The organism is Butyrivibrio proteoclasticus, from assembly GCF_900115735.1.
Lineage (GTDB): Bacteria > Bacillota > Clostridia > Lachnospirales > Lachnospiraceae > Butyrivibrio > Butyrivibrio proteoclasticus_B.
The window spans coordinates 1-57,671 of record NZ_FOXO01000022.1; the positions used below are offsets into that span (position 1 = coordinate 1).

At 39.4% G+C, this 57,671-nt stretch carries 51 protein-coding genes and 1 pseudogene (1 of these 52 running past the window's edge); 47 read left to right on the top strand and 5 right to left on the bottom strand.

The window, feature by feature from the left end; translation table 11 throughout:
* Both BM146_RS19535 and BM146_RS13080 read left to right on the top strand, forming a co-directional pair.
* Positions 1 to 287, top strand: a pseudogene (locus BM146_RS19535) (hypothetical protein); the annotation flags it as partial.
* Positions 288 to 460: 173 nt separating this feature from the next.
* The gene (locus BM146_RS13080) at positions 461 to 1,459 is read left to right on the top strand and encodes a hypothetical protein (protein WP_074889827.1); all 999 of its coding nucleotides are present in this window, start codon (positions 461 to 463) and stop codon (positions 1,457 to 1,459) included.
* Positions 1,460 to 1,701: 242 nt separating this feature from the next.
* Here BM146_RS13080 and BM146_RS13085 read toward each other — a convergent pair whose 3' ends face one another.
* Positions 1,702 to 2,349 carry a hypothetical protein gene (locus BM146_RS13085; RefSeq protein WP_074889831.1) on the bottom strand — a complete coding sequence of 216 codons (648 nt, stop codon included), beginning with the start codon at positions 2,347 to 2,349 and terminating at the stop codon, positions 1,702 to 1,704.
* Between the two features lie 251 nt (positions 2,350 to 2,600).
* On the opposite strand from BM146_RS13085, the gene BM146_RS13090 reads away from it, so the two are divergent.
* The 5 genes from BM146_RS13090 to BM146_RS19540 all read left to right on the top strand — a co-directional run bounded on the left by BM146_RS13090 (position 2,601) and on the right by BM146_RS19540 (position 6,945).
* Positions 2,601 to 3,998, top strand: coding sequence for a transglutaminase domain-containing protein (locus tag BM146_RS13090; protein WP_074889834.1), 1,398 nt, complete (start codon positions 2,601 to 2,603; stop codon positions 3,996 to 3,998).
* A 41-nt stretch (positions 3,999 to 4,039) separates the two neighbouring features.
* The gene (locus tag BM146_RS13095) at positions 4,040 to 5,386 is read left to right on the top strand and encodes a PASTA domain-containing protein (protein ID WP_074889837.1); all 1,347 of its coding nucleotides are present in this window, start codon (positions 4,040 to 4,042) and stop codon (positions 5,384 to 5,386) included.
* 87 nt (positions 5,387 to 5,473) lie between these two features.
* Entirely contained in the window at positions 5,474 to 5,596 is a 123-nt protein-coding gene (locus tag BM146_RS20190; RefSeq protein ID WP_278308513.1) for a hypothetical protein, read from the top strand.
* Between the two features lie 459 nt (positions 5,597 to 6,055).
* Positions 6,056 to 6,778, top strand: a complete 723-nt coding sequence (locus tag BM146_RS13100) for a PBECR4 domain-containing protein (protein WP_074889840.1) — start codon at positions 6,056 to 6,058, stop codon at positions 6,776 to 6,778.
* Between the two features lie 2 nt (positions 6,779 to 6,780).
* Complete coding sequence (locus BM146_RS19540; RefSeq protein WP_177201663.1) at positions 6,781 to 6,945, top strand: hypothetical protein; 165 nt, start codon at positions 6,781 to 6,783, stop codon at positions 6,943 to 6,945.
* Positions 6,946 to 7,106: 161 nt separating this feature from the next.
* On the opposite strand, the gene BM146_RS19545 is transcribed toward BM146_RS19540, so the two are convergent.
* A complete protein-coding gene (locus tag BM146_RS19545) occupies positions 7,107 to 7,262 on the bottom strand; it encodes a hypothetical protein (protein ID WP_177201664.1) in 156 nt (51 codons plus the stop codon).
* Positions 7,263 to 7,735: 473 nt separating this feature from the next.
* On the opposite strand from BM146_RS19545, the gene BM146_RS13105 reads away from it, so the two are divergent.
* From BM146_RS13105 to BM146_RS13140, 9 genes are all read left to right on the top strand, one after another.
* Entirely contained in the window at positions 7,736 to 8,251 is a 516-nt protein-coding gene (locus BM146_RS13105) for an AAA family ATPase (protein WP_074889844.1), read from the top strand.
* Between the two features lie 183 nt (positions 8,252 to 8,434).
* On the top strand, positions 8,435 to 9,448 hold the full coding sequence (locus BM146_RS13110) for a non-canonical purine NTP pyrophosphatase (protein ID WP_074889848.1): 1,014 nt from the start codon (positions 8,435 to 8,437) through the stop codon (positions 9,446 to 9,448).
* Positions 9,449 to 9,488: 40 nt separating this feature from the next.
* Positions 9,489 to 9,629 (top strand): hypothetical protein, encoded by a 141-nt coding sequence (locus BM146_RS19550; RefSeq protein WP_177201665.1) that lies wholly within the window; start codon positions 9,489 to 9,491, stop codon positions 9,627 to 9,629.
* Positions 9,626 to 10,399 (top strand): class I SAM-dependent methyltransferase, encoded by a 774-nt coding sequence (locus tag BM146_RS13115; protein ID WP_074889852.1) that lies wholly within the window; start codon positions 9,626 to 9,628, stop codon positions 10,397 to 10,399. Before BM146_RS19550 ends, BM146_RS13115 begins: the two co-directional genes overlap by 4 nt.
* A gap of 103 nt (positions 10,400 to 10,502) precedes the next feature.
* Entirely contained in the window at positions 10,503 to 10,922 is a 420-nt protein-coding gene (locus tag BM146_RS13120) for a GNAT family N-acetyltransferase (RefSeq protein WP_074889855.1), read from the top strand.
* Between the two features lie 45 nt (positions 10,923 to 10,967).
* Complete coding sequence (locus BM146_RS13125) at positions 10,968 to 11,432, top strand: 8-oxo-dGTP diphosphatase (RefSeq protein WP_074889859.1); 465 nt, start codon at positions 10,968 to 10,970, stop codon at positions 11,430 to 11,432.
* Complete coding sequence (locus BM146_RS13130; protein WP_074889862.1) at positions 11,429 to 11,977, top strand: phosphoglycerate mutase family protein; 549 nt, start codon at positions 11,429 to 11,431, stop codon at positions 11,975 to 11,977. Before BM146_RS13125 ends, BM146_RS13130 begins: the two co-directional genes overlap by 4 nt.
* Positions 11,978 to 12,044: 67 nt before the next feature.
* Positions 12,045 to 12,761, top strand: coding sequence for a class I SAM-dependent methyltransferase (locus BM146_RS13135; protein ID WP_207649928.1), 717 nt, complete (start codon positions 12,045 to 12,047; stop codon positions 12,759 to 12,761).
* Between the two features lie 25 nt (positions 12,762 to 12,786).
* Entirely contained in the window at positions 12,787 to 13,113 is a 327-nt protein-coding gene (locus BM146_RS13140; RefSeq protein WP_074889870.1) for a MazG nucleotide pyrophosphohydrolase domain-containing protein, read from the top strand.
* A gap of 312 nt (positions 13,114 to 13,425) precedes the next feature.
* Here BM146_RS13140 and BM146_RS13145 read toward each other — a convergent pair whose 3' ends face one another.
* The gene (locus BM146_RS13145; RefSeq protein WP_074889873.1) at positions 13,426 to 13,902 is read right to left on the bottom strand and encodes a GNAT family N-acetyltransferase; all 477 of its coding nucleotides are present in this window, start codon (positions 13,900 to 13,902) and stop codon (positions 13,426 to 13,428) included.
* 283 nt (positions 13,903 to 14,185) lie between these two features.
* Positions 14,186 to 14,737, bottom strand: coding sequence for a DJ-1 family glyoxalase III (locus tag BM146_RS13150; protein ID WP_074889877.1), 552 nt, complete (start codon positions 14,735 to 14,737; stop codon positions 14,186 to 14,188).
* A 312-nt stretch (positions 14,738 to 15,049) separates the two neighbouring features.
* Between BM146_RS13150 and BM146_RS19555 the strand changes: the two genes are divergently transcribed.
* The 10 genes from BM146_RS19555 to BM146_RS13210 all read left to right on the top strand — a co-directional run bounded on the left by BM146_RS19555 (position 15,050) and on the right by BM146_RS13210 (position 32,025).
* A complete protein-coding gene (locus BM146_RS19555) occupies positions 15,050 to 15,193 on the top strand; it encodes a hypothetical protein (RefSeq protein WP_177201666.1) in 144 nt (47 codons plus the stop codon).
* A 254-nt stretch (positions 15,194 to 15,447) separates the two neighbouring features.
* Positions 15,448 to 15,645 (top strand): hypothetical protein, encoded by a 198-nt coding sequence (locus tag BM146_RS13155; protein WP_074889880.1) that lies wholly within the window; start codon positions 15,448 to 15,450, stop codon positions 15,643 to 15,645.
* 100 nt (positions 15,646 to 15,745) lie between these two features.
* Positions 15,746 to 24,097, top strand: a complete 8,352-nt coding sequence (locus BM146_RS19025; protein WP_177201667.1) for an InlB B-repeat-containing protein — start codon at positions 15,746 to 15,748, stop codon at positions 24,095 to 24,097.
* Positions 24,098 to 24,316: 219 nt separating this feature from the next.
* Positions 24,317 to 26,365, top strand: a complete 2,049-nt coding sequence (locus tag BM146_RS13180) for a methyl-accepting chemotaxis protein (protein WP_074889883.1) — start codon at positions 24,317 to 24,319, stop codon at positions 26,363 to 26,365.
* 159 nt (positions 26,366 to 26,524) lie between these two features.
* On the top strand, positions 26,525 to 26,989 hold the full coding sequence (locus BM146_RS13185; RefSeq protein WP_074889886.1) for a hypothetical protein: 465 nt from the start codon (positions 26,525 to 26,527) through the stop codon (positions 26,987 to 26,989).
* A gap of 10 nt (positions 26,990 to 26,999) precedes the next feature.
* Entirely contained in the window at positions 27,000 to 27,764 is a 765-nt protein-coding gene (locus tag BM146_RS13190) for an alpha/beta hydrolase (RefSeq protein WP_074889889.1), read from the top strand.
* Positions 27,765 to 27,791: 27 nt separating this feature from the next.
* The gene (locus BM146_RS13195; RefSeq protein ID WP_074889892.1) at positions 27,792 to 29,366 is read left to right on the top strand and encodes a glycoside hydrolase family 28 protein; all 1,575 of its coding nucleotides are present in this window, start codon (positions 27,792 to 27,794) and stop codon (positions 29,364 to 29,366) included.
* Between the two features lie 50 nt (positions 29,367 to 29,416).
* Positions 29,417 to 30,037: a ribonuclease domain-containing protein gene (locus BM146_RS19030; RefSeq protein ID WP_242949403.1), complete on the top strand. Its 621-nt coding sequence runs from the start codon at positions 29,417 to 29,419 to the stop codon at positions 30,035 to 30,037.
* Positions 30,038 to 30,142: 105 nt separating this feature from the next.
* Positions 30,143 to 30,418: a barstar family protein gene (locus BM146_RS13205; protein ID WP_074889895.1), complete on the top strand. Its 276-nt coding sequence runs from the start codon at positions 30,143 to 30,145 to the stop codon at positions 30,416 to 30,418.
* A gap of 338 nt (positions 30,419 to 30,756) precedes the next feature.
* Entirely contained in the window at positions 30,757 to 32,025 is a 1,269-nt protein-coding gene (locus BM146_RS13210; protein WP_177201668.1) for an ArsB/NhaD family transporter, read from the top strand.
* 1,404 nt (positions 32,026 to 33,429) lie between these two features.
* Here the strand turns inward: BM146_RS13210 and BM146_RS20195 are convergent.
* Positions 33,430 to 33,561 (bottom strand): hypothetical protein, encoded by a 132-nt coding sequence (locus BM146_RS20195; RefSeq protein WP_278308514.1) that lies wholly within the window; start codon positions 33,559 to 33,561, stop codon positions 33,430 to 33,432.
* A gap of 408 nt (positions 33,562 to 33,969) precedes the next feature.
* On the opposite strand from BM146_RS20195, the gene BM146_RS13220 reads away from it, so the two are divergent.
* The 21 genes from BM146_RS13220 to BM146_RS13320 all read left to right on the top strand — a co-directional run.
* Positions 33,970 to 35,112, top strand: a complete 1,143-nt coding sequence (locus BM146_RS13220; protein ID WP_074889905.1) for a glycoside hydrolase family 88/105 protein — start codon at positions 33,970 to 33,972, stop codon at positions 35,110 to 35,112.
* Positions 35,113 to 35,291: 179 nt separating this feature from the next.
* Entirely contained in the window at positions 35,292 to 36,560 is a 1,269-nt protein-coding gene (locus BM146_RS13225; protein WP_074889909.1) for a M18 family aminopeptidase, read from the top strand.
* Between the two features lie 25 nt (positions 36,561 to 36,585).
* A complete protein-coding gene (locus tag BM146_RS13230) occupies positions 36,586 to 37,917 on the top strand; it encodes an SseB family protein (protein ID WP_074889914.1) in 1,332 nt (443 codons plus the stop codon).
* A gap of 84 nt (positions 37,918 to 38,001) precedes the next feature.
* A complete protein-coding gene (locus tag BM146_RS13235; protein WP_074889917.1) occupies positions 38,002 to 38,871 on the top strand; it encodes a chemotaxis protein CheX in 870 nt (289 codons plus the stop codon).
* A 24-nt stretch (positions 38,872 to 38,895) separates the two neighbouring features.
* Positions 38,896 to 39,249, top strand: a complete 354-nt coding sequence (locus tag BM146_RS13240) for a response regulator (protein WP_074889921.1) — start codon at positions 38,896 to 38,898, stop codon at positions 39,247 to 39,249.
* 243 nt (positions 39,250 to 39,492) lie between these two features.
* The gene (gene ymfI, locus BM146_RS13245) at positions 39,493 to 40,215 is read left to right on the top strand and encodes an elongation factor P 5-aminopentanone reductase (RefSeq protein WP_074889925.1); all 723 of its coding nucleotides are present in this window, start codon (positions 39,493 to 39,495) and stop codon (positions 40,213 to 40,215) included.
* Positions 40,216 to 40,296: 81 nt separating this feature from the next.
* Complete coding sequence (trxB, locus tag BM146_RS13250; protein ID WP_177201669.1) at positions 40,297 to 41,235, top strand: thioredoxin-disulfide reductase; 939 nt, start codon at positions 40,297 to 40,299, stop codon at positions 41,233 to 41,235.
* 150 nt (positions 41,236 to 41,385) lie between these two features.
* The gene (locus BM146_RS13255; protein WP_074889932.1) at positions 41,386 to 42,735 is read left to right on the top strand and encodes a C40 family peptidase; all 1,350 of its coding nucleotides are present in this window, start codon (positions 41,386 to 41,388) and stop codon (positions 42,733 to 42,735) included.
* Between the two features lie 229 nt (positions 42,736 to 42,964).
* Entirely contained in the window at positions 42,965 to 43,993 is a 1,029-nt protein-coding gene (locus BM146_RS13260) for a LacI family DNA-binding transcriptional regulator (protein ID WP_074889937.1), read from the top strand.
* A gap of 196 nt (positions 43,994 to 44,189) precedes the next feature.
* Positions 44,190 to 45,848 carry an ABC transporter substrate-binding protein gene (locus BM146_RS13265; RefSeq protein ID WP_074889941.1) on the top strand — a complete coding sequence of 553 codons (1,659 nt, stop codon included), beginning with the start codon at positions 44,190 to 44,192 and terminating at the stop codon, positions 45,846 to 45,848.
* 73 nt (positions 45,849 to 45,921) lie between these two features.
* Entirely contained in the window at positions 45,922 to 46,836 is a 915-nt protein-coding gene (locus BM146_RS13270; protein WP_074889946.1) for an ABC transporter permease, read from the top strand.
* 21 nt (positions 46,837 to 46,857) lie between these two features.
* Positions 46,858 to 47,754, top strand: coding sequence for a carbohydrate ABC transporter permease (locus tag BM146_RS13275; protein WP_074889949.1), 897 nt, complete (start codon positions 46,858 to 46,860; stop codon positions 47,752 to 47,754).
* A 10-nt stretch (positions 47,755 to 47,764) separates the two neighbouring features.
* Positions 47,765 to 49,273 carry an alpha-N-arabinofuranosidase gene (locus BM146_RS13280; protein ID WP_074889954.1) on the top strand — a complete coding sequence of 503 codons (1,509 nt, stop codon included), beginning with the start codon at positions 47,765 to 47,767 and terminating at the stop codon, positions 49,271 to 49,273.
* A 322-nt stretch (positions 49,274 to 49,595) separates the two neighbouring features.
* Positions 49,596 to 50,126: a ribosome hibernation-promoting factor, HPF/YfiA family gene (gene hpf, locus BM146_RS13285; RefSeq protein WP_074889957.1), complete on the top strand. Its 531-nt coding sequence runs from the start codon at positions 49,596 to 49,598 to the stop codon at positions 50,124 to 50,126.
* A 206-nt stretch (positions 50,127 to 50,332) separates the two neighbouring features.
* A complete protein-coding gene (locus tag BM146_RS13290; protein ID WP_074889960.1) occupies positions 50,333 to 51,523 on the top strand; it encodes an acetyl-CoA C-acetyltransferase in 1,191 nt (396 codons plus the stop codon).
* Between the two features lie 18 nt (positions 51,524 to 51,541).
* Positions 51,542 to 52,336 (top strand): enoyl-CoA hydratase-related protein, encoded by a 795-nt coding sequence (locus BM146_RS13295; RefSeq protein ID WP_074889963.1) that lies wholly within the window; start codon positions 51,542 to 51,544, stop codon positions 52,334 to 52,336.
* A gap of 112 nt (positions 52,337 to 52,448) precedes the next feature.
* A complete protein-coding gene (locus tag BM146_RS13300; protein WP_074889966.1) occupies positions 52,449 to 53,324 on the top strand; it encodes a 3-hydroxyacyl-CoA dehydrogenase family protein in 876 nt (291 codons plus the stop codon).
* Between the two features lie 46 nt (positions 53,325 to 53,370).
* Positions 53,371 to 54,531 carry an acyl-CoA dehydrogenase gene (locus BM146_RS13305; RefSeq protein WP_074889969.1) on the top strand — a complete coding sequence of 387 codons (1,161 nt, stop codon included), beginning with the start codon at positions 53,371 to 53,373 and terminating at the stop codon, positions 54,529 to 54,531.
* A 35-nt stretch (positions 54,532 to 54,566) separates the two neighbouring features.
* Positions 54,567 to 55,358: an electron transfer flavoprotein subunit beta/FixA family protein gene (locus BM146_RS13310; protein ID WP_074889972.1), complete on the top strand. Its 792-nt coding sequence runs from the start codon at positions 54,567 to 54,569 to the stop codon at positions 55,356 to 55,358.
* A 27-nt stretch (positions 55,359 to 55,385) separates the two neighbouring features.
* The gene (locus BM146_RS13315; protein ID WP_022773794.1) at positions 55,386 to 56,435 is read left to right on the top strand and encodes an electron transfer flavoprotein subunit alpha/FixB family protein; all 1,050 of its coding nucleotides are present in this window, start codon (positions 55,386 to 55,388) and stop codon (positions 56,433 to 56,435) included.
* 184 nt (positions 56,436 to 56,619) lie between these two features.
* A protein-coding gene (locus BM146_RS13320) for an acetyl-CoA C-acetyltransferase (protein WP_074889976.1) crosses the window boundary here: on the top strand, positions 56,620 to 57,671 show its 5' portion. It continues 130 nt past the right edge of the window; the window shows 1,052 of its 1,182 coding nt (coding positions 1-1,052); the start codon lies at positions 56,620 to 56,622; the stop codon falls past the right edge of the window.

Sequence of the window (57,671 nt, forward strand, 5' to 3'; positions counted from 1 at the left end):
TTGTAAAGTACAAGGAAAGTGAACTGCTCTTCCTGCACGACAAAGCGGTTCCGGCAAACAATTCGTTAGCTGAGAGATTGGCGAGAGTCTTCAAGCGAAAGCAAAAACAGATGATGGTTTTCAGAAGCAGAGACAATTTTGAATATGTCTGTGACAGCCTGGGAATTCTATATACGCTAAAGTTTGAAGAAGGAAATCTATACAACAGGGTAACAGATATCTTTGACCGGAAACGTTACAGAAAAAAGAAGAAAAAGAAAGTAGAAGAAGCCGATGTGAGTGCATGATCACATCGGCTTTATTCGTGAACCACTGGCTAACAACTGAATTGTAACTACTCTGCGTTTTATTCATTTGATAAAACCAGAATGACTCAGAACTATTGATAAAAATATGATATAATAAGTCAAACAGAAACGCTGAAGCAGGTTTTCCCTGCGACAAGCAGGGAGGAATAAACTTGGGAGTAATTGACACTGAAGGAAAAGCTTATTTATCTGACAGCAAAAGATTTGCTGATATATTTAACTATCTGATTTATGGTGGCGAAAGTGTAATAAAGGCGGATAAGCTAAAAGAACTGGATACAACTCAGATTGCGATTCCATATGGCAGTAATGCAAGGGTTCCTGTTCAAAAGTACAGGGATGTTTTAAGACTATGGAACGCAATGATGGACGACAATGCGATATACGTCATTATGGGTGTTGAGATTCAGGCAAAGATTCATTATGCTATGCCAGTTAAGGATGGCTTGTATGATATGATAGGCTATTCCAGACAAGTTGAAGAGGCAAGACAGTCATATAGAACTAAAGAATCTGTTAAGAGTGGAAAAACTTCATCCGATACGAATAATGAAGGGAATCTTTTTGTTGATGAAGGAACCTTGAAGATTAAGCTTACTGATGAGGAATTTCTATCAGGCTTTCGAAAAGCTGATAAGCTTATCCCTATAATAACAGTGGTAGTGTACCTGGGATCGGAACCATGGGATGGACCTAGAAGTCTTTTTGAGATGCTTGATGTCAAAGATGACAGACTTTATGCTTATTTAAACGATTATAGGATAAATATTATTGCACCAGGAGAAATATTAGATGGAGATTTTGATAAGTTTAAAACCGGGCTTGGTCTTGCGCTTAATGTGCTTAAGCATCAGAAAGATTGTGCAGATAAGATTATCGAGCAGACAAACCATAAGAGAGTTGATATAGATACAGCGGTATTCCTTAACCGCGTTGCCAAGCTGGGGCTTGAGTTCGATGAAACGGAGGATACAGTAGATATGTGTGTTGCAATGGAAAATAGAATGAAAAAGGAGCAAATAATTGCTGCAATTGAGATGGGACGTGAATTGGGGATTTCTGATGAAGAACTATTCCCAAAGGTTGCAAAAAAATATGATGTCAAAATCGAATACATTAAAAGTGTTTTGACTGAGTTAGTATGCAATTAGTCTGTTTGAAAAGCCACTTACGGCTCTTGTTATATAAAAGAAACCCTGTGCCTCGATTTCTGGATTGGCATAGCGATTCTATCCGAACGTCAATCTAGAAATCGAGGCACAGGTTTTTTTAAAATTCAAACTGTCAATTTCTTTCATTTCTGTTAAATTGGTGCTGCAAATATATAAAAAGCATTATAAGTCTTTAGTTGGTTTTGAACATGTAGTTTCAACAAGTACATTTTTCTGTTGCATCACCATCTATAAGCAGTCCAATAAACTGCATAATCATCATAGTCTTTGCTGTTTGTGGTATCTTTCATAATTGTTTCGCCAGCATTCATTTGGTAATTATTGTTTGTCAGGTATACCTCATCATAATCAACCAGTTTCCCATTTAAGAAAAATAAAACCATAGCGCTGCAACTCATAAGATCATAGCTGCTAGTGTTAGTTCCTGTAACAATAATTTTTCCATTCTTGGCTTTCTGATGGGTTATTTGTACTGCATCATGCATAGGCGTACTTAATGATCTGCCAGTATCTACAGTGATTTCATAGTCATAAGCGGTTGCCTCATCAGAATCATAGAAGCCTGATGTCAGGACAAACTCTTGGTTAGGATTAACATATTCGCCAAAAGGCGTATATGTTTCAAGGGGATTGCCACTGGAGTCATACGTAATAACATCCCAGGATGCTTCACAGTCTACGCCAGTATCATTTCGACAGATTGCTAAAATATGCAGTCCACCAAACATATCCGTATAAGAATATTCTTTTAAGACTGTAATTCCACCAGAAGAATTAGAAGACGATTTTGATGAAGCAGCAAATGATGTATTGCTGAATAGTATAGATAGTATAAGAACTATAACTAAGGAAACTCTAATTTTCTTCATGTTAAACCTCCATGTTTTTATAAAAGAAAACGAAATTTACCGTATAGTAATTATAATTAGTTTTTATATGGATAGCTAATTATATTCTTGTTAAAAAAATAAAAAAAGCATAAATGTCCCTAGTGCATTTTCGGCAATCAGAATAATGACGCAATATTAGAATGTTATTAGATAGTATTTAGATAATTTTAATATTGAAATGATAGAATAGTTGTGTAGGTATGGACAATTGATGATGAACAGAGGTTATAATGAAGAAGATCATTTCAGCCATATTATATGCAATTTTAGCCGTTGTTCTATTGGCTTGCTCCGTTATAGTGCTTTATGCAGTAAATCCTAGCTTTAAAAAATTTTTAGATGATCATGTTGATAAGTTACCAAAACCTGTTGCTGAGATAGTTGAAAGTACTACTGAAAGATCGACTGAAATAACACCTATAGATGGTGATACTGAAATAGTTGAAACTGCGGAAGATGATAATGTAGATCTTGATGAATACGGACACCATGTATTGGATTTTGATAGGGATTGGGATACAGATGGCTTAGATGATGAATATGTTGAAGAACAACATGAAGTTGACTATGATGATAGTGTATTCCCGGAAGGTTCTGATGAATTTGTTAATGATAAAGCCGATGCAAATGAACTTGAGCCGGAAACAGTTACCGTTGAAGATGAAGATCAAGCAAACGAGATTGTCAGGAGTACTGATAAAGGTGAGACGGGTGATGACCTGAGCTTTGACAATGTCTATTATCCGTACTATAACATGCTAAATGACCGCGGAAAGAGTTTATATAATCAGGTATATGCAAATGCCAATGCGCTAAACACAGAATTTGCCCCTGTTTTGGAGGACACTTCCCATAGTGAACTGTACAACGCTGTTATCAGCGTCATATTTGATCATCCTGAGATATTTTGGTTAGATACAAGCGTATACACAGAATTTGATTACCAGGGCAACATTATAAAAGTTAACTTGCATTTTTATGATGCATTAGGTGACATAAAAAGCGCTCAGAGTAAATTTTATACTGCTGCTGATGAGCTTCTTGAAGGAGCAAAGGGATTATCTACCGACTATGATAAAGAATTGTACATACATGATTTGTTGATAGATAAACTAACATATAGGGAAGGTCCGTTGGATCAAACTGCATATAGTGCGATTGCTGAGGACTATACTGTTTGTGCGGGATATGCAAAGGCTATGCAATACCTGATGCAGCAATTAGAAATACCAACTTACTTTTGCCTTGGTTGGGGAGGCTCATTCTTCGGAGGCGGACTTCATGGTTGGGATATTGTTCAGCTAGATTCAGACTTTTATAATGTTGATTGCACTTGGGACGACCAAAATCCAGAAGTTTATGATTATTTCAACGTGACTGACAGTGAAAACTATTGGCATGGAAGGCTTTGGAATTCTAAGTATCTTCCAGATTGCAATGGAACCAAGTATGCATTTGAAGGTAATGGAAACACTACATTTGAAAGAACCTCTGATAGAAATCTAGATAATACCTCCAATTCTGAAGAAAACTATAATGATAATCAATCTGAGACACAACAGTATGAATTTACTGGAAGTGATGGAAACGTTGAATTGGATGAGTATGGTCATCACAAATTACAATGATAAATCTTAGATGTAGATGAATGAAAGGAGTTTGATGAAATATGGCTACTACTGCAATGGCTAAATGCCCAAAATGTGGGGCGATAATTCCTGCACAGTCAGTCAGTTGTCCTAAGTGTGGTACTCGCTTTAAAAGAAGCACCTCAACTTCAACTGGAACGGCACAGAGCAGAGCTGTAAGTCCCCAGAATTCCTCAGCTAATCGAGCTGTGGTTAATGGTAATAATGCTACAAAAAGTGCTAATCAGCCAAAGCAAACTCCAACCAAAGTGGAAAAAAAGAAGAACTCATGGATTAGCGTGGCTGCATTAGTTTGTTCATTATTATTCATTACAGGTCCAGTAGCTGTTATTCTTAGTATAATTGATATAGCGAAAAAAGATGACGAACATAAACATGGATTATCTATTGCAGCTATGATCATCGGCTTTTTGGGATGCATGGGATGGGTGTCAGTTTTTTTGCCAAATGCAAAGGACGATGCTTCACAAACTCAGATAGAAGCTCGCAATAGTACAGAAACCAATTCGCAATACAATTATGAGCAAGCGGTAGCTAATGCAAATACTGATAGTGATAATTATAATTCTTCAAAAGCAACTATGATTATGCCTGATGTTTTAGGACTTGAAAAGTATGATGCAAAAAGTGATATTAGGAACGCACTTGGAAGCTATGTAGATTTTGATGAAGAATTAGTATATAGCGATACTTATGAAAAGGGCGTTGTAGTACGCACAGAGCCAGTTGCTGGAGCGATGGTTGGAGAAGGAGCGACTGTTACATTATATACGTCGAAGGGAAAAGAAAAAATAATGCCCAATTTAATTGGGATGGATGTTGAAAGTGCTGAACAACTACTTTCTGATATGGATATTAGTATGTATACAACAGAAATCTTTAGCGAGAGTGACAAAAATACAATTGTTGCAGCAGAATTTGATCCTGGAACAGATTTGTCAGATGAGTATTCTGTAGATGTAGAAGTATCAAAAGGAAGCTTGCAAGCATTTAAAGACTCAACGCAGGTTATAGGATATGAGGACCTTTACAGATATCCAGAGACATATGAAGAGACCCCATTGAAAATAAATGCAACAATAACAAAAATAGAGGACTCAAGATTACTTGGAATAACTTATAATCTTTCATATTGGGCAACATACGAAGGAGAGACAGTTATCTTATACGATGACAGGTCGGTTCAGGAGCCTACGTTAAAAGTTGGCGACAAGGTAACAGCATATGGATATGGCGATGGAAAATCCACTATAGATATTAAGCAGAAAGAGTATCAAGGGAGCCTGTTGATTGGTTTTTCATATAATAAAACTGTGGATTCATATTATGTCCCCAAAATAAAAGTTGAGCATTTTGATATAAGATAAAGAGTCTAGATGGTGTAGGAATGTCGACTGTTTTTTGGTACCATTTTGGTACCAAAAATTTTAAAAACCACAAAAAATGAGGCAAATATGAATAATCTTCTCAAAAAGAATAGCGTATTTAAGCCATTTGTCATGACGATTCATCCCGGAAGAAACCGTGAGGGTGGACGTACAGTTGGATCAGGTAAGGTTGCTACAATCGTTGAGTAATCTTAACAAACCTAGATTTTATGCAGCTTCCAGAGTATCTCTGGAAGCTGTTTTTTTGTATACAACCTGGCTTAAAATGGTCACTGGCTCTAATTTGGCTCTAAAAATTTGGATAAATTCAGAGTCAAGCGAAAGTATTTCAAAATTCATATGTCGAGCTCGCTCGAACAAATGGATTTTGGAATACTTTCATTTGGCGGATATCTGCCAACGAGGAAACGATTTCGTTTCCGAGTCTTGATTCTGATTATATTCAGTATCTATGCGCTTTTGTAAAGGGCACTTCCGGTGCCAATATGGAGTTACTAAATCTTATAGTTTTTTGATTGACTATCATGACTGGAATATGTATTATGATGGTAGAAGGAAACTTCTTGAGAAGCACACTCATAAAAATGCTTTATTTGCCTATGAATCGGAATCCGCGATGGGAGGCGGTGAACGTGGAGGCTTATAAAGGTGGCAACTTACCATAACCCATCTAGCGATTTGCGAAAGAAAGTTGCAAAAATGACTATGAAGCCTTGCAGCACCTTGTTGCGAGGCTTTTATTATGTAAAAGGTTACCTAATGGATTTAATATATCAGGCAGCTGCAAAGTACGTGGCATTACAACAGTATGAGTATGAATTTGTATTATCGCATCGAAGAAAAACAAGGAAGATAAAGCTATCCTTTTCTGATAAAGAATTTTTTCATTTGGCAGGATTACAGCATTTGACAGATATTCAGATTCCCAGGAATAAGAATAAAACATTGGATTATATTCTGTTTTCTAGGGCTATTACAGATGAAACTATCGGAAAGAGTAAATTCTTCAGAGAAAAAATACCTGAAGGCAATATAAAATCAAGAATCGAAGAATTGAGGTTTTTAGAGGAATATCTTGACACGGATAACATCATTAAGATCTTTTCAATTAAAAACCAAAGGTATTTATCTTCATTGATAGATGCAGATTATATAATTGAAAGTCAAATTTCCGCAGGGATTACAGTATATATATTCCTTAAGTGTATAAATGATGCAACAGGAGAATGCAGGCTGATATCCTTTTTCAAGAAAGAGAATATTGCTTATGGTGGAGATATACTTTACTGGATGATGAAGACTAAACACAATATTTTTACAGGTAAAAAAATTATTTTGTATAAGCATCCAAAATATTCTAAAGAGGTGTAAAAATGTCTGAGATTAGATCTGTTCAGAATTATAAGGACTTTCTTAAAGATAACAGAGAACTTCTGCATAAAAACGCTGTAAGAATCGAAGATCTTTCTCCGGATGATGATTGGATTCTTGATGAGGAGTGGGATAGAATATATGAGCAAGAGTTTTTAAACATATGAAAGTATAATAGCCTTTGTTAAGCTAGGTGTTTGTGATATACTTTTTACAACGAACGAAAACCTTCGAGGTTTTCAGCGGAAGCGGTGCCAGCATCAATTCCGTTCTTGAAGATTTACCAAGAACACTTCGGTGTTCTTTTTTCTTGCAGAAAAATGAGTGCTCAGTTTTGAGCACCCGTATTGTTCTTCTTTGGTGTATTTTTCTCTTTTAAATATGCTTCATATCTCTGCTTTTGTTCTTCGATGCTAGCCTCTTTTATTTCTGTTTTGTAATCAGGATGCTGTTTCTTGTATTTTGCAATGGTATCAAAGTACATTAAAAGTTCTATTCCATGGCGATTGTAGTCGAAGAGCTTTCGGTTTAAAGATATAGTAATGTTATTTAGAGGTATTGAAATCAAGATTTGCGAATCACGGGTGGATGAAATCTCAAAGCTCCGTAAAAGTATAATCGACTAATCCAAGACCAGAGGTATTTATCAGAAGTACAAAGCAGCCGGCTTTGACAGAAAGTTTTTTGAAGAGCACAGAGCTAAAATTATGATTCACAAAAGGGCGAAGGATTCTTTCAATTTGTTAAAGGCAAGTGGGGCATATGTAATACATATGCGACTTGTTGGGGAAATTTCCCCCAATCCCCTTGCATCAGATTTTCAATCTGACTGGTAAAGAACAAATGAATATAGATAGAATCTTTAATATCGCTATGCTAAGATTAAAGCATGTGTTCTCTTGAAGGGCATATGTTTTCTTTTTTATAAAAAAGTATTGGGAGTTAAATCATTATAATATGCGTATCATTATTTGTGGTTTAAATGGAGCTGGTAAAAGTACTTTGGGGAGAGCTTTGGCAGGACAGCTTCATTATGAATTCAGAGATATCGAAGATTATTATTTCCCGAAAACAGATGATAAATATGAATACAGTGTTCAGAGGACAGAGGAAGAAGTAGCAGTGCTGTTACTCAAATACTTGGAAGGAAACGATGATGTTGTACTTGCATCAGTTCGTGGTAATTACAGTGAACAGATAGAAAAACTATTCGATATGGCAGTATACATTGATATACCAAAAGAGATTAGAATGGCAAGGGTAAGAAAAAGGTCCAATGACAAATTTGGAAATCGTATGTTACCAGGGGGAGACCTTTACGAGAGTGAAGAACGTTTCTTTAAAATGGTTGAGGCGAGATCCGATGATCATGCAAAAGGTTGGCTGAAGGATTTAACATGTCCTGTGATTAGTATAGATGGGACTGTCGAAGTTGATACCAATGTTGAAATACTTGTAAATGCTATTTCTTGATGTGCGAATGCAAGTCAAATAGTAAAGGTAAAAGCCAAATTATGAAGTGGACAGTTTATCAGAGCTTCTGAAGGTACTATGAAAATAGCAGCTTATAAATTTGGAGTAACCGGGAACACAAAGGATAATTTAGAAATAATAAAACGAACTATAATAAGAGCTTGTGAGAAAGGTATTTGAAATATGCAATTGTTATATGCTACAGGTAATGAATCAAAAATATGCAATATGAGATACAGGCTCACGGGATATGATGTAGAGATTATCACTCCTAAGGATTTGGGAATCCATATAGATGTTGATGAATCAGGCAGTACACCTATAGAGAATGCCAGATTGAAGGCAAAAGCTTATTATGAGGAAACCGGACTACCTACATTAGCAGCCGACTCAGGACTTTTTGTGGATGACATTCCTGCAGATGCGCAGCCAGGACTATTTGTGCGAAGGGTAAATGGCAAAACGTTATCGGAAGATGAAATGATCACGCATTATAGCAATCTGGCTGCGAGATATGGCGGGAAGCTGAATGCACGCTATATTACCGGTTTGGTTCTGATGGTGGATGGGCAAGAATATACAGCAGAAATTCCGGATGATGATTTCATAATCACATGTGAACCCAATCCTAATAGGCAGCATAGAGGAAATCCGCTTGATGTTGTAACGATTTGTCCAGCCAACAGCAAGTACTTTAATGACTGCTCATTAGATGAACTTTCGGTTCTTGCAAGCTCTTTTGACAAAAAGTGCATTAAGTTCCTACAGGAAAGCCATATCATACCGGAAAAATCATGTGGTGGAATTGTTTATAAAATTGTAAATGGTGAAGCGGAGTATCTGCTTGTAGAAGAAACAAGCGGATTTATTAGTTTCCCTAAAGGACACATTGAGATAGGAGAAACCGAGGAAGAAACGGCAATCCGAGAAATCAGAGAAGAAACTGGATTGGAGTTAAGCTTGCTACCAAGATTTAGGGAAATTCAGGAATACTATCCTACTGAACGTCCAAATGTTAAAAGACAAGTGGTATTATTCTTGGCTGAGTATTCAGATCAAGTTCCTTATATTATGCAACCAGAGGAAGTTATATCACTCAAGAGTTTGAGATTGGATGAAGCCCTTTCAGTATTAGAATATGATGAACCAAAGCGTAATCTTCTTGAGGCTGACAAATATATAAAAGGCAAATTGTAAAAAACACATTTATCTAAAAATAGCTATCTATGATACTGATGTGGATGGAGTCCTTAATTCGAAGTTTTGGGACAACGAACATCAACGTGAGATTAGTAATGGCAAATATATTGATGCTGAGGTTGGCCTTACTACAAAAGATGTTGAAAAAGCTATAACTATACTACTGGGGGAAGTATGAATAATAAATCATTTGATTCGCATAGAATTGCTGAGGGGTATGCAAAAAGACCTTGGTTACACAAAGGTGTAATTGACAGGTTTAGAAAAGATTGTGATTTGTCCGAAGATTATATGTTCAGTAATGGACTTTATGTTGGCTGTGGTGCAGGGCTGTCAACTAAAGCGCTTAAGACTATATGTAGACATGTGACAGGTACAGATATCGCAGAATCAATGGTAGAGGTCTGCAATGAATTATATGGATCAGACGAAACATATAGTTTTTATACTGCGGGGGCAGAAGATACTTTGATGCCTGATGAAAAGTATGATGTTGTATCAGCCGCAGGAATGGTCAATTGGGTTGATGAAAAGAAATTTATGGAAAACCTTATCGAAGTGACCAAGGATGAGTGTTTTATTATAATTTATGATTTCTGGATTACAGATAAAATGAAAAATGTTCCTGAATATGCAAGGTGGTATCAAGACGAGTATTTGAAACGATTCCCTAAGCCGCTGCGTAAAGAGAATATTTGGACTGATGCAGATTTAATAAACGGATTAAAAATGTATAAGCAGATTAACTATGAACTCATTCATTCCTTTAGTTTGGATGACTTTATAGACTTTATGATGATACAGTCCAATGTTAATGCCAAGATTGAAAGTGGTGAGATGGTTGAATTGCAGGTCAGAAGATGGATGAAGGATACTTTATCTCCGATTTTTAAAGATAAAGAGCAAGAACTTATTTTCGATGGTTATACTTGGTATATAAAAAGATAATACATGAGACTTTTAAAAATATAATTGTACAGGGAGTTGTGGGAAGATGGCATTATCAAAGGTAAAAACAAAATAATGAACTAATACTTGATGGGAGAAAAAGATGGAAATAGTTTATTATGAAACAATACCGGATTTAGATACCTATTTTGAACTTCGTAGATCTGTTGATTGGAATAATTTCTGTCCAGAACAGGCGCAGAAAGCCATAAATAAAAGTGCGTTTTTTATATTGGTAAAGGATGAAGATAAGCCTATAGCAATGGGAAGAGCAGTTGGAGATGGCATGTACTACACTATTGTGGACGTTGTAGTAAGACCTGAATATCAAGGAAAAAAGGTTGGCTCAACTATAATTAGTAAATTACTTGAGCTTATTCAAAAAGATGCGCCTGTAGGAGCGAGAATAAGTGTACAACTGCTGGCAGAAAAAGGAAAAGAAGAATTCTATGTAAAACAAGGCTTTAAGCTTTGCCCACACGAATTCTGTGGACCTGCGCTTAGAAAGGTAATATACACATAAGGCAGATAAGTAGAACTGTTTTTGTTAAGACTAGAAGGAATGTATATGAGCAGAACCGAAATATCAGAAATAACAGTCCTTTGCCTCATTTCAGATGGAGACAAAGTGCTGCTTCAAAATAGAGTCAAAGAGGATTGGAAAGGCTACACTCTTCCAGGGGGTCATGTTGAAATGGGAGAGTCTTTTGTTGATGCGGTAATTCGTGAGATGAAAGAAGAAACCGGCCTGGATATAAAGAACCCACGACTTGCTGGAGTTAAGCAGTTTCCAGTCAGGGACGGTAAATACGAAAATGGAAGATATATAGTATTTCTTTTTAAAACAAACGAATTTACAGGAGATATCATTTCCTCAGATGAAGGAAAGATGGAGTGGGTTGAAATAAGTAAACTGTCAGAGATTGAAACAGTTGATGACTTGGAAGAACTACTAGAAGTTATAAATAATCCTGAACTGACAGAGTTCCAATATCTTGTTGAGGGAGATAACTGGATGGTATCTGTTAAATGAGAGTAATGATAATTAGGCATGGAAAAGTACTTCATGATTGGAAAAAGTGGTGCACATCTGCTGAGTTTGATGAGCAGAGTGCGTTATATGACAAAGCTCCGATTGATAAGGCATCTGTAGATACAGTGAACGATGATATTCAAAAGATTTATATTAGCGAATTGGACAGGACTCTACAAACTGCAGAAAAGATATTTGGAGAAGAGGATTTCAATAGGACAGCACTGCTAAATGAGGTTCCGCTTCATTCAGGATTTGATATAGCAATACGTTTGCCGTTGGGTGTTTGGAATTTTCTAGGAAGGCTGCAGTGGCTAATCGGAAATAAAAGACAACCTGAAGGCAGGAAGCAGACCTCTAAGAGAGCAGAGCAGTTTGTGAACATGATAATAAAGCATAATGAGGATTGTGCTGTAGTCACACATGGTTTCTTTATGCATGCTTTGATTAGAATAATGAAGAATGTGGGCTTCAAAGCAGATAAAGAGCGAGTGAACTATAGGAATGGAGAAGTAATTTTACTTACAAGAGGTTGTGAGAGGTAAAAAGGATTTTTTGTATATGACAAATTGGGGATTAGAGAAAGATTTTTTGCTTAGTTCCAGGAAGAATATGTGGAACAATGATTATTTTGAATTCCTTGTAAAATGTGTTTGGAAGATTGACAAGCCGGTAAGGATTATCGATTTTGGCTGTGGATATGGTTTTCTGGCGCAGATGTTATTGCCATTGATACCTGGTGGGAGCAGCTATAAAGGCATCGATATTTCTGAAGAACTTATAAAAGATGCAAACATACAATTTGCAAACTGCCAAGAGGTTAGTTTTGAACTTGCTGATCTAAATGAATATGTGCCAATTGAAGAGTATGATATTGCAATATGCCAGTCTGTACTTAGGCATCTGTCTAATCCTGAAAATATCTTGAAAAAGATGGTCGATTCTGTTAAGGAGAATGGATTGGTTATATGCATTGAGCCCAGTAGAAGATTGGAAAATGCAGGTATATATGTCGATAGTAATGCTTTTGATCCGTTTGAACATGACGATTTCCTACGACAAAAGTGGACTTCTGAGAATAAATCCGGTGGTCGTGATTATCAGATAGGCGTTAAAATTCCAAATCATATGAGTAAGTTGGGGCTTAAGGATGTAGGTGTCAGAATTAATGACTACGTGGATTATATTGGAACTATAAATGACAAGGAGGAATCTGCCCCAAAAGAGGTAACCAGATTTCTCAAGGATCATAATGTCGATGATAAATATCCTGGGGCAGATGGATTCTTGGCTGCGCGTTGTCATGTGATTTCTTATGGTTACAAATAACTTGAAAGTGTTAAGGTGAAGAACAATGGCGGATTTTGGTATTAATGAAATGCTTGAAATGCAAAGAGCTTTACAGGAGAGATACAAAGACAAGTGGGAAGGCATTTCTCCGGAAGTTGGGAAGAGTAAGCTGTTGTGGATGATTGGTGAAGTTGGGGAAGTAATTGATATAGTTAAAAAGCATGGTCCAGAGGCTTCAAATGCAGACCACCCTGAGCGTGAGCATCTGATAGAAGAGCTTGCAGATGTCTTAATGTACTATAACGATGTGCTTCTTTGCTATGGAATAACTGCAGAGGAGTTAAAGGAGATATACACCGACAAGTTTCAAAAGAACATGAAGCGCTGGTGACGTAAATGCGATTTGGCTCTAAAATGGCTCTAAAAATTTCAAAAACCACCCAAAATATAGCGAAACATGAGATATATGCGAACAGAAACCACGTAAAATTAAGGCTTTCCAAATAGATATAAAGACCGTTAAGCCGTGAGGGTGGACGTACAGTTGGATCAGGTAAGCTGACAGTCCTAAGTTGCATATATCAGCTCTTTTTCATTCACTATTGGTTTAATCATTACCTTACTATTTTTCCATTCTGATTCAGGTAATGATTCCAGTTTATCTCTAAAAGTCATTAGTTAGTCTACGGAAAGCATGAGACTATCAGAAATTACTCTGTTCTAATACATACTTAAAACCTGCTTCATTGGGGTTAGTATAATACCCTTCTTCAATCTTGTTTATCTGATATCCGCATTTTTCAAAAAGGCCCTGCATTGCGGTATTACTTGCGCGTGTCTCTGCACAGATTTTATCTAAACCTGATTCTTTGTATTCCTTATAAGCATAGTCCATGAGTTTATGGCCAAGTCCCGTTTGTCTATAGTCAGGGTGCACCGCTACATTCATTATTTTAAGATAATTATGCTTGCCGCTACCAGCCCAGTTATAGGTAAATATGCTACCAATGATTTTGGAACCATCCATGAGGCAATAATATGTTGCACGATCATCTTTCAATAAGTCTTTCCAATCGGACTCATTCCAATAATCTGTGGGGAAGCAAAGTCTATCAAATTCAAATATAGCATCATAGCTGTCAATTCTCAGTGTTTTCTCTATGATTTCTTTACCATGCATCTTAATACTCCTCCCTTATAGCACTGATCAGTATTATAGCAATTTTGTCTGTTACCGAAAACGTTTTGAGCATGATTCATATTTGAATTGTGTACTGCTTTTTCTATGGGATAAAAGAGTCTGTTGTCCCCCAAAAGCAAATCCCGCAGCAATCGAGACGGTGCGGGAGATACCTTTATGGGATGCGTTATAGAAGAGCTAATACTGCAATTTCCATTATCACCACGAGAAGAGGTGCGCTTAAGGTCATGCCTGATGCAGAAGCAAAATGAATTAATGTCTGTTACTGTCTGAAAATGATCTTCTTTGCCATGTCGTCGGCGGCTTCTTTGCCCTGGAAATCTTCAATGATTGCAAGTCCGAAGGGAATTGCAGTTCCCATGCCGCGGCTGGTGATGAAGTTGCCGTCTTTTACAACTTCGTCTGTCTGTGGATCAGCGCCCTGGAGAAATTCTTCGTTTCCGGGGTAGCAGGTAGCTTTTTTTCCATTTAAGATACCCATCTTGCCAAATACTCTCGGTGCTGCGCAGATTGCAGCAAGCTTCTTACCTGCATCTGCAAAGGCCCTGATCTGAGCCTTAAGAGGTTCGCACGCGTCAAGATTGATGGTTCCCGGCATTCCGCCCGGAAGAATGATCATATCTGTTTCATCAAATTTAATGTCTGAAAGCAGGGCATCGGCCTCGACTGTTATGTTGTGAGAGCCGGTAACCTGCTTGTTGTCTGTGATTGAGGCTGTTGTGATCTCAATTCCTGCTCTGCGTAGCAGGTCAACCACTGTCAGAGCTTCTATTTCTTCAAATCCTTTTGCCAAGAATATTGCTGTCTTTGCCATATCATGTCCCTCCTTAAATTGGTGCCTTGTCTTTTGACTTGTTGTTTTGTATTTCTGTCATGGATTCCTTATCTGCGATAGCATCCATAGAACAATTCTAACACAAGAAGAGGTTCGGGACTATGATTTGCTGACTTCTAAAAAAGTATTTCAGAATTGAGTGGGCTACCGGATTTTTATAAGAAACTGTTGCAAGAAGTAGACAGTACAGTAAGGGAAATCATGAAGAGAGAGGATCATACCCGATTGACCATCATGATTGGAAGCTATTAAAATATAAAGGTATGAAAAAAGTAGAATCCAGATTCTGTTTTGGGAAACAGAACAGAATTCAGTAGCAGCTTCTTCAGAAGAATCTTCAGAGGCAATTACAGTGAAAAACTTGGCAAACACCCGTCAGGCCTATATGTATCGAATGAAAATGGAATGAGCTTTGAGTACGTTGGCGAGCAGTAAACACACAGAATTCTAAACAAAAGATAAAGTCCTTGGTTAACAAGTGGTTAATCGATTATACAAAAGCCCATTTTATGGGCTTTTTCTAACTTCTTTAAGATTTCTTCATAATTTTAATCAAATGTTAAGAAGAAAACGACGTCAATCATTACCTTTATGATGAGGGAAATGATTGATGTTTTTTTACAATATGGTTAAGAGAAAATCATATCTTTTGATATAGACTCTAAACTCGGACAGGAGAGGAGATGCCTATGGAACAAAGACATGATAAACAAACATTCATTGTTAAGATCTCTAACTGTCAGAACGGCACTTGGCAGGGCAGAGTCATCTGGGCCGATGAAAATAAGATGCAGCACTTCAGAAGCGCACTGGAACTGCTAAGGCTCATAGATGATGCAACCAAGGCGGTATCTGAATTACAGGTCAAAGAAGTGTCTGCAGAGTAAAGTCAAAAAACGAACCCAAAAACAAACCAAAAACGAAAACTATTAACCGGCAACAAACGTCCAAACACAAAAGCAAATCTTTATGAGGGAGGAAATGCTTATGTTGAGAAAATGGAACCGATTTTTAGCTATTCTTCTAGCACTCGCACTTGTGACAACCACTTTTAACAGTGATTTTGCAAGTGCCAGAGTTTATGCTGATGGAGAAGAAACTGAAGAATCCGTAGAGGAACAGGAAGAGTCTTCAGGTGAAGATGATTCTGAAAACGAAGGTTCTGAAGAAGACAACTCTGAAGAAGAATCTCATGAAGATGGAGATGAAGGATCAGGCGACGATGCTCAGGAACAGAATGAAGAACAAAACGAAGAGCCTGAAACTCCAGCTCCTATCGCTGAGAATGAAGAAGTAGCAGAAGCTACTGCAGAGATAGCTACGGAAGAACCAAAGGCAGAGCTCAAGGAAGAATCAAAGGAAGAACCGAAAGAGGAGAAAAAAGAAGCTCCTGCAGCAACTGAAACATCTATTGCTGCTACAGAAGCAACGTCTCTTTTGGAACTTATTCCTGAGGAGGCAGCGACTGCAGCAACATCTCTTTTGGAACTTATTCCTGAAGAGGCAGCAGTAGCAGCATCTTCTCTTGCTTCAATAGAGGAAAAAGAGGAAGAGAAGGAGGAGAGGCTCGTAACTGTAAAGTACCTTGTAACTGAAGGCGGAAGCATCTCTTTAGATGAAGAGACAATTGATCTTAATGATGAGGAAGCAAAGTTTGAGGGATCAACAGCAACAGCTGACAGTGAAGAGTATGAGTTTAAAGGATGGAAAGATAGTGACGGCACTATAGTTACAACAGATAACACTATAGTTCCAAAAGATATTGAGGAAGACACCAGCTTTACAGCAGTATTTGAAAAGGCAGAGAAGATTGAAGAAAAGATAGTAGTGATCACTTATGAAGCAGGTGAAGGCGGAAAGGTTTCTCCTGAAAAAGAAGAAATAAATATTAACGCTGAAGAAGTTGTTATCCAAGGATCAACAGCAACTGCTGATGAGGGTTATGAATTTGTTGAATGGAAGGATAGCGAAGGAAAAGGCATATCAGACAAAGCAACTTTTGTTCCGTCTGATATAAAAGAAGATGTAAAATTCAAAGCAACTTTTAAAAAGATAATAACAATGCCTGCCCAAGACTTTACCGGAAGTGCAGGTGGCATGAATGTTTCGGTAAGTGCAGGTGAAGGTGTGTTCCCTAAAGGAACCACGATGAAAGTAAAAGCTATATCTGATGCAGAAGCGCTTGATGCAGCTAAAGATGCGCTTGGTGATGGAGCTAAATCTGCAAAAGGTGTTGATATCACGTTTTATGATAAAGACGGAAACGAAATTGAACCTGCAGATTCAAAATCAGTTCGAGTTTCAATTTCACTGTCTCAGGAACTTGAAGGTGAATCCTTCAGCGTAATTCACAAAGATGATACCGGAAACTCACAGGAAATTGCTTCAGCTAGTTCCGATGGTGCAGAGTTTGAGACGGATTCCTTCTCAGTTTATATTCTGGCAGGTTCTGATGATGGAATAGAAAAAGCTATAGCAACATACATTTTCAAGGTTTACAACGTTGAGACCGGGAACTGGGATGTTGTATCAGAACAGAGAGTAAAAGACGGTGAAAAGTTATACAACCCGGGTATTCCTGATTTGACGAAAAATCAGGTGTTTAAGGGATGGTTTAAAGATGGTGACACTGAAGTATTATCTTTTGGCGAAACTACAGTTACCGCAACAGAGACAATTATAGTTAAAGCGAAGATAATAACAACCTATTATGTTACTCTTAAAGGCATAAAAGTAGTCGAGCAGATTCTTGCAACTGCTGAGAATGACGAAAGTGCATACGTAACACTGAATGTTTTAGTTATACCAGAACACGCCGAACAAGCCTTTAAGGGGTGGAAAAACTCTGAGGGAGAAGTATACGAGTACGGCGCTCAGATTGATGCGTCTTTGCCTAAAAACAGTGTGCTTACTGCGGAAATAATTGACGCTTACTGGATCAACTTTAATGAAAACGATGGTGGAACAGGTGGTGGAGCATCTTATACAGCACCTATATATGTAACAGAAGCGACCAATTATAAGGCAACAGAACCAACGCCACCTACAAGAAGCGGATACGTATTTGGTGGTTGGTACAAAGAGGCTGAATGCATAAATGCTTTTGATTGGAATACTGCAATATTAGAAAACACTACACTTTTTGCAAAGTGGACACCCGGAAAGGCTAGCTTTACAGTAATTATTTGGAAGCAGAAAGTTGATAGCCCTATTTCTGAGGGTAAGACATATGATTATGAAGAAAGCAGAGTTATATCAGACTATAATGCGGGTGATACTATAACCGCCAGGATGCTTGGAAATGATCTTAGTAAGAGCTATACAGGATTTAAGCGAACACCGACTTGGGAAGTAGTAAATAAAAACAGTTCTGACGGAAATACGATTGTTGCCAAGGGAACTACCGTTGTCAATATTTACTATGATAGAGAACTGGTAACGTTTAATTTCTTGGTAAGTAGTGGTTATTCATGGGTTCCATATTCGGAAGTATCTGAAATGCATGGTCTTTATGGATCGACACTTGCATCAAATGGCTACACCTGGCCTTCAATAAGAGAATGGCATATTACTAGTATAAATGGAGCACATGCTACATTTTTAGATTCTTTTATTCCTCCAACAGGCTATAGTGGGTATACTTTTGATTTTTATAGTAACCAAAATGAAAGCGGTAATTATGTGATTCAGCATATTAAACAGGCTTTGGATGGTAATTATACAATTGTAGCAAATGAAACGCCATCATCTGGAGGAAATGCCACATTTAATTTTACAAATAAATATACCGGATTTGAAGTAGTCCAATATTCAACAGACGGAGTAAGCTGGACCAATACAAGCGCAGGACAATCGACCAGATACAGCAGAAATCTATACATTCGCTATATGAGAAAAAGCTATAAGTTCACTCTCGCACATACAATTTACGGTATTGATCCTGTGACAGGCGATCTGGTTGATGTTTCAGCAACATACCTTGAACCCAAATATACACTTTTATATGAAGCACCTATTGGAAATGCGAAGGAAAGTGTTGTTGCCGCAGCCGACGCACTTTCTGCACCTGAAGGCTATATGGCAAAGGCTGGATCTGACGGCGGAGTAGGTATATTTGCAGACCCTCAGGGGAATCAGGAAGTAGACTGGACAACTACAATGCCGGCAAGTGATGACATAATATTATATGTAGTATGGGTTAAACAGAGATTTACTGCTAAGCTTGACCTTAACGTTGATGGCGATAAGAATTACAACACAACCGGTGGATATTCACAGGTTCAGGTATTAAATGATCAGGCTACAGAGTTTAGGCCATATTATGGCGCAATAATTGATAAAAACGCTATAATGAATAACTTTAATAGAGCGGGCTATGATCTCGTAGGATGGTTTGATAAAGAAACGGATCAGCCCTATGACTATGGACATGTTACCAGTGATGTTAATCTCTATGCTAAGTGGAGAAAGACAGGTACAGTTAAGGTCAAATATGACGCAAACGGCGGAACCCTTATATCTGATGAACCTGATAGTAATCAGTATGCAGGAGATTCAACTGTAGTTGTAGCAGCACCTCCAAAGACTAATCCTCCCAAGAAAACATTCATTGGATGGGACCTTTTGGATAAAGATGGAAATGTAGTAAATCTCCTTTATCCTAACAGCAGTTTTGAAATTACAGATACGCTCATAGCCACAGATGCGGCAGGCAATTTCGTTAAGCTAAGAGCTAAATATGCTGACACCGGTCTTTCAGAAGAAGAACTAAGGACCTCATTTACATATCATCCAAATGGTGGAAGTGGAGAAGCAGTTACAATTTCTACTGTAGGAGAAGACAATCATCCTCTTCATGTAAATGAAGCAGTTAAAGCCTGGACATATGATGAAGCTGTTTCACACTTCACAAGAGATGGTTATAAGCTACTTGGATGGAATACAGATCAGGCACAGGCAAATGCTCAGGTAGTAAATATCGGATTTGGTGCGCAGTACATAGTTGCTGATAATGAAGATAATCAGGGTAATTCCTCTGCAAATGTACTTTATGCAGTGTGGGAACCTCAGATTGAAGTAGTAGTAACAATTAAAGGAAATACCAAGACTGAGAATTATAGCGGTACTGAATATGAAGTCAGTGGATTTGAAGTAACTGGCATATCCTATATGGTTGGCGGTCAGCCATACAGCGGAAGCGGATTTACTCCTTCTGATGTAAAACTAAAAGAAGGCGTGGCTGCATATGCAAAAGGAACAGATGTTGATACATACTATATGGGATTGACTGAGGACAGCTTTACTACAACAAATACTTCTTTTGATAAGGTATCATACGTAGTAACTGATGATGGATGGCTTAAGATAAATCCAATAGCAGTATCGGTAACAATTACAGGTAATAACAATACAGTTCCTTATGACGGAGAAGATCATACAGTAACCGGATATACAGCAGTTGCAGATAATAAGACTTTTGATGTAAATAGCATATCTTTTACCGGAGAAGCAAGTGCAACACAAAAAGAAGTTGGCACAAAACTTATGGGACTTGATGCATCACAGTTTTCGGCAACAAGTACTAACTATACAGTATCCTTCAATGTAACTGATGGTTATCAGGCAATTACTCCAAAGGATGTTACAGTAACTATCACAGGTCACCATAGTGTTGATAAGTTTGATGGAACAGAGCATACAGTTACCGGCTATGATGTGGAAAGCAGTAGTCCTCTTTATACAGAAGCTGATTTCACATTCTCGGGAACAGCTGAGGCAAAAAGAACTGATGAAGGCACAACAAACATGGGACTTGCCATAGATCAGTTCTCAAATGCAAATAGAAACTTTGGAAATGTAACCTTTATAGTAACTGATGGATATCAGACGATTACACCGGTTGATGAAGTTGTTGTCACAATTACAGGACACAAGACAATTAAAGATTACGATGGAACGGAACATACAGCAACAGGCTATGATGTGGAAATCAGCAGTGATCTTTATACAGAGAATGATTTCATATTCTCAGGTTCTGCTACAGCAGCAAGGACTGATGCAGGAACAACTAATATGGGACTTGCAGCTGAACAGTTCGAGAATACAAACAGTAACTTCAAAAAAGTAACCTTTAATGTAACAGATGGTTATGTAACGGTTAATCCAATCAGTGTAACGGTTACTATTACAGGTAGCAAAAAATCTTATGATTATGATGGTGAAGAGCATAGCGCAACAGGCTACGAAGTAGCGATAAGCAACCCTCTTTACAAAGAATCTGACTTTACATTTGAAGGTTCGGATACAGCAGCAAGGACTGATGCAGGAACAACTAATATGGGACTTGCAGCTGAACAGTTCGAGAATACAAACAGAAACTTCAAAACAGTAACCTTTAATGTAACAGATGGTTATGTAACCATCAATCCTGTAAGTGTAACAGTGACCATCACAGGACATAAAGACTCTTTTGACTACAACGGCCAAGAGCAGAGCGTAACGGGATATGATGTGGCAACCAGTAATCCTCTGTACACTGCAAATGACTTCACATTCAGTGGAGATGCGACAGCAAAAAGAACTGACGTAGGAACAACACCGATGAATTTGTCGGAAGCACAGTTTGCAAATGATAATCCTAACTTCATTGATGTTACATTCGTAGTAAATGATGGTGAGATAACAATCAATCCTATCAGCGTAACAGTTACAATTGAAGGCCACAAGGGTTCTGAGGTTTACGATGGCAAAGCACACACAGTAACAGGATATGATGTAAAGCCAATCAGCAATCCTCTTTACACAGCAAATGACTTTACATTTAGCGGAGATGCAACAGCAACAAGAACTGAAGTTGGAACGACTTATATGGGACTTAAAGCAGCTCAGTTCACTAACACAAATAAAAACTTCGAAAATGTAACATTTGAAGTAACTGACGGAGAGATGGAGATCACTCCTGTAACAGAAAAGGTAACAGTTACAATTACAGGTAATACATTAACAAAGCCTTATAACGGAAACGCGCAGGAGGTAACAGGATACACATTTGCAAGTGATAACGCTCTTTATACAGAAGACAGCATAGCATTTACAGGAACTGCCAAGGCAACCGGAACAGATGCTGATACATACCAGATGGGACTTGCAAAAGAGCAGTTCTCCAACACAAGCGATAACTTTACAAATGTAGAGTTTGTAGTAAATGATGGCTGGCTTAAAATCACTCCTATCACTGCAAAAGTTACCATCACAGGTAATCACGATGCAGTAACCTATGACGGAGCAGAGCATGAAGTAAGCGGATTTGAGAGTATCAAATACAGCACTCCACTCTATAAGAGAAGCGACTTTAGATTTGACGGAACAGCAGTTGCTAAAAGAACTGAAGCCGGCACAACCAACATGGAACTTAAGCCGGAGATGTTTACAAACTTAAATGGAAACTTCGAAGAAGTAGAATTTGCTATAATCGACGGTTATATAACTATCGTACCTGCAGGAGAGGTTGTAGTAACAGTTACAGGTAACCATGACACCTTTGACTACGACGGAACCGAGCATGAAGTATCCGGATACACATTTACAGTTAGTGATCCTCTCTACACAGAAAAAGACTTCACATTCGAAGGAAATGACAGTGTAACAAGGATTGATGCCGGAACTGATTACATGGGACTCACAGAAGATGATTTCACAAACATAAGTGAGAACTTCGAAAAAGTAACCTTTGTAGTAACAGACGGATATATTACTATCAATCCAATAGCAGTAACAGTAACGATCACAGGAAATAACAATACTTACGTATATAACGGAAGTGCACAGACTGTAGAAGGATATGAAGCAGAAGCTGATAGCGAGCTTTACAGTGCGGATAGTGTGATCTATAACGGAAATGCCATAGCTCAGCGCACAGACGTTGGTACAACTCCAATGAACCTGGATGCCGGATTATTCGAAAACACAGATACTAACTTCAATGATGTTACCTTCGTAATTGAAAAAGATGGATTCGTTACAATAACTCCTCTGGAAGTAGTAATTACAGTAACAGGTAATACCAAGGAAGAGACTTATGACGGAAAAGAAAAGGAAGTAACAGGATACGAAACAAAGGCTAATAATGAACTGTACCAGCTTTCAAAGGTTAACATGACCGGCCAGGCACTTGCTAAAGGAACACTTGTTGGAACATACAACATGGGACTTAAGGCCGAGCAGTTCGCAAATACTGATGAAAACTTCAAGGCAACCTTTGAAATAGTAGATGGCTATCTGAAGATCAATGACAGAGGAGAAGGAGAAAAATTCCTTGTAACACTTATAACGGATGACGTTGAAAGACCATACACAGGACAGGTTTACAGTGGATTTGGATATCACGCAGAAGGCGGCAAGAATGTAAACGCAGCGGCAGCAGCTCTTAACAGAGTAGTAGATTTCATAAGCGGAATCATTACTCCAATTATAGCAGGAGCGGCAGATGGAACTTCTTCGGATACTGATATCATAATTGACGGAGTAACCTTTAAAGTAACCGGACTTTCAGTAGATGTAGCAGAAAGAGATGCAGGCAAGTATCCACTTACAATAAGCGGCGACATGGTAATTCTTGATGAAGCCGGAAATGATGTAACAGATCAGTTTGCAGAAGCTACAAAGAAGGAAGGAACTCTTACTATCACTCCAATGCCTATCACAGTAACATCAGGAAGCTCAAGCAAGACTTACGATGGAACGGTTCTTACTAACAGTGAGATCACAACAGACAGGCCATGGGGCGAAGGCGATGCAGTTGGTTACAACATTACAGGAAGGCAGATAGAGGTTGGCGAAAGCGACAATACATTTGATATCATAGGCGCAGGTAGCACCAATCTTGAAAAGAACTATGCAGTAACTAAAGTTTACGGAAAACTGACAATAACTGATGCTATAGTTCCTCCGGCACCAACACCTACACCTACTCCAACACCGGAACCAACACCTACACCAACTCCAGAACCAACTCCTACACCTGGAGGTGGAGATGATACACCAACAGGCGGAGATGATACACCAACACCTATTGATGATGCACCTACTCCAACGGCACCAGCACCAGCACCGACAGCTCCTGTACCGGTAGCTCCGGCTCCGGCACCATTACTTACAGGAACACCTGATCCTGCAGTACTTGGAGCACAGAGAGCAGCCAATCAGGCAGCAGTTCTCGGAGCAAGAAGAGCAAAGACAGAAGATTCTACAAACGATGTAGCAAGGCTCTTTGCAATAATCATCGCGGCAGCAGTTGCTATAACACTTATGGCTACCAAGAGACGTAAAGAAGAGGAGTAATACTTAAGACCTCAAAGTAGTAGATCAATCTAATAGCTAAATGATAAAAGAGCTATCGATCAGACAGTTGGTCGGTAGCTCTTTTACCATTGTGGACAAAATACAGATATTTTTAATAACGATTAAATATATACTTAATAATATGTTAAGAATTATGAGTTATCCTAAAGAGTAGAAAAATAAATATATCTATTATATTGAAGAAACAGGAGGTATCTCATGAGCTCAAAAAAAGGGAAGGCAGCCGGACAGACACCAAAGGCTATAAGCACTAAACTTTCAGTGCTGTTTGTGGCAATGCTTGTTGTTACAATTCTTGTGTCGGAGGCCATTACATTTTCTCTTGGCTATTCCATGATAAAGGGTCTGATTTACAGTTCACTTCAGAATGAAGTATCAGTAGATGCCAGCAGCATTAATAAAGAACTTAACTCTACATTCTACTATTTGAATGGTGTAGCGGATGCGATTGAACAAAATGATTTTGCATCAGATGCAGATCTTATGCAGTATCTTACAGGAACGGTTGGAAGATATGATCTGATTCCGACAGGAGCATACGTAATGCTTAATGATAAGACATTTCTTTATGCGGCTGATCCAACCTATAAGATTGAAGATTGTACCGATAATGTTATGTATAAAGCAGCGATGCAGTATACTAACAGCTGGTTTTACTATTATGATGTACCCTACTTTGACAAGGTTACAGGTGCACTTTGCGCATCTGTAATAAGGCATGTTCATCTTAAGGATGGGCGCGAAGGAGCTTTTGCGGCTGATCTGTTCTTGTCTTTTGCCCAGGAATCACTTGATGGCGTTAAAGTTTATGATACGGGTGGAGCCATGATGGTAACCAGCCAGGGACTGATCCTTACGTATAGAGATAATCCGGAAGTTTGTGGAACTCTTATCGCCGATAATGCTGATAATAAGTTCCTGACTGCAATTGGAAAATATGTTGCGGGAGAATCAGGAAAAGAAACTCATGAAGTTGTAAATACCAAGATTGGCGGAGAAAAATATTATCTTGTAAGTGCCGATGTAAGTGGTACTGACTGGTATGTAATTCTTTATGCTAAGCAAAGTGAAGTTTTGGCAACACTGTTCAAACTTGTTATTATCCTGATACTTGTTGCAATAATAGCAGTTGTAGCAGTAATTGTTATAATGAACATTGTTCTCAGGAAACTTATTAAGAATCCTGTTACGAGTCTTACTGATAATATTGAGAAGATTTCGGGCGGCGACTTTACAGTCAGCATATCATCAGATGGTAATGATGAGATTGCGTACATGAACAATGCGATGGGTGACTTTGTAAATGGTATGAGATCGTCCCTAAGCGAGATCATGGATGTTTCCGGAAGACTTATGGGAGATGCCCAGACTTCAAAGAGCACTGCTGAAGACCTTGAAAATGCAGCTAATGAGCAGTCTTCAAGTATGTCACAGGTTCGTGAGAATATCGACAATATGGCAAAGGCAGTAAATGAAGTTGCTGAGAATGCTACCGTCCTTGCACAGACAGTTGCAAATGTGACTGAGCAGGAGCAGCAGATTGAAGAAACCATGAATGAACTGGTTTCAAAGGCGGATTCAGGTCAGCATGAGATGGCAAGCGTTGCCAACGGAATGAATGACATAGTTGAGTCCATGAAAGATATGGCTGATGCGGTTTCTAGCGTAGATGAAGCTGCCGATAAGATCAATCAGATCGTCGATCTTATAAATTCTATATCTTCACAGACAAATCTGCTTTCATTAAATGCAAGCATTGAGGCTGCAAGAGCAGGAGAAGCAGGAAAAGGCTTTGCAGTAGTTGCCCAGGAAATTGGTCAGCTTGCACAGAACTCTGCAGATGCTACCAAGCAGATTGCTGATATTATCAAAGATATGTCTGGAAGAGTTCAGCAGCTTTCTGAGAAATCAGAGACCAATACACAGCTTATCAATAACAGTGCAGAATCAGTAAATACAGCTGCAACTACATTTAAGGAGATCACTCAGCAGTTGTCGGATGCCAACGTTACACTTTCTGCAATGGCAGAACATATGGAGAAGGTTAACGATGTTGCAACCAATATGGCTTCCGTATCTGAGGAGCAGTCAGCATCTACTCAGGAAATCGCTGAGAATGTTGAAAAAGTAACAGAGGCTGCCAAGGGAGTGGCTACATCTTCAGAGCTTGTTGCAAGTGCAGCATCATCAGTTTCTGAGGCTGTTGATACGATCAATGGAAATCTTGAGAGATTTACAATCCAATAAAAATAAAAATAATTGACTTTGAAAATGCTTTGAGGGCAGTGTTCCTCAAAGCATTTTTTTTGTCTTATTTTTACAATAATGATAGTTTATTTGACTTGGAGCAAAAAAGCTTATAGAGTTAAATTGAGGTAGTTTATTTTATCAGGGGGTTTTTATTCTATGAGTGAAGCAAAACAGATGCTATTTGCAAGAAATATGATATGTATTTGCATTGAAAAAAAGGAAAGCGGAGATTATATTGGTTTATTGTGGCATCAGTATTCTGATGATCCCATCGAGTTTAACGGAGTTAGCGACATGCTGATGCTCATGGATGATCTTTATGATGAGTGGGATTTTCCCCAGAGGAGCCTTGAAAAAAGAGAATTCAATAAGGCCAGGGAACATGAAGAGATGAATTGTGATCCGGATTCTCTTGTGATTGATAAGGTTCAGGCTACATCAGGAGTAAAGAATGTCCAGAATAAGAGGGGAAGTCTGGGTACATTTTTTGTTCAGGTTAAGTTCAGACAGAATGCTACATGGCAGGGAACTGTGATCCATGCAGAGACTAACAGCAAGTCAGATTTTAACAGTGCAATGGGGCTTGTTGATATTATTGATAAGACTATGAATAATAATTGAAGGGTTATTAATGAATAAGTTTAAGAAAATTGCAAAATGGAGCATCTTAGCTATCATCACTGTGATCATTGTAGCTGCGATTGGCTTCAAGATTTATACCAAAGGTTATTATAAAGCTGATATGGATACAATAACAGCTATTGAGACAAGGCTCGAGGGAAGCGTGAACTCGTATTCGGATGAAAACGGAATGGTATTTTTACCGGAGACTTCAGTGCCCAAGGCAGTCATAGTTTTTTATCCCGGAGGTAAAGTGGAATGTCAGGCATATAGCGGTCTAATGTATGAAATAGCAAGCCGCGGATATATCTGTATTTTACCGAGGATGCCGGAGAACCTTGCATTTTTAAGAATAAATGCGGTTGAGAAGATTACTGCCAATTACATGGATGATGTGGATTCGGTTAAAAATCTTGACTGGTATATTGCAGGGCATTCATTAGGCGGAGTTGCAGCATCTTTGTACCTTGAAGATAAGACAGATGATTATGCGGGTATAATTCTTTGTGCATCATATCCCAATGCGGATTTTTCTGATAAGGATATAAGACTTTTGTCCATATACGGGGCAGAGGACAAAGTTTTAAAGGCTGATGCTTACGAGAACAGTAAGGCATATTGGCCGGAAGATTCTGAAGAATATATCATCGAAGGTGGAATTCATTCATTTTTTGGATGTTATGGAATTCAGGACGGGGACGGAACTCCGAAGATATCAAATACAGAGCAGATTTCTGAAACGGCAGATATGATTGCATCATGGATAGAAGGCTGAAATTTTAGATTATATTAGGAGAAGAGTATGGATTTTTCAATTGTAGAAGTATTTAACAGAAGCGTGACTATTGAGCTTGTTTCCGATTCCATTTTTAAGCAGGAAAAGAGTTTTGAAGTACTCATAGATGGTGAGAAGATGCTTGAATCTGACAGAAATGTGGTTTCAGTAGCAGGTCTTTTGCCAGACAGAGAATATAAGATTGCTGTTGTATTTGATGACGAAAAGGTTGAAAAGAGCTTTACAACAAAGCATGAGTCAGTTTTACTTGATGTCACAAAGTTTGGCGCAAAGGGAGATGGAAAGACTGCTGATACAGCAGCACTTCAGGCAGCAATCTGCTCATGCCCTGTAGATGGAACAGTTTATATTCCAAAGGGAACGTATTTTACAACAGCTCTTTTCCTGAAGAGCAACATGACTTTCTGGATTGGCGAGGGTGCTGTTCTTCTTGGAGATACTGACAGAGATCATTACCCTATTCTTCCGGGAATGACATTTACAACAGATGAAAAAGATGAGTACAATCTTTCAAGCTGGGAGGGCAATCCCCTCACTAGCTTTGCATCTCTCGTTACAGCAATTGATGCGGAGAATCTTGATATCATTGGTTCCGGTACCCTTGATGGAAATGCCCAAAATTCAGACTGGTGGGTTAATCCTAAGATAAAAAGAGGTGCATGGAGACCAAACACTCTTTATCTTTGCAGATGTAAGAATGTGAGAGTTCAGAACATTACAGTTCAGAATTCACCTTCATGGACAGTTCACCCATATTACTGCGATGATATTTCATTTTTGAATCTCTATATCCATAATCCATCAGATTCACCTAATACTGATGGACTTGACCCGGAGAGCTGCAACAATATACTTGTTCTTGGAACAGTTATCTCTGTTGGTGATGACTGCATGGCAATCAAGAGCGGTAAGTATTACATGAGTCTTGAGCATCATAAAGAGACAGATAATTGCATTATCAGAAACTGCAAGTTTGAAAGAGGCCACGGCAGTGTGACAGTGGGCTCCGAGGCAGCAGGCGGTGTTAAGAATGTTCGCGTTTCACAGTGTATTTTTGACGGAACAGACAGAGGTCTTCGCATCAAGACCAGAAGAGGTCGCGGCGAGAGGTCAGTTCTTGATGACATACTTTTTGAAAATATTGATATGAATGGTGTGCATATGCCATTTACTGTAAACATGTTCTATTTCTGTGATCCTGATGGACATAGTGATTATGTTCAGAATCAGAATCCGGCACCTGTTGATGAGATGACACCTGTAATCGGCTCTATCACCGGAAGAAATATTAAGTGTGAGGGCGTTTCTGCATGCGTACTGTGCGCAGTGGGACTTCCTGAGAGACCTATTGGTGAGCTTAGATTTGAGAACATTACAGCTTCATTCCTTCCTGAATCAGAGCGTGTTCCTGAGAGACCTGTAATGATGGACAACTTCGATGAGATGAGCGGCAGAAGCGTTTATGCCAAGAATGTTAAGTCACTTATATTAAAAAATGTTTTTATCAGCGGAAGTGTTGACAAAGAGCCCGAGTTTTATGGCGTTGAGAGTAGTGACCTTGATAATGTGAAGTACGAGTGATCACTGAAATAATCTGGTGGTAAGAACCAATCATTTATTTGGAGCATTAAATGAAACGGAATAATGGGCAAATAATTGTAACTGCATTATTATTTGTTATGCTCACACTTTTTGGATGTGGAAAGTCTGAGATAAGTGAAAACGCTATTTCCCGTACAGCTTCTATTACGGAAGAATCAGAAGCTGTACGGGAAAATGATACAGTTTCTGAAAAGCCAGAAACTGTTGTGGCAGAGGCCACATCTGGTAATTATGATTCATATGCAGGGGTTGAAACTACAACAGAAAGTTATGATGTTGTTTCTGCAGATGAAAGTTCATCGAAGGCTGTAATTGATGAATATGGAATCTATGACAGCAAGGATGAAGTAGCTCTTTATATAGTTACCTATGATAAACTTCCCTCCAATTACATTACCAAGAAAGAGGCCAAAAAGCTCGGCTGGAGCGGTGGATCGTTAGAAAGCTATGCACCTGGAAAGTGCATAGGTGGAGACTATTTTGGAAACTATGAAGGGAATCTTCCAGAAGATGCACAGTACCACGAGTGCGATATAGACACCCTTGGTAAAAAGAGTCGTGGAGCTAAGCGCATTGTTTATTCTGATGACGGATATATTTATTACACAGAAGATCATTACGAGACGTTTGAACTTTTGTATGAGCCATGAAATCTATGTATTTGGTAGCTTTATGAACTGAATGACATGAGGATATGTGCGGCATCTATTAAATTGAATGTTGAAAATTCTGCTAATAAATTATGAGGTTTTGTCATGGAAAAGGTCTTCTATATTGATTTATCCGGAATAAAAAGTAAAGAGGAATTCCATAATGCATTAGAAAGAGAGCTGCCTCTTCCTGAATATTACGGAGGAAATCTAGATGCATTGTATGATGTGCTGACAGATGTTTCCGATGAATGGAACATTATTTTTTACAATTCTTCAGATCTTAAGCTGGGTATGGAGAAATATTTCAGTAGCTTTGAAAAGCTTTGCAGGAATGTGACCAGAGAAAACGAATGCGTAAGAATACGCATATATCCTTAAAGTCTGCTGAGATTATATATTTTTATGCGAAGATGACAGTTAAAGCAGACAGAATTTATTTAATGAAGAGTTTTTTGTTTGACTTTGCCTGTTAAGTTTCGTAAACTAAATACAGTTAATTGGTAAGAGGGAGTAGCTGGCCGATGTTTTGTTGGCAGCCAGATCCGTCAGGACGATGTGAGAGCATCCGAATCTGGCATAAGGTTACATTTTCGCGTAGCGATTTGAACTGACAGCAAGACTTTTATCATAGCTGCTTGCTATGGTAAAGGTCTATTTTTATGTCTGCTGACAAGGCCTTTACAGCTATTTTTTATTATCAATGAAGGGAGATTATTATGAAAACACTAGCTATTATTCTTTTTATTCTCATGTATGTTCTTTTAATAATATTTAAAAAGCATCGTGCGAAGATTGCAATTGCAACTGCAATTATCTTTGTAGTAACAGGAATTCTTCCTTATACTCAGGTATTTGCTGCGATTGACTGGAACATTCTTCTTATGCTATTTGGTACTATGGTAATTGTTGATTACTTCATAGAGTCCAAAATGCCTAATCTTATTGCAGATAAACTTCTTGATCTTGCCCCTAATGTAATGTGGGTAACAATATTGATGTCCCTGTTCGCAGGTATCATATCTGCATTTATCGACAACGTGGCAACACTTTTGATGGTTGCTCCTGTTGGACTTGCTATTTGTAAGAAACTTAAGATTTCACCGGTTTCAATGATCATCTGTATTGCGGTTTCATCAAACCTTCAGGGAGCTGCAACACTTGTAGGTGATACAACATCTATCATGCTTGCAGGCGCTGCTAAGATGGACTTCAATGACTTCTTCTGGATGCAGGGAAAACCTGGTATTTTCTTTGCAGTTGAGCTTGGCGCTCTTGCAACTGTACCTATCATGATGATTCTTTTCCGCAAGGATAAAGAGCCTGTTCATTCAGATGAGCGCACAGTAGTAACAGATTATATCCCAACAATTACAATGCTTGGACATGTTATTTTCCTTGTTTTTGCTTCATTCTTCCCCAACAAGCCTGAACTCACAAACGGTATCATCTGTATGGTATGGGGAATCATCAACATTGTTTGGGAGATCATTGTTTCAAAGGGAACAGACAGCATGTGGCATTCTCTTAAGGCTATCGACTATGACACAATGCTTCTTCTTGCAGGTCTTTTCTGTGTAATCGCTGGTATTACAAATGTAGGCCTTATCGATGATCTGGCTCACATCATTGCCGGTGCAGGAAAGGATAACGTATTCCTTTTGTATACTCTTATAGTATTCGGATCAGTAGCAATCTCTGCATTTATTGATAACATACCATATGTAGCAACAATGCTTCCGGTACTTGCTAGCCTTGCCGGAGTAATGGCAGTTAACCCGCTTCTTTTATACTTTGGACTTCTTATCGGTGCTACACTCGGCGGAAACCTTACTCCAATCGGTGCTTCCGCAAACATCGCAGGTGTTGGTATGCTTCGTAAAGAGGGCTATGAAGTTTCTTTTGGTGACTTCATGAGAATCGGTTTACCATTCACACTTACAGCAGTAGTTGTCGGCTATCTGTTCATCTGGATCGTATATGCGTAAAACTATACTTTCTTGTAAACAGACGCAGACGAACTGAAAGTGTAGGCATAGTGAGGTGAACGATTTTATTTTGAAATGATGATAAATGGATATAAATAAACCCACAAAAGACTTGTGTTCTGAATAAGTATGAAACAAGTCTTTTGTGGGTATTTTATGTCCAATTTATCACATTGAAAAATATCAGAGTGAACAGAGCTATACCTACACTTTCAGTTCGTCTGCTGTTCTTGCAAAAATATTAGTTTCTATATGTGTAGTAAAACATAAATCCACAAGTGCCCATATCTTTGGATTGATTTCGGAGTATTCGCAAAGACTCAGTAAATTTACAAAGTGAATGAAATGATGGGTATCGCGGACCTTACGCCACCATTGACTGAACCTGAGAAAAACGCCTTGGCCTTAGAGGCGGCGGTGAGGATGATGGGAACAGTAGTTAGATTCATACACCGTCGGATTCAGCATTGTAGCGTTTTTCTCAGAACCCGCCAATGGCAAGCACCTACGGTGTGGCTGGGTACAAGTGCCTCGGGTTCCAATTCCGAGAACAGTAGGTGTGGCTGGTTTCAAGAAATCATGGGCATATAGCTAGTTTTTAATAGCTCGGCCACCCGAAATAAAACCGTTTTTGGGCTCATAGCCGGATATCAGGCTTGCAGCCACCCTTGTAACGGGTGGCTCGAGTCTTGAAATCGGCCTATATGCCCATTTGAACGTTCGTGAGGGGTGGCTGTCCTCGCAAAAAGCTGCTATATGCCCAAAGCAATTTCTATTGGTTGGCGATTCAAATTGGATAAATGTGGGATTAACTGAGATGTGGGATAAGATCAAAAAAACTGTAACGTTTATCCTATTATGTCATAGCAATCATGCTGCGATGTAGGATAAAACCGAAAAAACTGTAATACTTATCCCACTCTATCCAAGTCGGTTTTCAGAGTTGTGGGATAAAACATTAAATTCTATCGAAGTTATCCCACATTTTCAGCCTTCTGAGCACTGTAATTGTCCAAAAAGTAGGATAATCGTGAAAAAATCAATTGTTTTATCCCACAATTCTCAGTCAGAACCATGAGAATTGTGGGATAAAATGAGTAAAAGTCAAACGTTTATCCTACTCACGAGCAAAATCCATTATCAGAATGGTCAAATCTGTAGGATAAAAAGCGCTAAAATCAAGCGATTATCCTACATCCTCTCCTACATCCGGATTGTCACAGTGAAATGGGTATATAGCTATACTTTTTAAGTTACCACATCCATCGGCTAAATTTTCAGGAAGTGTAATTGGGCATATACGAGAAAAAATGGATTGCCACATCCATTGGATGAGTGAACTTTAGACATATGATCTCTATATAATGGTGTGGTAACCTCAAATAAGGTTGTATATGCCCAAAATCACAAATCAAAAACCTTGTCACATGGTGTCGTAAGCTCAAAAATCAGGCTATATTTCCAAAACAGAATCTTCGCTCTCTTTACATTGAAAGACGCAGACATATAGTCACATACATCCTTGAAAGTAGCCATCCCTACTGTTCTCGGAATTGGATCCCGAGGCAATAATTCCCAGCCACACCGAAGGTGCTTGCCATTGGCGGGTTCTGAGAAAAACGCTACAATGCTGAATACGACGGTGTATGAATCTAACTACTGTTCCCATCATCCTCACCGTCGGCTCTAAGGCCAAGGCGTTTTTCTCAGGTTCAGTCAATGGTGGCGTACGTAGCCATTACAAATGCTTCCAGAGCTATGCTCTATATTTTTAGTAACAATTGCATGAATTATTCAATCTTGATTCTTTGGTTTTATAATGCACATCATTTTTCATGACAATATAATCAACATGTTAGCAAGTAATTGTCTTGTGTTTTGCATGTGTTATCATTTATAATGTAAGCACTTTCATATTGAGTTTATAAAGAAATGGAGATTCTTATGACAAGAGAAGAAACCTTTAAGATGCTCAATGAATATGTGGATTATCTTCTTGAGAAATCCGATGCTGAGCACCCATATTGGAACATTGAAAATGTCCTTAGTGGAAAGCCAAATAAGTGGAACTACATTGATGGATGTATGATCACAGCTGTTCTCTCACTTTACGAGCAGACTTCAAACAAGAAGTACCTTGATTTTGCTGATAAATTTGTTGGCTGGTTCGTGCAGGAAGATGGTCAGATCAAGACTTACAGTCCAGAAGAGTACAATCTTGACAATATCAACCCATCCAAGAATCTCTTTAAATTATACGAGCTTACAGGCAAGGAAAAATATAGAAAAGCCATGGATACTGTAAGAGCGCAGCTTGATACAATGCCAAGGACTAAAGCAGGAAACTTCTGGCACAAGAATATCTATCCATATCAGGTATGGCTTGATGGCATGTACATGGCACAGCCTTTCTACATGGAATATGAGAAGCGTTTCAATAAGATGCAGGGCTGCCTTGATTCTTTCAAGCAGTTTAAAAATGTTGAAGCTCTTATGAAGGATGAAAAGACAGGACTCTATTATCATGGATATGATGAGAGCAGAGAAATGTATTGGGCTGATAAGGAAACAGGATGCAGTCCTAACTTCTGGCTTCGTGCTCTTGGATGGTTCACAGTAGCTTTGGTTGATACAGCAGAGGCAATCGATGAGTCTATGTATTACGAGAAGCGTTACCTTCAGACAATGCTCAAAAATCTGGCTGACAGCCTTATTCCTTTCCAGGATGAAAGCGGAATGTTCTATCAGGTTGTAGATAAGGTAGACGATGAGAGAAATTATCTTGAGACTTCAGGAACAGCACTTATTGCCTATGGACTTTTGAAGGGCGTGAGACTTGGATATTTGCCTGAACGTTTCAAAGATGTTGCTATCAAGGCTTTTGATGGAATTGTTAACAAGTATCTTTCTCGTAACGAAGATGGTTCACCAAGACTTGGCGGAATCTGTCTTGTAGCAGGACTTGGCGGAGCACAGCACAGAGATGGCTCACTTGAGTACTACTTCTCAGAGCCTGTTGTTGAGAATGAAGCAAAAGGTGTGGCACCACTCATTCTTGCATACACAGAGCTGCTTCGTCTGAAATAATAATCTAATACATCAATTCGTTATGAATGCGGCACACCCTTAATTGGGTGTGCTTTTTATATAGCCTGATATTTCTAAACGGGAGAATGTAGCTTGCAACATTCTTTTTTCTATATCAAATTTATAATTGTGTGGTATACTGTTCTGATGAAATTATTATAAATTAAGAGGTATTTGAAATGGCTGATATTACAAATAAAATGCTTGATTTTATAGATGCTTCACCGACTTGTTTTCATGTTGTTGATAACCTGAAAAAAGAGCTTGTAAAAAACGGTTACTTAGAGCTTTCTGAGAAGGAAGAGTGGAACCTTAAGGCAAAGGGGAAATACTTTGTTACAAGAAATGATTCTTCTATTATTTCTTTCAGAATTCCTAAGAAGGATTTCAAGGGCTTTTATATGATCGCAAGCCACAGCGATTCTCCTTCCTTTAAGATCAAAGAGAATCCTGAGATGGAAGCCGCAGGAGCATACGTGAAGCTCAACGTTGAAAGATACGGCGGGATGCTTTGTGCACCATGGTTTGACAGACCACTTTCTGTTGCAGGAAGAGTTTTTGTAAAGGGTAAAAAAGGAATTGAGAGCAGGCTCGTTGATGTTGACAGGGATCTTGTTATGCTTCCTTCACTTGCTATCCATATGAACCGTGAGGCCAATGATGGTTACAAGTACAATGCGCAGACAGATATGCTTCCTATTTTTGGAGATGAAGCTTCAAAGGACAGCTTTTTTGATGTTATTGCAGGGAGTGCAGGCGTAAAGAAAGAAGACATATTAAGCCATGACCTTTTCCTGTATAACAGAGTTAAATGGACAACCTGGGGAGCAAACAACGAATATATTTCATGCTCACGCCTCGATGACCAGGAATGTGTTTACAGCTCATTTGACGGATTCCTTAAGGGAAAAGAAAAAGAGAATGTGCCGGTTCACTGCGTATTTGACAACGAGGAAGTTGGAAGTGGAACCAAGCAGGGTGCTGCTTCAACATTCTTAAAAGCTACTCTTGTAAGAATAAATGAGTGCCTTGGAAGAACTACAGAGCAGTACTACACAGCACTTGCAAACAGCTTTATGATCTCTGCTGATAATGCACATGCAGTTCATCCTAATCATGTTGAGAAGGCTGATCCTGTGAACAGACCTGTAATGAACAAGGGTATTGTTATCAAATACAACGCTAACCAGAAATATACTACAGATGCTTTCTCTGCTGCATTCTTCAAGAATGTCTGCGAAAAAGCAAACGTTCCTTATCAGACATTTACAAATCGTTCTGATACTGTCGGAGGCTCAACCCTCGGAAATATTTCTACAACTCAGGTTGCAGTTGACACAGTAGATATTGGTCTTGCACAGCTTGCTATGCACTCACCTTATGAGTCAGCAGGTGCCAAGGACCCCGAGTATCTTGCAAAGGCATCAAAAGAATTTTATTCATTATGATAGAGAATAGAGGAGATAGGTTTTAATGGGATTATTTGATTTATTTGGTGGGAAAAAGAATGGGGCTGGAGAGGAAGTTTCCAAGGAACAGGAACTTTTGTCCAGTAAGGAAAAAGAAATAGAAGCAGCCAGAAAGGCTCATGCGGAGCTGACATGGCCTACTATTCCCAAGCTCAACCCTGTAAATATAAAAGACGCTGAGACTCACGATATGGAGGAAACAGTTTCGCCTGAGAGAAAGAGTGAGGTTGGCCAGCTCATTTATGAGCCTGACATCTCAATTGATGCTCTTGTTGATCTTTCAGGACAGGAATTGTTATTCCTTCTGACAGCTATGGAAGTATTTACTAAGACAGCCCCTTTACCTGATTTTGAAAAGAATCACAGAAAGGTCTACAACGAGGTTCTCGGAAGACTTCGTGATTCAAAAGATCTGTATGTTCTTTATGATACATCTACAGGCTATCCTTTCATCGACCATGGATTTGCCAATGTATATTTTGAAGAAGAGCTTGCTGAAAAGGCAAGAAGCATGTTTGAAGGTCAGTACAGAAAGCTTGTTGTAAGAAAAGTTAAGGTAGAAAATGATGAAGCACCTGCAAATGTAAGACGCGGATTCTTTGATTATCTTTATTACATAGGTATCGAGAATCTTATTGTGGATAATGGTGCTTACAGAGCAAGATTTAAACGAAATGAGATAGTTGTTTCTCCAATGGACTGGAATAGCGATAGAAAGGATGCTTCACCTGTTAATCCTGAACTTAACTTTGCTATGATAGATTTCCTTGAGGAACTTCGCTGGCCTGTTGCTTATGAGAAAAGAGCTGATGTATTAAAGGCAAAAGAAGTGAGAATGCTTTCACTTATCAGAAATGCCAATTATATCATTCCTATGCAGCATGAAGGTCCTGCAGAAGTCATGGAAGATGGCAGGATCAGAATGGGTAAGGACACAAAGCTCAAATTCCTTGTTATGAAGACCAAGGATGATAAACAGTTCCTTCCTGTTTATACAGATGCCATTGAATTTAGCAAAAAGCTGACCGGCACAGAGTGGAATGCGGCAGTGTTCAAGTATCAGGATATCCTTAAGTTTGTACAGGACAAGGAAGGCATAAGAATCAATCCAAACGGACAGGGCATTGTCCTTCCAAAAGACAGAATGATGGCCATCGAGATCGCGGCTCAGCAGGCAGCCATCATGAGAGGCAAGGCAGGTATTAAACCTCAGCAGACAGGGTCTGCAGCTTCAATGAGCGAAGATGCAGCAGTTCAGGCAGCGCTTAATCAGGCTATGGCCAAGATGAACGAAAAAAGAAACACAGAAGATTTTAAAGAGTCTGAAGAACAATAATTAGCTTGTTAATAAACGGATAATAGTCTAAAATAGTAGTATAGTAGGCTATTGTCCGTTTCCTTTTTTATAAGGAGTGGTGTGATGTTAGACAGACTTATGGGTGCTTTCATGGTTGAGAGAGGGCTGATGACAAAGAATCAGCTCGATCAGGTCAATAAGGTACAGGAATCTAATAGAGCTAAACTTGGTGTGGTAGCGGTATCTGAAAAGCTCATGACAATTGCTCAGGCAGAGCAGGTCAATGCACTTCAGGCTTCTATGGATATGCGTTTCGGAGATATTGCCGTAGAAAAGGGATATCTTACTGATGCACAGGTTGAGCGTCTTCTAAAGCTTCAGGGAAATAGTTACATGGCATTTGTTCAGGCCGTGGTTGACCTTGGAATTCTCCCAATGGAGAAAATACCTGAAATTGAAAAAGAATATGAAACATATGTTGGCGCTACTGCCATAGATATGGTAGAACTTAAGACAGGAAATATTGACAATATAGTTCCAATTTTTTTGCATACAGGCAATAAAACATATAAAAGTATATTTTCCATGGCTATCAAGGCGTTGTACAGACTTGTGGACAATCATGTTTACATAGGAAAATCATATGTTGTTAATTCCGTTAGAGAGGAAGTAATAGGATATCAGCATTTTCACGGTGATGTAAGCGGAGTGTTGGCTATTTCTGGAAAATATGACAACATGAAGAAAATGGCAATTGCTTATACCAAGGAAGAATTTATTGAAACCAGAGAAGATGCCCTTGATGCTATCTGTGAGCTTATAAATTGTATCAATGGTTTGTATGCCACAGAGGAAAGTAAAAAAGAGGTACGTATTGAACTGAATCCACCGGATTTTTCAGTTGCTTTTCAAGGAATAGACTATGAAGGTATTGTAGTGATGCCGGTTTATATCAGTGGCGGCGAGATAAAGTTAATTATTAGGATTGTTTGATCATAAACTTTGGAGGCGGATTAAATGAAAAGTGTTTTGATAGTAGATGATTCAAGAACTTCCAGAAGATTTTTATCGGATATACTTGAGAGAGCAGGATATAAAATAGTAGGGGAAGCTGTTAATGGTCAGGAGGGGTTTGATCAGTATGTAAAACTTCATCCGGACATTGTGACTATGGATATAACCATGCCTGTTATGGATGGCATTGATGCCCTTAAACTTATAAAAAGAAATAATCCTGATGCGAAGGTTGTAATGATAACAGCCGCAGGTCAAAAAGAAAAAATGATGGAAGCACTGAAAATAGGTGCAGTTGAGTTTGTTTCCAAACCTTTTATCGAAGAAGCTGTTTTGGATGCACTTAAACGCTGCTGACATTATGAACTTGCAGAGCATATAAAGGCGCTGAAATGCGTTTTTATATGCTTTTTTTATATCATAGGAAATTGCTTCCTATGATATAAAAAATCGCTCCGCTAAGGAAGCGCACTCGCGCAATTGGAAGATGTTGCATAAATGCAACCGCGCTCGGCGCGAGAATGTCGCAAGCGACATTCTTTTTATGTGAACTTGTAGTATATTGTATAATATAACCATATTTTTGAAAGGTTTTTGCTTATGAACAGAAAAGTATTGATAACAGGTGCTTCAAGAGGAATTGGCAGAGAAATCGCTATTTCTTTTGCAAGTAAAAAAGATGAGCTGTTTCTGACCTGCATAAACAGCATAGATGAGCTTAAAAGCCTTGGGGATGAGCTTACAGAGAAGTACGGCGCCATCTGCCACGTGTTTAAGTGCGATGTTGGAAATTATGAAGAGGTAAAAACGCTTTTTTCACATATAAAGGATGTTGATATAGTCGTAAATAACGCAGGGGTTGCGTGGATAGGTCTTTTGACAGATATGGAACAGGAGGATTGGAAGAGGCTTATGGCAACAAATCTGGATGGGCTTTTTAATACTTCCAAATTTGCTGTACCTCTCATGGTAAAAAAACATACTGGCAGGATCATCAACATTACATCGGTGTGGGGGAGTGTCGGAGCATCATGTGAGGTGGCTTATTCTGCCTCTAAGGGTGGCGTTAATTCTTTTACCAGGGCTCTTGCAAAAGAGCTCGCTCCCAGTAACATTCAGGTTAATGCCATATCCTGCGGAGTGATCGACACAGATATGAACAGAAGGCATCTTACAAGTGAAGATCTTGAAGAACTTGAAAATGAGATTCCTATGGGAAGAATGGGACAGGCAAGGGAGGTTGCAGAGCTTGTTTTAATGGTTTCTGAGGCGCCATCATATATGACCGGGCAGATAATAACAATTGATGGTGGATGGATTTAAAAAAAGTACTTTACAAAAAAGAAAAAAGTGTTACAATTAAATTGTACACAATCAATAATATTTATGAATAGGAGGTATTTTATGTACGATTTAGTAATTATTGGTTCTGGTCCTGCTGGCTTATCTGCTGCAGTTTATGCAAAGAGAGCAGGTTTAAATATGATCATTATAGAAAAAAATCCGGTGAGCGGAGGACAGATCATAGACACTTATGAAGTTGACAACTATCTTGGAATTCCAGGGGTTAACGGGTTTGACCTTGGAATGAAATTTAGAGAACATGCTGATAAGCTTGGCGCAGAGTTCGTTGATGGAACAGTTACCGGAATTGAATGCATAGATAAGGGTTCAGATGATAAGGCGCCTGTTTACAAAGTTAAAACTGACAATGGAGAGTATGAGACTCACACAGTAATCATTGCTTCAGGTGCACATCATTCCAAGCTTGGCGTTCCGGGAGAAGAGGAATATATCGGAAAGGGAGTTTCTTACTGTGCAACATGTGACGGAGCATTTTATCGTGATAAGGTTACTGCTGTTAACGGTGGTGGAGACGTAGCTGTAGAGGATGCGATCTTCCTTGCGAGATTTAGCAAGAAGGTTTACCTCATTCATAGAAGAGATGAGCTTAGAGCTACCAAAATTCTTCAGGATGAGCTCTTTGGTCTTGATAATGTTGAAGTTATCTGGGACAGCGTTGTTAAAGAGATCAAAGGTGAGGACAAGGTTACTCACTTAAAGGTTGAGAACGTTAAGTCAAAAGAAATGTCAGATGTAAATGTTGATGGTATTTTTATTGCTATAGGTATTCATCCTTCAACAGATCTTTTTGCTGATATTGTTGAATGTGATGAAGGTGGCTACATTATCGCAGGTGAGGATGGCAAAACTTCAGCTCCCGGCATATTTGTAGCAGGTGACTCAAGGAAAAAGAGGCTCCGTCAGATAGTTACAGCCGTTGCAGATGGCGCAAATGCAGTAACCAGCGTGCAGGATTTCCTTGTCGGAAAAGAAAAGTAAGTACTGTTGGGAGTGGTTCAAAAAGTCCACAAAAAGCAAGCGCTTAATGATAAAAAATTGATAAAATTTGACAAAAATGGTTAAAGGGCGTATATTGTTAAAAGATGTGAAATTTTTCGTAACAATTACTGTAACAATTGGAGGCCCATTTTGAAAAAAGCTAGCATGCAGCTAATGGCTTTGAGTGTTGTAGCTGCGATAACATTTTCAAGTTTGAGTATGGATGCATATGCATATACATCTTCCAACAAGGTGACAAGTGTCCTGCCACAGGCGGGCATAACATATGCTCTTGGCAGCAATCAGGTTTCTCTTTCAAATCTTCAGCAGTCTGCAAGTGAGGAGACTTCCGTTGACGAGTCAAAGGAGAAAGCTTCAACAGAGTCTGTTAGCACAACCGCCGAGAAGGATATTGAAGCTACTTCAGCCGTGACTAATGAGACGCCAAGTGCTTCAACAATTACTGACAACATTCTTAAAGATATACAGAATGCAACAGGTGCAGTAATAAGTAATAAAGAAAGCACTGACGAAAGTACTGAGGGAGAAGAATCTGAAGAGATTTCTGAGGAAGAGAGCTTTAAGTCCCTTGTTATTGCTAAAGTAAATGATTATGTCAACGTTCGTGATCTTCCAAGTGAAGAAGACGGAGAAATAATCGGTAAGCTCTACGATAAGTCAGTTGGTTATTTTATCGAAGAAGATAATGGCTGGTATAAAATTAAGTCAGGATCTGTAGAAGGATATGTTAAGGCAGAGTACTGTGTCACAGGTGAGGATGCAGTAGAACTTGCCAAGGAAGTAGGAACCAGAATCGCAACAGTTACTACTACGACACTTAAGGTAAGAAGTGGCCCGGGACTTGACCAGGAAGTACTTGGTCTTGTTCCTATAGAGGACGAGCTTGTTGTTGAGGAAGAGCTTGATGGCTGGGTTAAGGTTAGTATCGAGGAAGGTGATGGTTATGTATCACTTGACTACGTAACACTTTCAACTGAGTTTGTAGAAGCTGAATCCAAGGCAGAAGAGGAAGCACGTCTTGCCAAGGAAAAGGCAGCCAGAGAAGCAGCTAATGCAGCAGCTAAAAAAGGAACATCCAAGACATCGGGTTCATCAAGCTACAATGCAGCAAGTTCCTACACAACTGCTACAAGTTCAATCGGATCTGCAGTTGCCCAGTTTGCTCAGCAGTTCGTTGGAAATCCTTATGTATATGGTGGAACATCTCTTACGAATGGTGTTGACTGTTCAGGATTCGTAATGAGTGTATATGCTAACTTTGGTGTAAGTCTTCCACATTCTTCCGGTGCAGACAGAAGTGTTGGTTCAGCAGTTGATGGACTTGCAAATGCACAGCCCGGTGATATTATTTGCTATTCAGGTCATGTAGCTATTTACATTGGTGGTGGACAGATTGTACACGCTTCAACAGCTAAGACCGGTATCAAGATTTCAAGCGCTGATTACCGTACAGTCCTTGCTGTAAGAAGGATCTTCTGATGTTCCAAAAATGAGAAATGCACACTCGGAATCTTCGATTCCTCGTTTCATGGCATTCGCCATATATAAATAAAAAGAAGTGACAATATATGAGCAAGCTCATATTGTCACTTCTTTTTATTTATGCATTTCTCATTTTGACACAAATTTCAAAATATTGTACAATAAATAAAACGATTAACCCCTCATAAAATGAGGAAATAGCATTAAAATATATACGGAGGTTAATATGATAACCTTAAAAGATATTGCAAAAGAATGTGGCGTATCAACTGCTACTGTATCCAATATATTAAATGGCAAAAATAAAGTTAGTGAGGAAACCAGAGACAGGGTTCTGAAGGTAGTTAAGGACAGAGGGTATAAGCTTAACTATGTTGCACAGGGACTCAGGAGACAAAAGACTCAGACTATCGGTGTGATTGCAGAAGATATAGCACAATTCACTACTCCTGAGATCATTGAGGGTATCATGGAGGTCTGTGAGGAGAGAGGCTACAGGACAATAGTTCAGAACCTTCGTCTTTATGCCAGATGGCAGGATCTGTGGTTTGACAATGATAAGATGTATTATTCTGTTATGAATCCTGCTGTTCAGGAGATGGCTTCAATCAGGGTCGACGGAATAGTATATGTAGCCGGACACGCCCGTAAGATACATCGTTTCCCCAATGACTATCAGATTCCATCTGTTCTGGCGTATGCTTATTCACAGGAAGAAGAGGTTCCTTCTGTAGTTATAGACGACGAAGAGGCAGCAAGAGTTGCCGTTGATTATCTGGTAAAAAGAGGACACACTAAAATCGGTGTTATGGCCGGTGAACAGGAGAACATCCACACTAAGCTTAGAATCCTTGGCTATCAGAAAGCACTTTATGATGCAGGCATTTTGTATAATCCAGAGCTTGTTACCTATGCCGGGTGGGGGAAAGAACTTAGCTATAATGCAGCAGAAGCTCTTTTATCCAAAGATATTACTGCGATATTTAGCATGAGTGACAGAAATGCAGGTGGAATATATAAATATCTATTTGAACATGGAAAACAGGCGGGGAAAGATATTTCTATAATCGGATTTGATGATGAGATGATTTCAGATTTCATGACTCCCGGACTTACTACCATGAAAATTGATCTTTTGGGAATTGGTAAAAAAGCTATAGAGATGCTCTTTGATAAAATGGAAGGCAAGGAAGTATCAAAAGAAATAAAGATGCCATGCCGTTTAATTGAAAGAGCTTCAGTAGGAAGAATATAGTTAGAGGTTAAACGATTTATAATGTTAATATTCACCAATTAATAACATTATAAATCGTTATTCTTTAACAAAATGCACATCAATATACCTGAAATATGTTGACAACTCTGATTGAGTTGTCTTATATTTTAATCAACAAGTTAATCGATTAACAAAAACAAAATAATGAATATCAGTTGCAAAGATGGAGGATGCTATGAAAAAGAAAATTGCTTCTTTATTACTAAGCGCTACAACTGCAGCTATGATTTTCAGCGGATGTGGAAGCGCAGCAACACAGACAACTGCTCAGAGCGATACTAAGGCAACGGAGCAGGAAGCTACTGCACAGTCAAATGTAGAGCAGAAAGATGACGGGGAAAGCAGCGAGGCTGCGTTAGATAAGGCTGCTCAGGCTATTGCAGACAGAAAAGCCAAGGCTGAGAAGGATGGCAAGTACGAGAAAGTTGTCATAGCTTTTTTTGACTGGACAGGAAGACCTGCAGGTCTTGATAGGATCAACGAAGCATTGTCTGCCTATACAGAAGAGACCCTTGGTCTTGATGTTGAACTTATGATCATAGACTCAGCTGCATATGGTGAAGATATGAAGCTTATGCTTTCATCAGGTGAGCAGGTAGATCTTTTCTCAACATGTATCCTGGGATATAACCCATCAATAAACAATGGTTATGTGCTCGACCTTGAGGAAGATGGAATGTTTGATGATTACTGTGGCGGAATCAAGGAAAAGATAAGAGCTGATTACCTTGATGCCTGCAGAGTTGGTGGCGTGTTATACGGAACACCTCCAATTAAGGACTATGCTATTGAGACAGCTGCTGTTTGTGTAGGCCAGGAATACCTTGATGCTATCGGATACGATGTTTCTGCCCTGCCGACAGGTGACCTTGGATATCCAAAGGCTACATGGGATGACATCAATGATATTTTCACACAGCTCCATGCTCAGTTTCCTGACAAGTATGTGATGGCGATTCAGGACAATGAACTTACACAGGGAAGTTCTGTTGATAACATAGCAGGTGACTATTTTGGAACGCTCCTTGATCCTCAAAATTCACTTAAGATTGAAGATGTATATGCATCTGAAACTTTCAAGGAATGGGCTCAGAGAGCTTATGACTGGAATCAGGCAGGATTCATTTCACAGGATGCTCTTACAGATACAACAGGTGCTTCTGCAAAGGTTAAATCGGGAGCTTATATGGCTATGATGGCTTGCAGTAAGCCTGGTTACAAGACTCAGATCTCTGGTGAGTGCGGAAGAGATATGGTTGTATTTGATGTTGGTGAGAGCTTTATGAGTTCTTCATCAGTATCATCATTCCCTTGGTGTGTTAACCAGAACACAGAAGATCCTGTAGCAACACTTCAGGTTCTTAATGCGCTTTATACAGATTCAACAATTGAAACTCTTATGTGTTGGGGACAGGAAGGAAAAGAGTTTAAGGTTAACTCCGATGGAACTATTACCTATGCAGATGGCGTAGATGCCAATAATTCTGAGTACTATCCAAACGTTCTCTGGCTTATGCCAAACCCATATGTAACATATGTATGGGAAGGCGACCCACTTGATCTTGGACAGCAGATCGCAGATTTCAATGATAACTGCACATGTAAGTCAAAAGCTCTTGGATTTACATGGGATAACACAGATTATGCATCTGAGTATACAGCTCTTAAGAATGCATATGACGAATTCGGACCGAAAGTAGTTTATGGCTTTGTTGAGCCGGAAGCAGGAATTGCAGAACTTGAGCAGGCTCTTAAGGCAGCAGGACTTGATGACTATATGGCTGGAAAGCAGGCAGCTCTTGATGCTTGGGCAGCCGAAAACGGAATTAATTAAGATCTTTTAAAGAGCTCCGGCTATCGGGGAAGGATAGCCGGGGCTTTTATAGCACTTGGGAGCGAAATAACGTATGAAAAATAAAAGGAAAAACTTTAAGAGGTACATTCCTCTCTATATTATGGCTTTTCCGGGGATGCTGTATCTTTTTATAAATAATTATCTGCCTCTACCCGGACTTATCCTTGCATTCAAAAAATATAATGCCAAGAAAGGAATATATGGTTCGCCCTTTGTTGGCTTTAAGAATTTTAAATATCTTTTTGCAACTAAAGATGCTTTTGTGATAACGAGAAATACTATTCTTTATAATCTGGTGTTTATTATCGTTAATACCATTATGGCGATTTTTGTAGCGATTCTTCTGGCGGAGATGACTTCCAGGATAAAAAAGGCTTATCAGTCATTTATCCTGTTGCCATATATGATCTCAATGGTAATCGTAAGTTATCTTGTATTTGGCTTTTTATCCACGGAAAACGGATTTATCAACAATTCAATATTAAAGCCATTGGGGATGGACCCTGTTTCCTGGTATATGGAAAAGAAATACTGGCCTTTTATCCTTGTGTTTGTAAGTGCATGGAAGGGTGTTGGATATAACTGTGTTATCTATCTGGCAAGCATTTTGGGAATAGACAGAAGCATCTATGAATCTGCGTCAATAGACGGTGCATCCAAGTGGCAGCAGATCTTCAAGATAACTATTCCTCTTTTGAAACCGACAATTGTGATGCTTACTCTTTTGGCAATAGGAAGAATATTCTATTCGGATTTCGGGCTCTTTTACCAGGTGCCTCAGAATCAGGGAGCACTGTTTAGCGTGACAAACACAATTGATACATATGTTTACAGAGGACTTTTGGAGCTTGGCGATATGTCCATGTCATCGGCAGCAGGCCTTTATCAGTCACTTGTTGGATTTATTCTGGTTCTTGGTTCTAATCTGATAGTTAAAAAGATAGACCCGGATTATGCATTATTCTGAGCATTAAAGGGGTGAATGACAATGAGAACAAGAGAAGAGAGAAATTTTCAAATATTTGCACATGTTGTGATGATGATTTTATCGCTCCTTGCAGTGGTTCCGTTTGTACTGCTGGTTATTTCTTCGTTTACGGACAACGATGTACTTATTGCTGACGGATATTCTTTTACTCCGGCAAAATGGAGCACCTATGCGTATGAATATATTTTTAAAACAGGAAATTCAGTAGTTCATGCCTATGGAATATCAATAGTTCTTACTTTGATTGGAACAGCGCTGGCTCTTTCGATCACAACACTTTTGGCTTACGCTCTTTCAAAACCTGATCTACCTTTTAGGAGCGTGCTTTTATTTCTGGTATTTTTTACGCTTTTGTTTAACGGCGGATTGGTTCCGACTTACATTGTGTATTCCAATATGCTGAACATAAAAAATAGTTTTTGGGCATTGTTGGTTCCGGGACTTTTGATGAATGGCTTTAATGTAATGCTGATGAAATCATATTTTTGCAGCAGCATACCAACAGAGATCCTGGATGCGGCTTACATTGACGGGGCTTCTGAATACAAGACATTTTTGAGTGTGGTATTGCCATTATCAAAACCGATAGTTGCTACGATAGGTCTTTTTGCAGGAATTGCTTACTGGAATGACTGGATGAACGGATACATCTATCTTACAAAAAGGACTGACCTGTATTCTGTTCAGAATCTTCTTAATCGAATGATGCAGAACATCCAGTATCTGTCACAGAACAGCTCAAGGGTACAAGATGCCGGAGTTGGTCTTGCGTCCATACCTTCAGTTTCAGTTCGTATGGCGATGGCTACAGTGGGCGTATTACCTATACTTGTATCATATCCGTTTATTCAGGGAAATTTTGTGAAAGGAATAACTCTTGGTGGAGTTAAGGGGTAAAAGTTGAACGATGAAATTACATATTAACGAGAACAGAAAATTAAGTCATATCGAGCCTGAAGTTTACGGGCATTTCAGCGAGCATCTTGGAAGATGTATCTACGGAGGACTTTATGTTGGTGAGAATTCTCAGATAAAAAATGAGAATGGAATGAGAAAAGATGTTGTTGATGCATTAAAAGAGATAAAAGTACCGGTGCTGAGATGGCCTGGAGGGAATTTTGCAGATGAGTATCACTGGATGGATGGAATTGGTCCAAAGGAAAAAAGAAAGAAAATGATAAATACTCATTGGGGCGGCGTTATTGAGGATAACAGCTTTGGAACTCATGAGTATTTTGAACTCTGCAAACAACTTGGATGCAAAACTTATGTAAATGGAAATGTTGGAAGCGGCACAGTAAGAGAAATGAGTGAATGGGTGGAGTACATGACATTCGATGGCGTTTCACCTATGGCAGAACTCAGAAAAGAAAATGGCCATGAAAAGCCATGGACTGTGGATTACTTTGGCGTTGGTAATGAAAACTGGGGATGCGGAGGAAATATGACCGCAGATTATTATGGCAACAAGTACCGGAATTATCAGACATATGTGCGCTGTTACAATGGAAATAAGCCAATAAAGAAAATATGCTGTGGCCCCAATGCTGATGACTATAAGTGGACAAGCGATGTTATGGAAGTGTGCTTCAGACACCCTGCACCTGCAGTAGCCCACGGCTTTATGGATGGACTTTCTGTTCATTACTATGTGGTAGTCAACAACTGGGAGCATAAGGGAAGTGCAAAAGAGTTTTCCACAGAAGAGTACTACAGGGCAATGAGGAAGGCAGTATATATGGACGAGATCATTACAAGAAATGACCATATTATGTCCGAATACGATCCTGAAAAGAAAATTGCTATGCTTGTAGATGAATGGGGATGCTGGCATGATGTGGAAGAAGGCACAAATCCGGGATTTTTGTATCAACAGAATTCTATGCGTGATGCGCAGGTGGCCGGTGCAACTCTAAACATTTTTAACAAGCATTCAGACAGAGTGAAAATGGGATGCCTTGCCCAGATAGTAAATGTGCTTCAGTCTGTGATTCTGACAGAAGATGACAAGATGGTTCTTACACCTACTTATCATGTATTCCATATGTTCCGCCATCATCAGGATGCGAATCTTTTGGAAAGCTATCTTGAGGGAACTGAAAGAGTAGGAATAGGCGAAGATACAGCAGAGAATGTAAATGAATCTGTTTCTGTGGATAAAGATGGAATTGTGACTGTAACTTTGAACAATATTGATGTGGAAAAAGAAAATATTGTGGATATCGATTTTAGAAATTCTTTAATTGAAAAAGTTGCAGGAACAATTCTTTTTGGAAAAATGGATGATTATAACAGTTTTGAAAATCCGTCAAAAGTAACTGAACGAGATTTTGAAAGCTTTGAAAATGGCGAAAATAAGCTAAAAGTAGCTCTTCCACCCTGCAGTATGGTTTCACTTAGGATAAAACTTTCCTAATTTCTCCAATGTGCACATAAACCCAAAAGTCAACAAATATTAATAAATATTTTATAGTTTATTTATAAATAGTTATCCACAAAGCTTTTTTCAAGAATGGCTTTTTTTAGACTTATACACGAACTTATCCACATTGTCCACAAAAAAGAATGCTTTACAAGTGTATTTTACACAACAGAAAATAGCTGTTATTTTTTGTGCAGAATAGCTAAAAGACCAAATTTTATAAAAAGATTAGGATTCAAGAGTGTTATATGATGGCTAAATTGTCAGATAAATGATATAATATATTATACATTTTAGTAGCAAAGGGGATGATTGCATGAAATTTACAATCGTAGGAAAGAACATTGATGTTACACCAGGGCTACGTGCAGCGGTAGAGGAGAAAATAGGGAAACTTGAAAAGTATTTTACTCCTGACACTAATGCCAACGTCACATTAAACGTCGATAAGGAGCGACATAAGATTGAAGTGACCATTCCTGTAAAAGGCAAGATCATTCGTGCTGAACAGGTCAGTAATGATATGTATGTTTCAATAGATCTTGTTGAAGAGGTTATTGAGAGACAGCTTAAAAAGTACAAGAGCAAACTTGTGGATAAGCAGCAGGCAGAGGCCAGTAACTTCAAAAAAGAATACATTGAAAGCGAATACGTGGATGACGATGAAATTCGAATTGAACGTATGAAAAAATTTGATCCAAAGCCAATGTATCCGGAAGATGCTTGTGTACAGATGGAACTTTTGGGACACAATTTCTTTGTATTTGTTAATGCTGAAACGGATCAGGTCAGCGTAGTATATAAGAGGAAAGGAAATACCTACGGCATTATTGAGCCTGAAGTGTGAACTCGTTAATTAAATAACAATTCGTTAATTAAATATCAATTTATTGAGATTTTATAAAATAGCTCCCTGGGTGGAGCTATTTTTTATTGCATTTGCCCATATGGTGTGCTAAAATTATTCTGTTCTGATAAAAATTTATCAAGCGATTCTAAAGTAAAAACTAAATATGGACATAGGCATGTCCCAAAAAACGGAGGTAATACTTTATGGCACAGAAAGTAGTTTTAGCAGGTGCAGTGAGAACAGCTATTGGCAAAATGGGTGGAGCCCTTAGCAACACTCCTGCAGCAGAACTTGGTTCAATCGTAATCAAGGAGGCACTTAACCGTGCAGGTGTTAAGCCTGAAATGGTTGATGAAGTACTTATGGGATGCGTTATCCAGGCTGGACTTGGACAGAACGTAGCAAGACAGGCTTCTATCAAGGCTGGTCTTCCAATCGAGACTCCTGCAGTTACTATCAATGTAGTTTGTGGTTCTGGTCTTAACTGTGTCAACATGGCAGCTGACCTTATTAAAGCTGGCGAGGCTGATATAGTTGTTGCTGGTGGTATGGAGAACATGTCTATGGCTCCTTATGCACTTCCTAATGCACGTTTCGGATATCGTATGAACAACGGAACAGTTGTAGATACAATGGTAAACGATGCTCTTACAGATGCTTTCAATCACTATCATATGATGATCACAGCAGAGAATATCTGTGATAGATGGGGACTTACAAGACAGGAACTTGATGAGTTCTCAGCAAACTCACAGCAGAAATGTGAGAAGGCAATGGCAGAAGGCAGATTCAACGATGAAATCGTTCCTGTTCCTGTAAAAGTTAAAAAAGAAATGGTTGAGTTCAAGGTTGATGAGGGCCCTCGTGCCGGCACAACAGTAGAGACACTTTCAAAACTTAAATGCTGCTCTGGTAAAGAGGGCGGACTTGTAACAGCCGGTAATGCTTCAGGTATCAATGATGGTGCTGCTGCAATAGTTGTTATGAGCGAAGAGAAGGCAAAAGAACTCGGAATCAAGCCTATGGCTACATGGGTAGGCGGAGCTCTTGCAGGTGTTGAGCCTGAAATTATGGGTATCGGACCTGTTGCAGCTACAAAGAAAGTTCTTAAGAAGACAGAGCTTTCACTTGATGATATCGATCTTATCGAGGCTAACGAAGCATTCGCAGCTCAGTCAGTTGCAGTTGCCAAGGAGCTTGGATTTGATATGAATAAGGTTAATGTCAACGGTGGTGCTATTGCACTTGGACACCCTGTTGGAGCATCAGGATGCCGTATCCTTGTAACTCTTCTTCATGAGATGCAGAAGAGAGAAGATGCAAAGAAGGGTCTTGCAACACTTTGCATCGGCGGCGGAATGGGCTGCGCAACAATCGTTGAGCGTTACGAATAATTTAAGGGGGAAAACAAAATGGGATTTGTTAATTGTGAGTTAAAAGATAACATAGCAATCGTTACAATCAATCGTCCTGAAGCACTCAATGCTCTTAATTCACAGGTTCTTGATGACCTTGCTGCTACATTCGATGCAATCGACACAAATGTAGTAAGAGCAGTTGTTCTTACAGGCGCAGGAGAGAAATCTTTTGTTGCCGGTGCTGACATCGGAGAGATGAGCACACTTACAAAGGCTGAAGGCGAAGCATTTGGTAAAAAAGGAAATGATATCTTCCGCAAGATTGAGCAGTTCCCTGTTCCTGTAATTGCTGCAGTAAACGGATTTGCTCTTGGCGGTGGATGCGAGATCTCAATGAGCTGTGATATTCGTATCTGCTCAGAGAACGCTATGTTTGGTCAGCCTGAGGTTGGCCTGGGAATCACACCTGGATTTGGCGGAACACAGAGACTTGCTCGTCTTATAGGCGCAGGAATGGCTAAGCAGCTTATTTACACAGCTCGCAATATTAAGGCTGATGAAGCTCTTAGAATTGGTCTTGTTAATGCAGTTTATCCACAGGAAGAGCTTATGGCAGCAGCAGAGAAGATGGCTTCTCAGATCGCAGCTAATGCTCCTATCGCTGTTCGTGCATGCAAGAAAGCAATCAATGATGGACTTCAGACAGATATAGATGAAGCAATTGTTATCGAAGAGAAGCTCTTTGGCTCATGCTTCGAGACAGAGGATCAGAAAGAGGGAATGGCTAACTTCCTCAGAAAAAAAGATGATCCGGCAAAAGTTAAAGTTGTAGCTTTTAAAAATGGCTGAGAGAACCTGGCGAAGTATTTTTGAGTCTGGTTCGAACGTGTTCCGGCGAACGAAAGTGAGAGCGGAACTTCCTTATAAACATAAAAAAATATTTTTTTAGGAGGATTTTAAAATGAAGGTAGCTGTTATTGGCGCAGGTACAATGGGTTCAGGAATTGCTCAGACATTTGCTCAGGCTGAGTCTGTAGAGAAGGTTTATCTTTGCGATATCAAGACTGAGTTTGCTGAGGGCGGATTAGCTAAGATCAAAAAGGGTCTTGATAAGCAGGTTGCTAAGGGAAAGAAAACTCAGGAAGATGCTGATAAGATCATTGGAAAGATCCAGACAGGTCTTAATGACATCTGTGCTGATGCTGATCTTGTAGTTGAGGCTGCTCTTGAAGTTATGGATATCAAGAAGAACCTCTTTAAGGAACTTCAGGACAACATCGTAAAGAATCCTGATTGCATCTTTGCATCAAATACATCATCTCTTTCAATCACAGAGATCGGTTCAGGTCTTGCAAAGCCTATCATCGGTATGCACTTCTTCAACCCGGCTCCTGTTATGAAGCTCGTTGAGGTTATCCAGGGTGCTAACACTCCTGATGATATGGTAGAGAAGATCAAGAAAATCTCAGAAGACCTTGGTAAGACACCTGTACAGGTTAATGAAGCAGCAGGATTCGTTGTAAACAGAATTCTTGTTCCTATGATCAACGAAGGTATCTTCGTATATTCAGAAGGCGTTTCAGATATCCAGGGTATCGATACAGCTATGAAGCTTGGATGTAACCACCCAATGGGACCATTAGAGCTCGGCGATTATATCGGACTTGATATCGTTCTTGCTATCATGGACGTTCTTTATTCAGAGACAGGCGATTCAAAGTATCGCGCATGCCCACTTCTTCGTAAGATGGTTCGTGGTAAGAAGCTTGGCGTTAAGACTGGAATTGGTTTCTACAACTATGCAGATGGAAACAAGGTTCCTACAGATCGCGCCTAACTACATTATAGATTTAAATGATTAATATGATTCGGAGGAAAAAATAATGGATTTTCAGCTTGATCAGCAACATGAAATGGCTAGAGCTCTTTTCAAAGAGTTTGCAGAAAAAGAAGTTAAGCCACATGCAATAGACGTTGACGAGACAGAAGTATTCCCTAGGGAAACAGTTGCAAAAATGCAGAAATACGGATTCATGGGTATTCCGATTCCAAAGGAGTACGGCGGACAGGGTTGTGATCCTCTTACATACGTTATGTGTGTAGAGGAGCTTGCAAAGGTTTGTGGTACAACAGCAGTTATCGTATCTGCTCACACATCACTTTGCTGTGATCCTATCATGACTTATGGTACAGAAGAACAGAAGCAGAAATACCTTGTACCTCTTGCTAAGGGTGAGAAGCTTGGTGCTTTCGGTCTTACTGAGCCTATGGCTGGTACAGATGCTCAGGGCGTTCAGACAAAGGCTGTTCTTTCAGAAGATGGTAAAGAGTGGATCCTTAACGGTTCAAAGTGCTTTATCACAAACGGTAAGGAAGCTGATATTTATATCATCATCGCTTACACAGATATCGTAGAAGATAAGAAGGGCAGAAAACAGAAGAAGTTCTCAGCATTCATCGTTGAGAAAGATACTCCTGGATTCACTTTCGGAACAAAAGAAAACAAGATGGGTATCCGTGGTTCATCAACATATGAACTTATTTTCCAGGATTGCCATATCCCAGCAGAGAACCTTCTTGGCGCAAGAGGAAAGGGATTCCCTATCGCTATGCACACTCTTGATGGCGGACGTATTGGTATCGCTGCTCAGGCTCTTGGTATTGCTGAGGGCGCCCTTGACAGAACAGTTGAGTATGTAAAAGAGAGAAAGCAGTTCGGAAGAGCTATCGGAGCATTCCAAAATACACAGTTCCAGCTTGCAAACATGGCTACACAGTGTGAAGCTGCTAAACTCCTTGTTTACCAGGCTGCTGATGCAAAGAAGAATAAAGACTACTATGGCGTTGAAGCTGCAAAGGCAAAACTCTTTGCTGCAGAGGTTGCTATGGATGTAACTACAAAGGCTGTTCAGCTTCACGGTGGTTACGGATACATCAGAGAGTACGAAGTAGAGCGTATGATGCGTGATGCTAAGATCACAGAGATCTACGAAGGTACATCTGAAGTTCAGAGAATGGTTATTTCCGGAGCATTACTTAAGTAATCAGTTAGCGAAGAAAAATATAAGGAGAAAATACAATGAAAGTAGTTGTTTGCATTAAGCAGGTCCCTGATACAAAGGGCGGCGTTAAGTTCAAACCCGATGGAACATTGGATAGAGGTGCAATGCTTGCTATCATGAATCCTGATGACAAAGCAGGACTTGAGGCAGCACTTAGATTAAAAGATCAGTATGGAGCAGAGGTTACAGTTCTTACAATGGGACTTCCTAAGGCTGATGCTGTTCTTAGAGAAGCTTTTGCTATGGGCGCAGACAAGGCAATCCTTGTCACAGATAGAGTACTCGGCGGCGCAGATACATGGGCAACATCTTCTACTATTGCTGGAGCACTTAGAAATCTTGAGTATGATCTTATCATCACTGGCCGTCAGGCTATCGATGGAGATACAGCTCAGGTTGGTCCTCAGATTTCTGAGCACCTTCACATTCCTGTAATCTCATATGCAGAAGAGATCAAAGTTGATGAGAAGGCTCGTACTGTAGAAGTAAAGAGACAGTTTGAAGACAGATATCACATCGTAAAGGCTAAGATGCCTTGCCTTGTTACAGCTCTTTCTGAGCTCAATGAGCCCAGATATATGACTCCAGGCGGAATTTTCGATGCTTTCGAGAAGGAAGTTACTGTTTGGGGCAGAGCAGATCTTAAGGACGTTGACGATTCAAACCTTGGTCTTAAAGGATCACCTACACAGATCGCTAAAGCTTCTGATAAGGTTAAGAAGGGTCAGGGAGAAAAAGTTGCTCCTGATTCAGCTGAAGAAGCAGTAGATTATATCGTAGGTAAGCTTACAGAAAAGCACGTCATATAATATTTTTAAATGAAAAGGAGAAAAGTCATGTCTTTAGAAGAATATAAAGGTGTATTTATATTTGCTCAGCAGGTAGACAATGAACTTTCAAGTATTGCACTTGAACTTCTGGGCAAAGCAAAGAGTCTTGCAGAAGACCTTGATGAGAAAAAAGTTACAGCCGTACTTCTTGGTAGTGATGTTAAGGGGCTTGTAGACAAGCTTGCTGAGTATGGCGCAGATAGAGTTATCGTTGTTGATGATCCTGCTCTTAAGGATTACAGAACAGAGCCTTATACACACGCTCTTGCATCTGTAATTGATGAGTTTAAGCCTGAGATCCTTCTTGTTGGCGCTACAGCTATCGGAAGAGATCTTGGCCCTAGAGTATCATCAAGAGTACATACAGGCCTTACAGCTGACTGTACAAGTCTTGATATCGGTGATTTCCCTCTTGAGCCTTCACCAGTTAGAGAGACAAAGCACAAACAGCTCCTTATGACAAGACCTGCATTTGGTGGAAATACAATCGCAACAATCGCTTGTCCTGATTTCCGTCCTCAGATGGCTACAGTTCGTCCTGGTGTTATGCAGAAGATTGATCCTATCAAGGGCGCTAAGGCAGAAGTTGTTGAATTCAATCCTGGATTCGAAGAGAACGACTGCTACACAGAAATTCTTAAGATTGTTAAAGAGGCTTCTTCAGTTGCTGATATTCAGGCAGCTAAGATTCTTGTATCAGGCGGCCGTGGAGTTGGCAGCGCTGAGAATTTCAAGATTCTTGATGATCTTGCAGAGGCTCTGGGCGGAACAGTTTCCTGCTCACGTGCAGTTGTAGATTCAGGCTGGAAGCCAAAGGATCTTCAGGTTGGACAGACAGGTAAGACAGTTAGACCTCAGCTTTATTTCGCAATCGGTATTTCTGGAGCTATCCAGCACGTTGCAGGTATGGAAGAGTCTGATATCATCATTGCTATCAACAAAGATGAGAATGCGCCTATCTTTGATGTAGCTGATTATGGCGTAGTTGGAGATCTTAACAAGATCGTTCCTGCTCTTACAAAGAAGATCAAAGAAGCTCTTGCTGCAAAGAACTGATAAATTGATCATTAAAGGCCGGTGCCATTTGGGTGCCGGTCTTTTTACTAGAAACAAACACAGATCGGTGGATGATAAAAAGCTAAAAAACAATTTTTATTACGTTGAGTCTGCGCTATTAAAATGATAAAATAGAAGTGGTGTACATTACTTCTTTTATTTTAGAAAAAATGGAGGAACAGTTATGGCAAGAAAAGTAGTTTTGGCCGGAGCATGCAGAACGGCAATCGGAACAATGGGTGGAACATTATCAACTACACCGGCACCGGCTCTTGGAGCAATTGTAATAAAAGAAGCATTGAAAAGAGCAGGAGTTAAGCCGGAGCAGGTTGATGAAGTATATATGGGTTGTGTAATCCAGGCAGGCCTTGGACAGAATCCGGCAAGACAGTCAGCAATAAATGCAGGGATTCCTGTTGAAGTTCCTGCAACAACAATAAATGTTCTTTGCGGATCAGGACTTCACTGCGTAAATCTTGCAGCAAAGCTTATCGGAATGGGTGATGCTGATATTATCGTAGCAGGTGGAATGGAAAACATGTCAATGGCACCATACCTTATGCAGCAGGGACGTTATGGATACAGAATGGGGTCAGGAGAACTGCAGGACGCTATGATCAAGGACGCTCTTACAGACGCTTTTGGCGGATATCACATGGGTATTACAGCCGAGAACATTGCAGAGCAGTGGCATCTTACAAGGCAGCAGCTTGATGAGTTCGCAGCATGGTCACAAAATAAAGCCGAGAAGGCAATTGCAGAGGGAAAATTCAAGGAAGAGATTGTTCCTGTAGAAATAAAGAAAAAGAAAGAGACAATTATTTTTGATACAGATGAAGGACCAAGAAAAGGTGTTACAGTTGAAAGTATTTCTCATCTCAAACCTGCATTTAAGAAGGATGGTGGGGTTGTTACGGCTGCAAATTCATCAGGAATCAATGATGCAGCATCTGCAATAATCGTAATGAGTGAAGAGAAGGCAAAAGAACTGGGTGTTAAGCCTCTTGGAACGTGGATTGCAGGAGAACTTGCAGGTGTTGAACCAAGCATCATGGGTATCGGACCTGTTGCTGCAACTCGGAAAGTAATGAATAAGACTGGCCTTACAATTGGTGACTTTGATCTTATTGAAGCAAATGAAGCTTTTGCAGCACAGTCTGTTGCAGTACAGCATGATCTTGGATTTAGCAATGATGTCCTTAACGTAAACGGTGGCGCCATTGCACTTGGACATCC

What these genes read in the sequence shown, in the direction of transcription:
- BM146_RS13085 (WP_074889831.1), bottom strand. Translation starts at nt 2,349, where the DNA reads ATGAAGAAAATTAGAGTTTCCTTAGTTATAGTTCTTATACTATCTATA.
- BM146_RS13090 (WP_074889834.1), top strand. Translation starts at nt 2,601, where the DNA reads ATGAAGAAGATCATTTCAGCCATATTATATGCAATTTTAGCCGTTGTT.
- BM146_RS13095 (WP_074889837.1), top strand. Translation starts at nt 4,040, where the DNA reads ATGGCTACTACTGCAATGGCTAAATGCCCAAAATGTGGGGCGATAATT.
- BM146_RS20190 (WP_278308513.1), top strand. Translation starts at nt 5,474, where the DNA reads ATGAATAATCTTCTCAAAAAGAATAGCGTATTTAAGCCATTTGTCATG.
- BM146_RS19540 (WP_177201663.1), top strand. Translation starts at nt 6,781, where the DNA reads ATGTCTGAGATTAGATCTGTTCAGAATTATAAGGACTTTCTTAAAGAT.
- BM146_RS19545 (WP_177201664.1), bottom strand. Translation starts at nt 7,262, where the DNA reads ATGTACTTTGATACCATTGCAAAATACAAGAAACAGCATCCTGATTAC.
- BM146_RS13105 (WP_074889844.1), top strand. Translation starts at nt 7,736, where the DNA reads ATGCGTATCATTATTTGTGGTTTAAATGGAGCTGGTAAAAGTACTTTG.
- BM146_RS13110 (WP_074889848.1), top strand. Translation starts at nt 8,435, where the DNA reads ATGCAATTGTTATATGCTACAGGTAATGAATCAAAAATATGCAATATG.
- BM146_RS13115 (WP_074889852.1), top strand. Translation starts at nt 9,626, where the DNA reads ATGAATAATAAATCATTTGATTCGCATAGAATTGCTGAGGGGTATGCA.
- BM146_RS13120 (WP_074889855.1), top strand. Translation starts at nt 10,503, where the DNA reads ATGGAAATAGTTTATTATGAAACAATACCGGATTTAGATACCTATTTT.
- BM146_RS13125 (WP_074889859.1), top strand. Translation starts at nt 10,968, where the DNA reads ATGAGCAGAACCGAAATATCAGAAATAACAGTCCTTTGCCTCATTTCA.
- BM146_RS13130 (WP_074889862.1), top strand. Translation starts at nt 11,429, where the DNA reads ATGAGAGTAATGATAATTAGGCATGGAAAAGTACTTCATGATTGGAAA.
- BM146_RS13135 (WP_207649928.1), top strand. Translation starts at nt 12,045, where the DNA reads ATGTGGAACAATGATTATTTTGAATTCCTTGTAAAATGTGTTTGGAAG.
- BM146_RS13140 (WP_074889870.1), top strand. Translation starts at nt 12,787, where the DNA reads ATGGCGGATTTTGGTATTAATGAAATGCTTGAAATGCAAAGAGCTTTA.
- BM146_RS13145 (WP_074889873.1), bottom strand. Translation starts at nt 13,902, where the DNA reads ATGCATGGTAAAGAAATCATAGAGAAAACACTGAGAATTGACAGCTAT.
- BM146_RS13150 (WP_074889877.1), bottom strand. Translation starts at nt 14,737, where the DNA reads ATGGCAAAGACAGCAATATTCTTGGCAAAAGGATTTGAAGAAATAGAA.
- BM146_RS13155 (WP_074889880.1), top strand. Translation starts at nt 15,448, where the DNA reads ATGGAACAAAGACATGATAAACAAACATTCATTGTTAAGATCTCTAAC.
- BM146_RS19025 (WP_177201667.1), top strand. Translation starts at nt 15,746, where the DNA reads ATGTTGAGAAAATGGAACCGATTTTTAGCTATTCTTCTAGCACTCGCA.
- BM146_RS13180 (WP_074889883.1), top strand. Translation starts at nt 24,317, where the DNA reads ATGAGCTCAAAAAAAGGGAAGGCAGCCGGACAGACACCAAAGGCTATA.
- BM146_RS13185 (WP_074889886.1), top strand. Translation starts at nt 26,525, where the DNA reads ATGAGTGAAGCAAAACAGATGCTATTTGCAAGAAATATGATATGTATT.
- BM146_RS13190 (WP_074889889.1), top strand. Translation starts at nt 27,000, where the DNA reads ATGAATAAGTTTAAGAAAATTGCAAAATGGAGCATCTTAGCTATCATC.
- BM146_RS13195 (WP_074889892.1), top strand. Translation starts at nt 27,792, where the DNA reads ATGGATTTTTCAATTGTAGAAGTATTTAACAGAAGCGTGACTATTGAG.
- BM146_RS19030 (WP_242949403.1), top strand. Translation starts at nt 29,417, where the DNA reads ATGAAACGGAATAATGGGCAAATAATTGTAACTGCATTATTATTTGTT.
- BM146_RS13205 (WP_074889895.1), top strand. Translation starts at nt 30,143, where the DNA reads ATGGAAAAGGTCTTCTATATTGATTTATCCGGAATAAAAAGTAAAGAG.
- BM146_RS13210 (WP_177201668.1), top strand. Translation starts at nt 30,757, where the DNA reads ATGAAAACACTAGCTATTATTCTTTTTATTCTCATGTATGTTCTTTTA.
- BM146_RS20195 (WP_278308514.1), bottom strand. Translation starts at nt 33,561, where the DNA reads ATGGCTACTTTCAAGGATGTATGTGACTATATGTCTGCGTCTTTCAAT.
- BM146_RS13220 (WP_074889905.1), top strand. Translation starts at nt 33,970, where the DNA reads ATGACAAGAGAAGAAACCTTTAAGATGCTCAATGAATATGTGGATTAT.
- BM146_RS13225 (WP_074889909.1), top strand. Translation starts at nt 35,292, where the DNA reads ATGGCTGATATTACAAATAAAATGCTTGATTTTATAGATGCTTCACCG.
- BM146_RS13230 (WP_074889914.1), top strand. Translation starts at nt 36,586, where the DNA reads ATGGGATTATTTGATTTATTTGGTGGGAAAAAGAATGGGGCTGGAGAG.
- BM146_RS13235 (WP_074889917.1), top strand. Translation starts at nt 38,002, where the DNA reads ATGTTAGACAGACTTATGGGTGCTTTCATGGTTGAGAGAGGGCTGATG.
- BM146_RS13240 (WP_074889921.1), top strand. Translation starts at nt 38,896, where the DNA reads ATGAAAAGTGTTTTGATAGTAGATGATTCAAGAACTTCCAGAAGATTT.
- ymfI (WP_074889925.1), top strand. Translation starts at nt 39,493, where the DNA reads ATGAACAGAAAAGTATTGATAACAGGTGCTTCAAGAGGAATTGGCAGA.
- trxB (WP_177201669.1), top strand. Translation starts at nt 40,297, where the DNA reads ATGTACGATTTAGTAATTATTGGTTCTGGTCCTGCTGGCTTATCTGCT.
- BM146_RS13260 (WP_074889937.1), top strand. Translation starts at nt 42,965, where the DNA reads ATGATAACCTTAAAAGATATTGCAAAAGAATGTGGCGTATCAACTGCT.
- BM146_RS13265 (WP_074889941.1), top strand. Translation starts at nt 44,190, where the DNA reads ATGAAAAAGAAAATTGCTTCTTTATTACTAAGCGCTACAACTGCAGCT.
- BM146_RS13270 (WP_074889946.1), top strand. Translation starts at nt 45,922, where the DNA reads ATGAAAAATAAAAGGAAAAACTTTAAGAGGTACATTCCTCTCTATATT.
- BM146_RS13275 (WP_074889949.1), top strand. Translation starts at nt 46,858, where the DNA reads ATGAGAACAAGAGAAGAGAGAAATTTTCAAATATTTGCACATGTTGTG.
- BM146_RS13280 (WP_074889954.1), top strand. Translation starts at nt 47,765, where the DNA reads ATGAAATTACATATTAACGAGAACAGAAAATTAAGTCATATCGAGCCT.
- hpf (WP_074889957.1), top strand. Translation starts at nt 49,596, where the DNA reads ATGAAATTTACAATCGTAGGAAAGAACATTGATGTTACACCAGGGCTA.
- BM146_RS13290 (WP_074889960.1), top strand. Translation starts at nt 50,333, where the DNA reads ATGGCACAGAAAGTAGTTTTAGCAGGTGCAGTGAGAACAGCTATTGGC.
- BM146_RS13295 (WP_074889963.1), top strand. Translation starts at nt 51,542, where the DNA reads ATGGGATTTGTTAATTGTGAGTTAAAAGATAACATAGCAATCGTTACA.
- BM146_RS13300 (WP_074889966.1), top strand. Translation starts at nt 52,449, where the DNA reads ATGAAGGTAGCTGTTATTGGCGCAGGTACAATGGGTTCAGGAATTGCT.
- BM146_RS13305 (WP_074889969.1), top strand. Translation starts at nt 53,371, where the DNA reads ATGGATTTTCAGCTTGATCAGCAACATGAAATGGCTAGAGCTCTTTTC.
- BM146_RS13310 (WP_074889972.1), top strand. Translation starts at nt 54,567, where the DNA reads ATGAAAGTAGTTGTTTGCATTAAGCAGGTCCCTGATACAAAGGGCGGC.
- BM146_RS13315 (WP_022773794.1), top strand. Translation starts at nt 55,386, where the DNA reads ATGTCTTTAGAAGAATATAAAGGTGTATTTATATTTGCTCAGCAGGTA.